Here is a 56704-nt window from a genome sequence, read left to right on the forward strand (position 1 = left end):
GCAACGATTGGGACGGCATCTATCTCGGCCGGCGGAAAGGAAAAGACCTGGTCTACGCCGGCAAGGTCGATCATGGTTTCGATAAAGGGTCGGCGGTGCGTTTGCGCCAAGCACTCACGCCGCTGATCCGCAAAACCCAGCCTTACGCCAAACGGATTGCGCATAGGGGGATCTGGGTCGAACCCCAGTTGATGGCCGAGATCGAGTACCGTGCTAAGTCCGCCGAGGGTAAGGTGCGACACCCATTTTTCAAAGGACTGCGGGAGGACATATGAAACCGCGCGATGCCGCCACCCGATCGCGAGAGGTACATGATCTTCGCCGCCTCGATCCCGACGGCTTCCTCCGCCAAAACCTATACCCTCTTTGTCGAAGACGCGCGCGCTCAGGCGCGCGATTTCCTTCGGGAGTATCCTGCCGGCGGCTACATGACGATTGTAGAGCACTGGCGTCAGCTTCCGGACAGCCAAATTCAATTCACAATGCGGAGGCTGCCATGTGCCGATTGAGGAGCCGCGCGAATGATGAGAGATAGGATGACGGGTAGTCGTGCGCAGAAGGTGACGACCTGGTTGGCTAGACGGAGCCTACGCCAGCTGGGCGAGCATGAAGCGCTCGCCGAGCTGGAGCGTGCGCGAAAGATCGCCGTCGAAAGTCACAAAGCCAACTCGCGTGCAGGCCGGTCCACGCTGACGCAAAATTTCGAAGGATGAACAAGCCGTGGATGGCCGACGAGGACGAGGCGCCTAGAAAGCGCATGCTCGCAAGCCCCTGAACGTCCTTGCAGAGAGAGCGCATCGAACGCGCCAACTGCCGGTGCTCGTTACCGGCGGGGCCGGGCGGCATGGAACGCGAGCGTTTGATGATTACCCGACGCAACTCGTAAAGCTCGGCCATGGTGTAGCATTTGGTTTCAACATCGGATTGGCGATTAGCTGAGGGCATGATGCTCCCCTTGATCGGGCGGCAGGTTGCGCGACGCGGTTGCCTATCTCGCAAGACCGTTCCCAAATCAGAACGCGATATGCCGGCGGTCACGACCGCGGCCTAGATGCTTACAAACGCAGCGGATGCGCGCCCTTAGGATTTCTTCTTTTCGCCGGGTTTGATGAAATGGACACCAACCTGATCGCCATTGACCCAAGCGAGTTCGCACCGCCGATATGCTTTTCCCATAGTCGACAGCACCAGGAAAAACTCCTTCATGGCAAGACCTTCAACCGAGCCGTCGATTGAAAGTCTGGCGCCGGTATCCGACGCATCCAGCATTGTACAGGGTCGACGCCAAGTACCGTCGATCGCCATCATGTTGGCCGTAAATCCCTTCTCGAATACGACCCTGTGCGCCTTGCGCTTTTCCGTCATGAACCGCCCTGCAAAAAAAGCCGCCATCGGTGTCAGTCCGACGACGGCTTTTCATAACACGCTCAATCCAGCAGATTTAGCCTGGGCCGGTTTGGTTAAACAAAGGTAAACCGCCGACGTGAACCGGCAGGCTGTCTCGTTGGGCGCTCAGATCCGGCAGTGATCGGATCAGCGTCACCACCGGCGCATGGCTCTGGCGGGTCCGGTGGCAACTGACCACCCAAAATCCGATTCAGAAATCTTTAATAAATTCGTAACAGCCTCCTCCGGCAACGGGAGGCATGACATGCGCGTGTCCGAAGAATTCTTCGAGTGGGCGACTTGCATTGCCCTGTGGGGATCTACCTTGCTCGTCGTCGCGTTTAGCTGATCTGTCTCTAGAGCTTCCGAGCTACGCCAATGACAGCCCCCAAGGGTCCCAGTGATTCAAACCAGCTAGCCAAGTCGATGATAGATATTGCGACGGGGCAGCAACCGAGTCCGGTCGATAGCAGACCGGCGCCGGTCGAGCCCGATGGAGCGCCAGCCCACGCAGCATCAATAGGGCCAGAACGGCGCGCCGAGATCACCAAGAAGGCGAGCAGTAAGGAGTGCGGAGAACAAAAAGGCCCTGTGAAGCGGGGCTAAGTCTCGGAAGCAATCCTTTAAACTGACCCGGCGTGCGGGCTTGAAAAGCGTATCGGAAGACTGCGCCGGCTATCCTACCCTAAGATTGTCTGCCGACTCCTCACCTCGGTTCGTAACGACCCTGCAGCTCGCCTTCGCATCTTGCGTTGTGCCCTACCGGCGCGTCGAAGCGGTTAACCCCTCGTAACGCCCTGCAATCAAATGCAAAACGAGACAAGATCACCCCGTTAAAATTTGACACTTATTGTCTCCGCAAGAATATTTCGGGGCGGAACAATGAAAACTTCAAACAGGCTACAAATCGACAGCATCCACAGCCGTGCAATCTGCAACGAGATTGGGGAGCGTCTACGCACGATCCTTCGCCCCGAAACGGCCGATTTGCCCGTCCGGCTTCAAGTCCTGATCGATCGACTTGCTGATCATGACCGTCAAGTGGACCCATCAATTGTGCCCGACCTTGACGACATGATTTGGCAACCGAGCCCAGCTGTATCGCCCGCGGCAGAACTCGTCCTGGGTCGTTTTTAGTTTTTGCATCGCGAGCTCTAGCGGCTTGCCGATGCCCTCCCCAATGCACGCCCCGATCGGGATGAATACCGGATCGTGAAGTGGGCCCCTGGCTCCTGGGAGTTAATCGGCGGGGAACTAATTGCGAATATTTTGCTTAAAGTCCCTTATTGCTTTGGTGGAGTTTCGGATGACCGACCGGCAATTGGCTCTCACAGCCGTGAGCGAAGCCCAGCGGATCCTTGAAGAGTACCTCGAACCCCGACCGCATAATAACGAACTCCTCCTGGATAGGCTGGTTGAGGTGCTTGCGCGGCCCGACCTCATAGTCGCCGTTGATCGTCTCCAGCATGGCAATGACTGGTGAAACCAAGAAAACCCGCGGGGTGAACCGGTGGGCTCTCCTACTCGGGGGTTGACGGGGTCTCTGCGTCCGCGGGGCTCGATAACCGTGTTCTTACGGGGAGCAACTGGCAAGCCGTTTGCGATGGATGCTTCAACTGTTCGGCCTGAAACTTTAGATGTGCCGAACTCAGACATTCGGAGCACGCTCATGAACATGCAGCCCCATTTTGACACAGCGCGCGAGGTCACAGTAATTAGGAGGATGCTGGCTGATCTCGTTCGCATGACCCAGCTGATCGAATCCGACATCGTAGCCGAAGAAGAGCGCGCCAGAATTTCCGACCAAGCTGACGCCAAGTATTCGATGCTGGCGAGGTCGCTGATCGAGCGGCGAGATAATATCAGGATGACCATTGCTGGCCTTGAAGGGCGTCTCATCCAGCAGCACGAACAGCTACCGACTGCGGCTTAGCGCAGGTGTTCAGGCGCTTGGCCTTGCTGCCGGGCTAGGCCTTTTCTCGCACTCACAGTCAATTGAGGTTAGGTTGCCCTTTCGCCCTCTCCGGTATTAAGTACGAAAGATGCGGCCGACCAGCCGCAACCGAGTCAGCTGGCTAACTGTCTCTCTCGCGCAACATCCGCTACGTTCCTGGTTTGGAACCGCAACTAGGACTCCAAAATCTTCTGGGCGCGGATCAGTATTCGAAAGGCCGGGAAGGCGGATCGAGCGTACCTAAAATATTTGAGCCCAGTTGGTCGCAGCGCGAAAATGCCTGCGGCTTCCACTCGATTCACGCCATAAAATAGGATCGGGAAAATGGCCCGGGATGGCACGCCGGCATGAGTCGGCCGATGTGCCCCAAGCAGCAAAAAGCCGCTGACGCCGGCGCTTAATACCGGGCACGATTGTAGCGGAACTTTGCAGAGCTACCTGCGTCGTCATTCTCGAGCGCCCCCTCGAACCGTACCATAGAGATAACGGTGTTTAGTCGGTTCAAGTCCAATAGGCAGCGAGAGAATATCCGGAGGGATCGCAAATACCTTGCGGCCAGGGCTCGGCGGCTGTTGAAAAACTACTTGTCTACGGATGGCCCATCGAAAGCAGCGATATACGAATTGGTTGCTGGAGCAGCTGCAGGGTGCCAGCCTGATGTTTCTGACCCTGAGTTGGAGGGCGTGCGGCTCGCTCGAGCCTCTGCCGAAGTCGCCCTCAACGTCGTTAGGGTGCGCGAACACCAAGCAGTCGAGGACAACAATCAATTAGCGGCATTGATCACTGATGCTTACGCAACGGTAGCCATTGCGTACGGCCGGGCCTCCGCGGCCTATACGGTTGATGAGGAGATGCAGAAGTTAGGGACTGCGGCTGTGCACCTCCTTACCATAGCAACTTCATATATGACTGGCCATTCGGATGACGTACAGCAGAAATGACGGATGCTCTCAGCGGAACAGCCGTAGACATTGCGACGGGGAATATTGACTTGATCGACTTGGCGAGCTGGTTGTGGTCGCGGGGGCGCTTTGGATGGATCAAGGGATCGGCATTGTGGTGATCATCGGTTTGTGCGTGCTGTTTGGGATGTGAGTAACCCGCCATCCCCGACCTAACCGATACCGACGCAAAGAGGCCGCCTCAGTCGGCGGCCTCCTTCAGTCGATGCTTCACTGAAACACTTCATCGAACACGCCGCTGATAGGCCTGCCCGATTGCAGCATCGGGATCATCGCGGCCTTCAGCCGCTTCAAAGCGAGCGCCGCAGCGTTCGGCCGGTGCTCTGCATTTCCGAGACCAGCCTTAACTTCTGATCGGCAATTATCTGCAAGTATGAATGCGGGTTGGTTTGTCCGAGTAAATCAAGAAACTTGCCACCACTGCATAAAGGGCCAGCGTAACGCTGCTTATTATAAGGAAGTCACGCTTCCGCTCCCCTCACGTTCGAAGACTGGGTCTCGATCGTACGCTTCGCGGACGTGTCGGTCGTGGCCGCAACATTGATAGTAGCGCACACAGCGTGCCCTGTTAGTCGCGTGGCGGCCGTGTGATATCTGGCGCATCGCCTGTCGCTATGTCGAACAGGTAGCAGGCACCAGCGCCCAACTTCGCGCCACCGATCAGCGCGAGTAGCGCCATTACCCAACGCATGTAGGTTCCCGGAAAATCGGCGGCAAAAACAAGCAGCAGTCCGCACGCAGCCCCCAATGCTGCGGCAACAAAATATCTGACGGGCATTACCTAGCAACATCGGGGACGGTCATTAGTTCCCGCTTGCGCGAGGCTGCGACGGGTGTGCTTCAGGCGCGCTGCCGAGAATGGGCACCGCGCCCTGCAACCACACGGAATGCATCGCCTCCCATCCGGTGCGCACAGATTCGCCTTTAGCATCTCCGTTGCATCGATCTAAATTCGATAGAGCTGCCGATCACAGGCGACAGCAATTCCGTTGGCCTGCAGACAGGAGTAGAAGAAATGATGACCAAGACTGCGAAGCGTGAGCTTTATGTGGACGAACTGGACGCCGTCAACGGCGGCAAGGACAATCTGGTCGTGTGCGTTAGAACGCGTTCATCGTGGCCCGGCGGCGCTCGTGGGAAGAGCTCGGCACCCGACAAAGTGTACACTTGTGAACACTCTATGATGACAGCCCACCCCGGTTTTCTGTGATGAGATTCATCGAAGGTTAGCTTCTGCCTGCATTACACGAGTCATGAAAACACTCAGCAGGTTTCTCAAAGACGAGTCCGGTGCCACGGCCATTGAATACGGCCTCATCGCTGCCGGTATTGCCCTCGCGATTATCGCTGCAGTTCAGGGCGTTGGCGGCAAGCTCGCCACCAACTTTGGAAAGATCAGCACGTCCCTGAAGTAAGGCACGATGCGCAGCTTGTGGATGTAGCGCTTTCCGTTGCCCCGCTATGCCATCTGAGACCCGTCGGATCGCCGGCGGAAGTTAGTATAATCCGGGTGGCCAAGGGTGAGCCGGGCATTTGTCGGGAACTCATGCAAGGTTGGATATCGCATCAGGACACCCGCAATGATCCTCTAACGGGTCCATTAGGTCGAAGATTCAGCAGCCGGAGACCGGCGCTGACCTATGGAACCGACAAGGGACTTAAGATCGAACTCCGGTACGACGGAAAACCTTGTGAGAGGCCGGGCCGCGCTGAAAGCTCAAGAGAAGGTTTTGCATAAGCGCCACGGGGTTGTGGCTGGCTCGGAAGCCATCGCAACCATGCTGACCCCTATAGCGTGTCGCAATCTGAAATCACAAGCCAAGCCGGTAAAGAAGAGCCTACGGTCCGGCCGCTCCGGCCGACAATGTCTGGTGACCAGCAGCTACGAGGGGCAAAGCCGACGCGGTCAATAGCCTTGTGCGAATCCGTCGGCCGCAGTCCGCTATCACCTCAGGAGCGGACATTGACGGGCCATGGCGGCATGTCCGAAAAGTGCCGCCAGAAATAGCAGGACGTCCCTGACCATTCATTTCTCTAACTGCCGAGCTAACCGAAGCAGATGGCTTGAGCTTTCGCCAACAATCTCGCGCGCGATTTCCGCTGCTGGCTAACAAGCGACGTCAAGAAAGATGCCGCCCGCTCCGCAAGCAACCAAGGCGATATCGACTGATTACCTATTAGCAAAATCCCTGTCGCAAAAAGTCGCATGATAGCCCCAAAAGCCCGGTTGGACGGCTAATGCTGACCGTGGGGCTTATCCAGGAACGATCCCTGGCGGTCCTGCATTTTCTTCGGCGTTATGGCGGCTAAGGAGATCTTCTTCCGCCAAGTACCAAAAGGTGTCCATCTGGCCATCAGGTCCGCCCGCCTCTCTCCACAATTCAAAAGCCCGCGAACGAACTTCATCTTCGGTTGGATAATCCATCCAAATCCCTCTAAATTCAATCGCTATACTATGACTGCTAATCCACTTGACGCTGACGGGTTCCCAATCTGCGCTGTGAACACGAACTGCGGACGCGATTCTGCTCTAGACGTATTCGCGCGCACATGACGACCTGCTTTAGCTAAGCCGCCAGTTCAAAAATATGCCGGAGTGAGGCCACTAACAGACTTGTTCCGCAAGCAGGCAAGGCCAAATGAGCCGCCAGCGGGACAACCAGACGATCTACGCTCTCACACCAATTCAAAAAACTTCACGAGATCCCCTCCTGCGCCTGGGCCTCGAAGCGATCCGCACTCTCCAAAAGCTTATTTTTCTCTCTACCAGGCGGCATCGTTGCGGCGCGCTTACGGTATTCTTCGGCTGTCTGTAGAAAGCGTTCTTTGAGACTAGCGACAGGTAGGTTTCGGCTACGTGTGCTCATCGAAATCTCGCAAAGTTCAATTGTCTTAAACGCGGATTTCCCAGAACCGTTCCTGGTCCCGCCAGACTCAGGCTAAGAACGCTTCAGCCTCTTGACCGACCGCACGGGCAAGACAGAGATGCTTTGCCTCAAGTGCGACAAAGTTGACCCGATGAAGACCAATATGGCGGCGAGGTGGGCCGATAGCGGCCTAACGGGACCGACGGCGGCTTAACCGATACGTAGAGGCTTGCTGAGGAAGTAAGCCCGGTTGCCGGTGGCGGCTTCGGCGTACTGATCTGGAAGCAATACCCTTCCCGGGTTGCGAGGCGCCGGGCTTCCTCCAGTGCTACCAGAAGGTGTGTTGGTGCCGTCATCGAAGTATTTGAGAGCTACCATTTCCCACCCCCCAGCACTCTCCGAAGCGCTGGCTGTTCGCATTTCAACTTCTCTCTCTGCTCACAAAGGGCATCGATCTTCGCTAGCATCCTGACCAGTAGCAGCTCAGCCGAGGCGGTCGAGATCCCCACCCGCTGGAGCTGGAGGATTTCCTTGCGATGACGGCTGACCTGCACGCGCATGTGCTCGATCTCAGCCCTGACGAAGTCGAGGTCCGGCATGGGTCGCTCTATAAATAATGATGTCAGATTAGAACGAACCAAGAACCAAGAGTCAATCCGCTAGGGCTTGTGGCTCCTACTTCACCGCTTCTAGCGGTTTCCAGTCCAAGTATTCGTAGGCGCCAGACCAAGCCAGCACGGCGGTGCGACAGGACGCGCAGATATATTGACCGGGATGGCGCTCCCCGCTCGCTCTGAGTTGTTGAGCGGCCTCATAGACTTCGCCGCATGTCGGGCAGGAGAACAGGACGTTTATCGGCATTTTTCATCATAGCCCAAGAGACAGGCGATCCAAGGAGAGGTTAGCCGCTCGTGCTGTCGTCGCTTTTTCCGGGCTCAGGAAGTGCACCCGTACCTGGCGTTTTGCTGTTGTCGGTCAACTCGGGTTTGGCATGCGGTCCCGCGGCAGGAGTCTTTGAGGACTGTTGAGCGCGCTTTTTGTCTCTGGGTTGGTCTTGCCCGCGCTCATCCTGGACAATCCCGTGATCTTTGCTGTTTTCCATCAAGGACAAGTTCCGCAAGGGGGTGTGGTTCCAAGCGCGATAGTCAAAGGGAATTTCCCGTCTATAAAAAGCTCTCAGACCGGGCCAAAAGATTGGTAACCGATGACGGATGCCATGCGCCGCCGTGTGGGGATTTAAAGCCTCGCCTGTTCAGAGCTTTCGCCATTGCTCGCAGGGTCGTGGCCCCTTCAGACCGCACGGCCTGGACGACAGGCACTAAGCTCTCCGCAAACCGATCCGCGCCTTCGATCAGGGCCGCTCGGCCGAAACTGCCCGCCTGCGCTAAATTGCGCGGATTGCCCAAAGTCGCTCCCGCCGCCTTCTTTGCCGCCAGTGCCGCCTTTGTCCGCCCCGAGATCATGCGCCGTTCCTTCTCGGCCAGCGCGGCGTAAAGATGCAACATGAAGGGGTCGGCATCTCGGCCGAGTTCGGCGACGATGAAGGGCACTCGTTGAGCCATCAGCCCGGCCACAAAGGCCACGTCGCGCGACAGGCGGTCGAGCTTGGCAACAACTACGCAGCATTTCCCAGCCTTGCCGCGGCCAGTGCTGCCGCCAGTTGCGGGCGCCGCTCCAGGGCATCCGCGCCCTTTCCCGGTTTCGGCTTCGATATACTCGCCCGCAATTGTGACGGATTCATTGGCAGCGAAGCGCTCGATGGCCGCCCGCTGAGCATCAAGCCCGAGACCAGAGCGGTGCTGGCGTTGCGTAGAGACCCTCAGATATGCAATCGCGCGCTCCATGTCCAAAGGGCATACCACCGTATGCGGTTTGGTCGTAGCGTAAACAAGAGCAACACAGTTGCTGTTTTCAATGTTGCAACAGCGCGGACATTCACTGTCATTTTATGGGGCTTCGCGACAGCGGAAGCCTCGCTGCGTGGCCATCCTTTCATGTACGTTGCCGGGCGGCGCGGCGTATCAGCAAATGAGCGCACCATTCACCCATTGTGGCCGTTTAATCGCGCACGCTACTTTGGCTCGCATAGCGCTGCACCCATTCCTCAATCGTTAGGCACTTGCCGGGCACCAGCACGATTGGCTGCTGCATCAGCCGGCAAGCCGCCAGGTGCAGCCGCTCCTCTGCGGCCGGCGGCTCGATGAGATGGATGACGTACGCAAGTTCTCCGCCGGCACTTGCCCTGCTAGCGCATGCACGCCGGATCACTTCAGCCGCAACATCCTGGGCGATAGCGCGCGCATTACGCTTTGACTGACGGCTCACGTTCCGGATACTAAACGCAGTCGGTTGCCGTCACCGTCATCCTGCACTACCGGCGTCGCGTCGCCCCTATCACCGGAAGCGCCAGGTCCGAAAACTGCCAACAGATATGCGCGTGCAGTAAGGCCTAACAAACTCTCACTTAAGCAATACCTCGGAAATAGGCGTTGGTTGCTGCGGCGCCTAAAGCACCAAACGTGTGAGTTGGAAGCATCGGTATATATCCCTTCATCGCCTGCATGACAGGAACCGAGCCTGAACAGCTTGCGTTATTCATTTGTACTATTTGTTTGTGAGGCCCTCCCATGCGCCCTATTTTTGGAATAGTTGCAATCGTATCAGTACCGGTTTGGTTGTGCGTAAACGTAGATTCTGCTTCAGCACAGACCTTTCTTGATCGATGGTCTATCATTCCAAAAGCGCACGCAGAACCGGCACCCGAGGCACAGGACCAGCCCAGACAGGATCCTCCGCTTGAGCAACCTCCGACCGGAGGGGAGACGGCTCGTCGTCCGGAAGAGCGCTCAGCCCCTCGATCTTCAAACCGGTTTTTTTCTGGAAAAGCCTCTTACTATTCATATCCGACAGGAAAAACAGCGAGCGGTGCCCCGTTCATTCGGAATTCACTGACCGCTGCCCACCGCAACCTACCGTTCGGTACAAGAGTTCGTGTAACTGATCTTGCGAGCAGCAAGTCCGTAGTAGTTCGTATCAACGACCGGGGACCCTGGGTTCGCGGCCGGGTCCTCGACCTTTCACTCGGCGCTGCGCGTCATTTAGGGATTACGGACCGTGGCGTGGCGCTGGTTCGCGCTGAAGTATTATAGCTTGTGTCCGCTAGCCGGGCCGAAGCTTTGGCGACCGCTCTCAGGTGGCAGGATCGCGACAGGACCGATGGGTCTGTATTCATAAGCTGATTATGGTGGGTACGAGGTAATTTGTCCGGAGTTACCCAGATATTCGACCCCAAGTCTCTGCTGTTCAACGCTTGCGCCAAGCGACGCCGGTAAAGCCGACACGAGCTCCGGATTCCGGCCATATCACTCGGGTCCGGTATTCGCATTAGGCGACGTCAATAATATGCTGGATGGCCGCTTTCGCCGGAAGCCGTCGTTCGCTGATCAGATGTTATGGAAGAAGCAGGCCACTGGCCGAGACGACGAAGAATACCGCGTTCGATTTTGCCTCAACGGCCGACGCCGCCCATCATGACAGCCATTTCCGCTTTGTGCCGATTTTGTTGCAAAAGTAGGCTGCGGGCGATTGATGCCCGTCAGCCTTCGACTAGGGGCGACCGGCTTTGAGTTGCCGGCCCTTACGCTGGTTACGCAACTCCGACGCTACGCGGTACTGCGCTGCGGGATCGGATGGCGAGACGAACTTCGGCACAACGTCGCTGGCAGCGCCCCATGCGGTATCGTCGCGGGTCGCCAGATACTCCTTTACTGCGCGGCTGGACCTCGCCGGATCGCGATCCTTGCGCCAATCCTGACCTGCGATCGAACGCTGCTTGTTGGCATCTGCCTGGATCAGGCTCGCATCAACCGCAAAACCTTCGCCACCAACCAGACCGGCCGCAATGCACGCCTCGACGACACGTTCGAAAACGCGACGAAAGACAGGTCTGAGGAAACTCCGCCGAAGCAAGTGAGGCTTTTGCATCTTGCACGTCTTGGGGATGGACACGGTTGGCGCAACGGCAAACAGGTCCTGGAATTGGCCGGCTCGGCCCAATTCAAGATGAATGATGTGCTGAAGGGCCGGAAGGATGGCAAAGCGCTCATCCAATCGGATGGTAAGGGGATGTTTCGTCTAGCCCTCGAAGCACCCCCGGAAACCTCCGAGGGAGCTTAGGGAAGAGCCACAACTGAAATTTCTTTGTCTTTCCAACGATTGTTTCTACCGCCCGGCACCCTCCGTAAGCCCCCCGACGAAGACCCCGCGAATCAGCACACTCCCCGCGTACTCACGAGTACTAACGCGGAGAGCTGACGATGAATGAGCACTTAAGCGAAAAGGCATTAGCAAGACGCCTTTCAATTTCGCACCGCACCCTACAGCGCTGGCGACAGGAAGGGATTGGCCCGGGCTATTTGAAGCTTGGCCACCGTGTCGTCTATCCCATCGAAATGATCGAGGCTTGGGAGCGGAGCTGCAGAAAGTGAATTTCTCCGTCGAAGGGCCTGCACGCCGCATCGTCGGTCCAGATGGATGCGACCATCTCGACGAAATCGCCGAGATTCTGGCTACCGGCCTCACGCGTCTCGAAGCCCGGAAGTCCAGCCGAAAACCTGCCGATTTCGGAGAAAGTTCCACTTCTCGCCCGACCAGAGCGGTGGTGTGCCTCCCTACTCCGCTGAGGCCTCCCATGACTGATCCGATTCTAGCCCAATTGGCCGCCCTCAAGGGCGCAACTGCCCCCACCCTAAAGGCTAAATGGCGTACATTGTTCGACACGGAACCGCCGCCCTATAACCGACGCTTCCTGGAAAGCCGATTAGCCTATCGTATTCAGGAGTTGGCTTATGGTGGACTGAAAAAGGAAACTGTCGAGCGGCTTCGGGCGCTGGGAAAGCAATACGACGGCAAGCCCGGAGAGAAGCCGAAGGGACGGAGCCAACGCTTGCCGATCGCGGGGACCCGCCTAGTCCGGGAGTGGCAGGGGATCGAGCACTCGGTCACTGTTCGCGGGGACGATTTCGATTATCAGGGACGGCCCTATAAATCCCTCTCCGCCATTGCCCGGGAGATCACAGGCGTCCGCTGGAACGGCTGGGTCTTCTTTGGGCTAAGGAACCACCGCGGTGCTGCATGACCAGGAAGCCGCCCACCACACCCGCCCCGCTGCAAAAGCTCCGGTGCGCCGTCTATACCCGCAAGTCCAGTGAAGAAGGCCTTGAGATGGAGTTCAACTCCCTTGAGGCCCAGCGGGAATCTTGTGAGGCTTACGTGGCCAGCCAGCGCGCCGAGGGCTGGCTCCTTGTGCCCGACCGCTATGATGATGGCGGGTTCTCCGGCGGAAGCCTGGACCGGCCTGCGCTGAAGCGGCTGCTCGCTGATATCGGGGCCGGCAAGGTCGACATCGTGGTGGTCTACAAGATCGACCGGCTGTCCCGCTCGCTAATGGATTTCTCGAGGCTGGTCGAAGTATTCGATCAACACAAGGTCACTTTTGTTTCAGTGACACAATCCTTCAACACCACCACATCGATGGGCCGCCTGACGCTGAACATTCTGCTGTCCTTTGCGCAGTTCGAACGTGAGGTGATTGGTGAGCGCATTCGCGATAAATTCGCGGCATCCCGTAAGCGGGGTATGTGGATGGGTGGTTGGGCGCCGCTGGGCTACGAGGTCAAAGACCGCAAGCTGATCGTCAACGATGAGGATGCCAAGCTCGTCCGCTCGATATTCGACCGCTTCCTCAAGGTCGGCTCGGCCACTACATTAGCGCAGCAGTTAGTCGCGGAAAACATGCGTAACAAGTACGGCAAGCTGATCGACAAGGGCATGCTCTATAAGATGCTCAATAATCCAGTCTATGTCGGTGTGGCCATGCACAAGGGCGTCTCATACCCCGGTGAGCACAGCGGCATTATCGATCGCAAGATCTGGGACAAGGTACAGGCAAGATTTCAGGAAAACCCTCGCAAACGAGCGGCTGGTACACGGGCACAAACGTCCGCCCTGCTGAAGGGGATTATCTTCAGTCCCTCTGGCGTCGCGATGTCGCCAACCCACACACGGAAGAATGGCAAGCTCTATCGCTATTATCTGAGCCAGACCGTCCTAAAGCAGGGCGCCGGCGATTGTCCCGTCGCACGCGTTCCCGCCGCTGAGATCGAGAAGATCGTGATTGACCAGGTCCGCCTTCTCCTTCTCTCCCCCGAAATCATCGTCCAGACTTGGCGCAGCGCTCGCAAATCCATCAAGGGCTTGACCGAGTCTGACGTCCGCAACTCGCTGCTGGCCTTCGAACCGCTCTGGAATGAACTCTTCCCTGCTGAACAGTCCCGTATCATTGAACTCCTCGTCGAGCGGGTTGATGTCCGGACGGACCGCGTTGATATCAAGCTCCGGATCGCGGGCGTGACGTCACTGATCGGCGAGTTGGCCGGCAATTCCGCCACCCAACAGGATGCCGCATGACGACCAGCCCTCTAGCCAGCAAAACCCTCATCAGCGAGGATGGGCGCACGGCGATGGTCAGCATTGCCGTGAGTTTTCTTCAGCGGGCCGGTCGCAAGCAGATCCTGTCTCCTGCAGGAGCGGCGCCCTGGTCTCCCGCCCCGCGCGTGGACAGCGCCCTGGTCAAGGCCGTCGTCCGCGCCCACCGATGGCGCCAAATGATCGAGAGCGGCAAGTACCCCTCGTCCGCAGAACTGGCCAAAGCGGAGAAGGTCAACGATTCCTATCTGAGCCGCATCTTGCGGTTGACCCTGCTCGCACCAGACATCATCGAGGCGATCCTGACCGGACGCCAACCCACCACGCTTCAACTTGATGAGTTGCTTAAGCCTCTGCCCGCGGCATGGAGCCAACAGCGCTCCAGGCTACGCATTCCGCAGTAGCCGGTCGCCAAACCCGTCAGAGCGGGAATTCGCTGATCCATTTTTATGGAACTTACGCACTTCGGCTGGCGGCATCTAAGAACGAATTCTAAGACCGAATGGATTTAAGCAGTACGTCGCTTCGATGGAAATCGAGAAACTGCTTTTGACCGCTTGTGAACGCGCCGACATTTACGTCCGCGGTAGTATCGATGCCCATGCGCTGAAGTGAGGGGTGATGCGCAACTGGAGAAATAATCAGTCTCCCGTTGTTTTCAAACCCTATGAAGCCGCGATCGAACAGGTGATCGATGCTCGGCGTCAACAACAACCCATTCTCGCCGTTCAATCGCTCCTCATTGGTCGCGTCGCGCCATGGCTTACAATGGCTCGCGACCAGATGGACGGGATTTTCTACACCCGTGACCCGGCAACGGGACTCGATCCTGCGCACCCGGTCCTTGAATAGGCCCTGCCCCTTCCGCGCCCGGATGATCGCCAACCGATCCGTTTCCGGAATTGACTGATCACCAGCCACTCCTTGTTCGATCTTGCCTTCCCAGACATCCAAGTCATCCATCGAAGTCGGAATGACCTTTGTTGCCGACAGCGCCAGCGGTGCTACTTCTTGGCCGATTAGCCCGATCAGGACCTCGGCAAGTGGCGTCGGAGTCTCGGTCAGATAGGCCCCCATCGTGCCCAGACCCAAGAGAACAAATACCGCCCTGCCCTTCATCGCTGAAGTCAACCGCAGGATGAAAGGCCGTGCAAGCACGGTCGGTTGTGCGACGCAAAATACAGCGATTCAAGCCGCTGGGTTGCCCTGCGGGTAATTCGCCCATCGAATGCTATGGGACATGCCGGCCGCGGCTCGGTGTGCTCGGCGGCCAGCGAGGAATTACCCACGTTCTTTGCTTTCGGGCGCCACCTGTAGGTTTCAATGTTTCTGTAAAGTGGCGCGGTATTGTGTGTCATCGACTCGTTCAAGCAAATCGCGCCAGCCGCCGACGACTCTGCCACCCATGTACCTCGACAGCAAGTTGGAGATGATAACAAAACTCGCAGTGACGACCGGCCGGATCAGCCGCCTTTCCGGCACCGGCACGAAATCCCTCTCGATTACCGAGCATGGCCCACATGTCGATCAAGCCCGGTTTCCGGACGCCGCCCTAGTCGAGCTGCAGGTCTATTTTCCCGGCCTGAAGAAGTCGGCCACCATCACCCGGAAGATTTCGGCACCGAAGAAACCGAAGATCGTTCCTGCCGATGCTGCCATCAAAGCGGCCTTTGAGCAGATCGCCGAGCATCCCGAAATCGCGCTGTCACGGCGCGACATCCTGCGCTTCATCCTCGTCGAGCCGACGCGCCGTGCCGAGGAAGTTCAAACCATCTTAAAGCTCGATGAAATCGGAGATGCGCGAGCGGCACTTAACACCGCCCAGAACCGCGTGAACGCGGTCAAACGATCTTCCGAGGCGCAGGTTAACGCGAACCGAAGCAGCCTTCTTGGTCATGCACAGATCCCGGTTCTGAAAGCCGACGATTTGCTGGCCGCCGTTAACGTTCGCCGCAAACTGCTCGGGCTTGCATTGCTTGACAGGCTTGGACCCGACACGAAACTTGATGCGGGTCTCACCTCCAGTGCCCCAGTTCCACAACTTAACAAGCAATCCGCTTTGCGCGATCTCGCCATGCTGAGCGAGCAGCATAAGGCGCTGCCCGACGCAGCAAAGAATGAGAGTGACGAACTGCTTGAGGCGCTCGATACCCTTGCCGCCGATGCCGCTCTGCTTGCAGCGTTACGCCGCCGCACGTTTGTCCAGCAGGGCATAGACCTGGTCGATGGGCCGCATTGTCCTCTGTGTGACTTGCCCTGGGAAAGTGAACGTCACTTGCGCGATCATCTCGCGGCGAAATTGGAAAAATCGCAAGAGGCCGAGCGGCTCCAAACCTTGATTTTCGCCAATGCGGGCGCGATCGAGAGGGCGATCTCTGGCTGGGCGGCCACGCTCGCCACGATGAGGAAGCTGGTCACGGCCCAGGGCGACGCTGCGTTTGGGTCCTTGATTGACCGCTGGTCGGTCGATCTTGCCAAATTTTCTGCGAAACTGCGCAGCCTCGATGGGCTCTATGAGGTGAGCGCGGTCATCAAATCGGGATGGTATGTCGGACCCAAAGGCTTCGACAAGGCATTGGCGGCCTTTTCCAAGTCTATAAGCGATCTCCCCGACCAGTCGGCGACGATCGACGCGCAAACGTTTTTGACAACAGCACAGATCAGACTCAACGACTACCGTGAAGCCATGCGCGCCGATAAAGCCGCGGATATCGCGGTCGCAGCCGCCACCCGCGCCTATACGATCTATTGCGAAGTCATGGATGCCGAGTTGGAGGCGCTCTACGACGATGTCCAGGAGGATTTCAGCACCTACTACCGCCTGATCAATGAAGATGATGAAGGCAAATTCACCGCCAAGCTTTCGCCAAGTGCCGGCAAGCTGGACTTTGACGTTAATTTCTATGAACGCGGCCTGTATCCGCCCGGCGCGTTTCACAGCGAAGGTCACCAGGACAGCATGGGCGTCTGCCTGTATCTCGCCCTGATGAAGCGCCTTTTTGGCGATCAGTTCACCTTTGCGCTGCTCGATGACGTCGTCATGTCGGTGGACTCCGGACATCGCTATCAGTTCTGTAAATTGCTCAAAACGCATTTCAAGGATACGCAGTTCATCATCACGACCCACGACCGGACATGGGCCGAGCAGATGAAATCGGCTGGTCTTGTCACGGGAAAGACATCCCTCGCCTTCCACAGCTGGAGCATCGAAAGCGGCCCGCTTGTCGAATCGAATGTCGAAGTGTGGGATGAAATCGCCGCCGCACTCGCCAAGAATAAGATCGGTGTCGCGGCCGGCACCTTGCGGCGCCATCTGGAATATGTGTCGCGCAATCTCGCCGACCAGCTCGGTGCGCCCGTCACTTTTCGTGCCGACGGCGGATACGAGCTCAATGACCTGCTGCCGCCTGTTTTGGCACGATTCAAGGCTCTCTGCGGAAGAGCGGCCGATGCGGCGCAGTCTTGGGGGAATGAAAAGGCCAAGACCGAGGCGGCGACACTTAAGACCAAGCTCTCCACCTCGAATGCGAGTTCGTCGGTCGAGCAATGGGCCATCAATAAGGCCGTGCATTACAATGAATGGGAGAATTTCGGCAAACGCGACTTCGAGCCGGTAGCGGCTGCTTATCGCGAGCTGCTAACTTGTTTCAAATGCGAAAGCTGTGACGCGTGGCTGTATGTCTCAACGACACCGGTACCGACCCGCCGATGCTGACCGCGGCGCTTTCATATGCTGCACGCGGGTGGCACGTCTTTCCCGCCCATAAATCCGGTGAAAAGAAGTCCCACAAATCGGCGGAGAAAACCCCTAGTGGGCTGCCCTGGGGAATGTCGGTCGATGCAGAAGAGATCGGACGTGACTTTGCGAGATTCAGGGGTTGCAATGTCGCTATCGTAACGGGCGAAGTGTCCGGCCTTTTCGTTCTCGAATGCGACACCAAGATCGGCCACGACGTCGATGGCGCTGCGAGTTTGGCCCAGTGGGAGGAAGCCAACGATGAGTTACCGCCGACACTGATGGCAATCAGCCCAACCGGGAGCGTGCACCGTTACTTTAAACATCCCGGCCCCGGCATCAAGGTCTGGAGCAGCAGCAACATCCTAGGGCCGGGAGTCGACTGTAAAGGGGATGGCGGGATGGTAATAGCGCCACCGTCAGTGCGCCCCGACAAGCCAGACAAACCCGGCGGCGTTTATTGCTGGCTCAATGAAGGCCACCCCATCGCCGATGCCCCACAGGCGCTACTCGACATCGTTTGCAACCGATCAAGCAAGGGGCCGAGCGAAGTACCGACGCCCAGGGAAGGGCCGAAATCCGACCATGAATGGTCCGTCTCCAACAGATACGGTGAGTGGTCGAGAGGCGCGAGCAGCGGCAGGTGGCGCCTCTTCAACAACAAGCTCCTTCAGATGTTGCCCGTTTGGTTTCCTCTGCTGTATTCTCCCGATGGAGCCAGGCCATATCAGACCGGCTATCAGACCGGCTATCGCGTCACCAGCAAATGGTTGGGGCGCGACCTCCAAGAGGATCTCTCGGCCCTTCCAGACGGCATCTATGATTTCGGGCTCGAAAAAGGGTTTACCCCGATCGACCTCGTCATGGCGCGGATGCAAGTTGATTTCACAAAGGCCGTCGCCTGGTTATCCGGCACGACGGGCATCGTTGTGGATGAAGACGACGGGATAGGCGAAGACGATGAAGATTCAGAAGGAGGAAGTGACGACGACGATGACGATGCGGTGGACGACAAAGGCGATGCGAGCCGCGACAATCGTTGGAGTAACGCCGAAGAACGCGACGCAAACGAAGCTCCGGTTGCCAATAAGTTGCCGGTCATCCAAATAACCCCGCGAATCTCGGTCCTGACCTCAGCCGCCGAGACGATGTTGATCAATGCCAAGGTACCGTTTTATCAACGCGGTGGCGAGTTGGTTCGCCCCATCATCAGGACCGTCAAAGCGGCACACGGTCATTTAACCAAAACGGCACAATTGAGAGCGATCACGCCTATCTACATGCGCGACACGATTTGTCGTCACTCGATCTGGAAGAGGTACGATAAGCGCGCAAATAAGTGGAACCGGGCCACGCCGCCGCTGAATGTGGCAGAGACGTTGCTGGCCCGTGACGGAATCTGGGCCTTTCCGGAAATTGCGGGTGTGATTGCAACTCCGACGATGAGACCGGACGGTACGCTTCTGACCAAGCAAGGCTACGACCCGACGACACGGCTGCTGCTGATCGAACCGCCAAAAATGCCACCTATCCCTGATAGTCCTACGCGCCAAGACGCACTGGAGGCCCTGGCCCTCCTTACGGACTTGATCCGGGAATCTCCTTTCGTCGATGGAGTGGCAAAATCGGTGGCGCTCTCTGGTCTTATTACGCCGGTCGTCCGTGCAGCTTTTCCCGTCGCCCCGCTGCACGCATCATCAGCCCCCGTTGCTGGAACGGGCAAAAGTTTTCTGTGGGATCTGGCCGCCGCTATCTCATCGGGACAGCGGCGCATTCCCGTTATCGCGGCCAGCAATGACGAAGAGACTGAAAAACGCCTTGTCGGTGTGATGCTAAGCGGACAGCCGCTGATAAGCATCGATAATCTCAATGGCGAACTGAAGGGCGACTTTTTGTGTCAGGCGGTCGAGCAGCACTTTCTTGATATCCGTCCACTTGGCCGCTCTGTCATAGCTCGAATCGAAACGGGCGGCGTCACGATTTTTGCCTCAGGCAACAATATTTCTATTGTAGGTGACCTATGTCGGCGCACCATAAAGTCGAGATTGAACGCCAAGATGGAGAACCCGCAGCTACGACAATACGAGGGGGATCCGATTTCAAAGATCTTGGAAGATCGCGGCAGATACATCGCCGCCTGCTTGACGATTTGTCGAGCCTACATTGTTGCCGGTAGACCCAGCTTAGCTCCGCGGCTGGCATCGTTTCAGGGCTGGTCCGACACGGTGCGCTCAGCATTGATCTGGCTCGGTGAGGACGATCCAGTTAAATCAATGGAGTCGCAACGTGCCGAAGATCCTCAGCGCGTGGCACTGAGCGACGTAGTCAGAGCGTGGTCGCAGATTATTGGGATCGGATTTGAAAGGCGGGTGACGCTCGCCCATGCAGCAGCCAAGGCGGCCGAGCGGGACTACGGGGACCTCAGGCATCCTAAATTTCATGCCGCTCTGCTCGCCGCCATGTCCATGATAAAGGGCGGCAATTCATATGGATCGAATATCGATATGACGACCCTTGGCAGATGGTTTAAAATGAACAAAGAACGCATTGTCGATGGTCATTGTCTAATGAACCAATCAAACGAAAAGGGCGTCGCAACCTGGTGGGTAGAGGCGGCATGACCTGAAGTCTCCCGGCCACCTTGGGGGCAACGGGGGCAACGGGGGCAAAAACAACCCTTCATGTGAAGTTTGGCGCCAAATTATCTAGACCGGAGAGAGATTGCTCCCTGTTGCCCCTGTTGCCTCCGGTGGCGGGAGAGATGTCGCCCGACCGATCCACTGTCGCCACCATCGTGCAGGCACAACGACTTTGCGTTGCTACTCTCAATGGCGCAGCAGTCAGGTGACGAATGCACCGGCTTGACTCGTGTAATCCGACGCGCACGAGGGGCATGCCAACTTGACGGCCAATCCTGGGGAGGTCATTCTCTAATAGATCCGTCTGGGGTTGCACCTCCCGGCGCTGCGTCGAGAATGCCGTCCTCGCCTACCGGCAACGACTCATCCGCAAGCAACAACATCTCGGGATCGTTGATTGTCGCCAAGAACAGCGACGCCGCCTGGTCCACCGCCATCCCTTCTTGAATCAGCAGGTTTCGGTTCACCTTGACGTTGGCATTGACACTGACGGCGCTGAGGTGGGGGTGGAGAAAGGGAGCGGCGTCGACCGCGCATCGCTGGGCCTTCTCCTTGAATGAACCCAGTTCCTTCATGGCGCTAATCAACTCTTCCGGCGTCTTGCTGTGCTCAGCAAGGTCCTTGAGCAGATCGGCCAATATCGCCTCCGCCTCGGAGTGATAGAAGCGCATGTTCTGGAGCATGACCTCAAGCGGCGTGATGCCCGCGGCTAATGCCTCGTCTGCGATGTTCCGCAGAGCTGCCGTCCTGGCGTTGATGCCGCCCTTCTTGCGACCCGCATTTGGTTGATAGCCACCGAACGTTCCCATTTCAGATATTCCGAGATTGGTGTTTCAGGACCGAGCCACACCCGGGACGGACACGACGACAGCCTCACTGGGCCGCCGCACTTTAACATAATTCTCCCATGGCTGACAGGTACCGCTTCCAGTCATCGCGGCCAACCTGCTGCCGCAGCCAACAACGGAAGTCGGAGAAGTATTCGACCACCTCTTCGACGAGCGCAAGCAGGCCTGCCGGGACTTAACGGGTCTCTATAGCGGCGAGGGAAATTGCGGCCTGTGAACAAGCCGGCGTCACGGTCTATCTGCCGAAGCCGATGACCTCGGGCCTCAACGCCAAAGGACGCTTCGGCAAGCAGGACTTCGTCTATGTTGCGGCAGACGACGTTTATCGTTGTCCCGCCGGTGAGCAGCTAATCTATCACTATACCAACGAAGAGGATGGCAAGACACTGCGGCGGTACTGGACCAACGCGTGCCAAGGCTGCGCGCTGAAGGGCCAGTGCACGACAGGCAAGGAGCGGCGGATATCACGCTGGGAGCACGAAGCCGTCCTTGAGGCCGTGCAAGCGCGGCTCGATCGGAATCCGGGCAAGATTCGGGTGCGCCGCCAGACTGTCGAGCACCCCTTCGGGACCATAAAGTCCTGGATGGGAGCGACGCACTTCCAGATGAAGACGCTCAAGCATGTCGGTACCGAAATGGCGCTGCACGTCCTGGCCTACAACATGAAAAGAGTAATCAGCATTCTGGGCGTTGGTGGCTTGACGGAGGCGATCCGGGCTTAAAGTAAGCCGCGCGGGCCGACTGCCCGCGCCAACCTCTAGCACCAGTGTTTTTACACAGCCTGGGTCAAAAGCCGCCCTCGCGACCCTAAAATGCGACTTCTGTTCTTCCCCCAACACCGGACTTCACTCGTCAGATCGGCCACTTCCGAAAAGTGCCAAACGCGGAAGTGTTAGCTTCGCTTGGGGAACAGCTTGTCGCGGATATAACGAGAGGTCGGTGTTGACCGGATGCCGCGCGGGCGCGTTGTATGCCACGTCGCCGTATTTCCTGCTTGTCACCGATGGCGAGACGACCGGAGACTTTATCTGCGATGAATATCGCATCGCTCATCTTCCGTCCTGATCTGAGGTTCTTGACGTTGATCTCCTTCCAGAGCTTCAAGCGCCCCAGTTTGAGCTTTGGAAGCTCCTCCCGGATTTCCCTCCGCAGGCAACCTTTTTCGGTTTCCCGGCCACGCCTGCGGCCCCCCGGAAACATCCACAACCGGTCGCGCCTTCTTCCAACCAACAAAATCCGTCCGCGCTTTGCTGCAATGAGTTTTGACGACTTCGCCATGCTGTTCCGCACCGCCTCGGGAGCCTCGGGCATATAACTGAAATTTTATATAATTAAAATCCTGATGCGCTGCGCCAAGTAGATAACTCCACGAGTCACAGCGCGAGGTCGGCGCGGCCCCGCAGAGGAGATGCAGAGTGACGCTTTTGTCGAACTGGGAGACGCTAGTGCGGTTGCGGCTAGCGGCCGTTCTTGGAAGCTTGATCGGCTTCGAGCGCGAACGTCTGCTATGGGCGGCGGGCATCCGGACGCATATGCTGCTTGCGTCGGGGCGTGCCTGTTCAGGATCGTGTCCGCTTTCGGCTTTGCGGACAGTCTGTCGGCTCAACACGTTGTCCTCGATTCCTCACGGGTTGCTGCGCAGGTTGTGTCGGGAATTGGATTTCTTGGCGCTGGCGCAATCCTGGCGCACGGCGAAATCATGCGAGGGCTCACGACGGCGGCAAGCATTTGGACGGTTGCTGCCATTGGTCTCGCCGTCGGCGGTCGTCTTTACTTCGCAGCCGGTCTTTCAACCACGATCATTCTTGCAATCCTTGCTGGCGTGAAGCCGCTGGAAGAAGCGTATCGTGACCGTAATCAAACGCGTCGGCTTGTCATAGAAACCGCACGTGGCGCGTTAACGCCGGTGATTTTGAAAGATGCACTAAAGGTACGAAACGGTCCGATCAAGCGATTTCTAGCGATGGCGCGATGCCGAGGTGGACGACCTCACCGTAACATTGGCCCGAGTGTCCTCAAACGATATTGGGTCGATTATCGCGAAGATCAAAACGATCAGCGGCGTCACTAAGGGGATGGGGTCCCCCGAAAACCGTCGGACTGGCTGATGACTCCTGCCGAGCGCGAGAGCGCAGTCAGGAGCATGTGCAAATGACCCCGCAATTCATTCTTTCTGTAGCCGCTGGTGGCGCAATCGGATCGGTCGCCAGATATCTTGTCGGCATCTGGTCCGGCAAAATGTTCGGCATAAACTTCCCCTGGGGCACGCTAATAATCAACGTGACCGGATCATTCCTGATCGGGCTATTCATTGGGTTGTTTGCAACGAAATGGGATTTGCCGCAGGCGATGCGCATCTTTCTCATCGTTGGAATTTGTGGTGGATACACCACGTTCTCAACGTTCTCACTCGACAGCTTCTATTTAGTGGAGAGGGGCGAAGCTGTGGCGGCCGGTGCTTATATGGTCGGATCGGTCGCTCTGTCCTTGGGTGCTTTGATTGCCGCGATGCTGGTCACTCGGGCTTTTCCGAATTAAGCACTGCTAAAATCAAACCAAGCCACGCGGATCAAAACATTCCAGTACCGATCCCTCCGGGTTGGGTCAATCGCGTCGGTTGACGATCCGCCGGTCACTTCGGGTCTACCACGATGAGCAGACATTCTCTGGCTCAGCCGGCAGGTCGGTTTCATGCCAAAAACAAGTGAGCCCATTTAATCGCTTGAATAAACAGCACGCAAGGAATTAAGAGCTACATCCGATAGGCGACCTTAAAGCAGGCACCCTGGCCTGCCGGGTTACCTTGCGCGGTCATTTGGCCCCCCAGTTGCTTTGCAAGGGTGGTGACCACCTTCATCCCAAGACCTGCGGTCCCAGCCGGATTGAAGTCCTTCGGCAAGCCTTGGCCTTCATCACAAACGCTAAGTTCATGGGTACCATCAATAATCGTATATTCGACGTTGATCCTGCCCGCTCCGTGTTTTGCCGCGTTCGTCACCAATTCGTTGAGAATCAGGCCAATCGGCTGGATCCGAGTGGTTGGCACCTTTCCTTCGTCGCCATGCACTTCGATCGGCGTTCCCAGGATTCCGGATAAATCGGCACAGAGGCGATGCAGGAAAGTGATGCATGACGTCTCTTCGGCTTCATTCGTGTAAAAGTTCCGGTGGACCTGAGCAACCGCGGCTACGCGGTTGGCCGCCATCTGCAAGTGACTTGCCGTCTCACTATTCGATGTGCGGCCCTGCATCATCAACAGACCGGAGATAAATTGTAGGCTATTAGTGACGCGGTGGTCGATTTCTTTAGCCATTAGTTGGGCCTGACCGATGGCTTGCCGAGCAGATAGGCGAAGTTCCATCTGATCCATCACGACGGATGCCAAATCCCTCAGATCATCAATTTGCTTTTGATCGACCAGGCGCGGTTCCTGGTCGATAACGCAAAGGGTTCCAAGATTGAAACCATCCCGAGTTCGCAGCGGAACGCCGGCATAGAAGCGCAACCCGAACTCCCCAGCCACAAGCGGGTTCGCCAGTGAACGGGGGTCGAGTGCGGCATCCGAGAGGATGTGCGGCATTTCCGAAAGAATTGCAGATGCACACAGGCCGGGGTCGCGACCGATTTGTTTCACGTCCAAGCCATGATGTGATTTGAACCAGATCCGGTCATGATCGACGATACTGATAATTGAGATAGGAACGTCGAACCGCCGGGCCGCGATGGCGGTGATGCGGTCAAAGGCGCCGTCCGGCGGCGTGTCGAGAATGTCGTATCGCTTTACGGCTGCGATTCGGTGCAATTCATTTTCGGGGATGATGCCGGGAGAAACGTTCACGATGCGTCCGTTGGTACCTTGGATCGTTGATCCTGCATCTCCGTCGCGTGCAAGTCGATGATATTATCTTTTAAATTAGCAGGAACGAACCCTAAGTTATCAGATTACCTACATGATCAGTGCAGAGTTTCAGTCGTAGTCGAGTATGAGTATGGCTCATCGCTCCGCGATGCCAATCGTCTTAATAGTCGAAGACGACCAACTGCTGCGCAGCATGGCAGTTGAATTAGTCGAAGATGCGGGCTTCGAAGCACTCGAAGCCGCGAATGCAGACCAAGCCATTGCAATCCTTGAAACGCGATCAGATGTGGCCTTACTATTCACAGACATCCACATGCCCGGAAGCATAAACGGCTTGAAGCTAGCCCACGCAGTGCGCAATCGCTGGCCACCCATCAAAATCATTATTGTCTCCGGTCAGGTTCAGTTGTCCGAAAAGGACATGCCTCCGAACAGTCGATTCCTACGTAAGCCATACTTCGCCGAAACGCTGATTTCTGAACTGGTTTCTATGGCCGAGTGAAGCCGTCCCGGCGCGCATGCTGGCTCGGAGCGCAACAAAAATAATTGCATCCGGATTGCTGGCATTAAGTCGCGTTGTCTGGAGGAGTACGGCACCGAACCCGGCAGCCCCGACGAGGCCATAAGGTGTAACGCCAGCAACCTCAGGGCGCGTCTTAACCAGGCCCGTTCATACGCTGATAGAAGAGCCGGCAGACCTTGAGCCGAGCATGACAGTTTGGATCGAGAACTAGTGAGAAGGAAGCGCTGTAAGTTCGCTTCAGCCGCCGAAGTGTCAATCGGCTCGCAAATTTGATCCCTCATCGGCGTTTAGATTTTCACTCCTTTGAACAGCGGATTGCTGTTTAAGTATAAACCCGCAGTCAGCTGTCATTCGTAAATCAGTTGTTATGGAAGAAGTCGGCCAGTGGCGGAGCAAGCGTCAGCAGCTCCGTTTTTGGTCACAGGGAATGGTACGACGATGTCTGCTCGTCTCCCAACAGCGGACATTTCAGCATCCATCGCGATGTCTGATAAGTGCCAGACTCGGAAGTGCCAGCAGATCTGACGGCTGCCCCACGCCTCTGGAGAGGAACGTCAGGGAGCGTTGATTTGCAGTGGCTGATCTTTGCCGATATATTGGAAACCGAGCGCTTTAGCTGGTTCACTGGTGCTAGCATTCCTGAAGTTGTGGCGCTCGCCAGGCAACTCTACATAGGCTTGACCTGCCGTATACGTTCGCGCAGGCTTCCCATCTAGTTCCAAAACAACAGCACCCTCGAGGACGTAGACGAACCTTGGAGTCGGATGAAAGTGCGGCCCGGTTGCCGCACCCGGTGGAATGTCCGCCACCCAAACTTGCATCTCTTTGCCTTCTACGTCGCTGAGGTGCGTCTTGAGCAGGTCCGTGCGCTTTATCGGTTGTTGTTGCGCACACGCGATCTGGCCACCCGAGATGCCCACCGCAACCGCTGCGATCAGCGCCGCGGCAGTTCGGATAATAGCGCTCTGATGCATGGATACCCTCCTGTTACCTTGGGTTGTACCGGCCACCGGCAATCAGAAAGCATCGCTGAGGCGGACTTCTGTGAATATCCGCATTCGGCCTGACTATCCCCAACCGGCCCCCAATTTGTGTTACTATTGGCATCCTTGGCTTTCCTCCTCTTATGCACTTGAACGGCGGTGAGCCCATGGCACGCTCCCAGGCAAAAGTAGACGAGCCAAAGCTGGCCGGCTCTTCCGATTTGGGCGTGTTAGCGCTTCATCGGCCCATACCGCACGGCCTCAAGAAAGCGATCGACTACATTCGGGGTCATGTGAACAGCAACATGTCCATTGCGGACCTTGTTGCGCACTGCGACGTTCCCGAACGAACACTGCGCAAGCATTTTCGGGCATTCATTGCTGTTTCCCCGCTCACGTTCTGGCGGCAGCTACGTTTAGCAGCTGCGCGCGCGTGCTTGCTGGAGGGCTCGAATGACATCTCCATTACAGAAGTTTCAGCAAGATTTGGCTTCGGTCACTTTGGCAGGTTTGCGCAGGACTACCGCCGACATTTTGGGGAAACGCCCTCGGAGACGTTGCGGCGAAGCCGTCTTGAGCGTCGCGAGCGGGAAAACCGACCTCGAAACCAGGCGCCCCACGACACCAGCAGTATTTCGGTTGCGCCGAGTAGCTGGCGGGACAGACCTTCGATCGCCGTGCTGCCCCTGCAGAATTCTGCGATCGATCCAGATTGCAGAGCATTCGGAGAGCACGTTGCCGAGGGAATCGCGACAGTCCTGTGTCGAGTGCGCTCCCTTTCAGTGACGGTTCCGAAGCCTTCTCGCGTCAGGATGGCCGACCCACTGAAAGCAGCCCGTGACGTAGGCACGCGCTATCTGCTAGCCGGAAGAGTTGCTCAGACCGGAAACCGTGTGCGCGTCATCATTCGTCTGCTTGACGCGGAAACGGACGTTCACATTTGGGGGGACACGTACGACGGACTGATCACGGATCTGTTTGAGTTGGCAGATCGCGTCACGGGGGGTGTGATGCGGGCCATCCTGCCTCATATCCGTGGTTCGGAGATCGAACGCGCGCGCCGCAAACACCCTGAGAACCTCGCTGCGTACGGCCTCACAATGCGCGCGTTTCCATTTGTTTTTGCGTCCAATCCAGCTGCTGCGAAACAAGGCCTCGAGTTTCTGAGTCGCGCGATCGAAATCGAGCCAGACTATGCGCCTGCAACAGCACTGGCAGCATGGTGCTATGCGAAACTTGTCTTGCACAATGGCACTCCGTCACCGAATCAAGCGCGAAGTGACGCACTGCTCCTTAGTGAACGCGCAGGCATCCTTGACCCAGATGATACGATCGTTCTGACGGCTCGATGCGCGGTTCACACAATGGCGGGTCAACTGGATCACGCCGGCGCCCTCATCGCGCGTGCTCTAAACCTAGATCCGAGCCTTGTCTGGGCTTGGGAGCGCAGCGGCTGGGTTAATGCCTATTTGGGAAACGGAGAAGCCGCCGTTAGGCATTTCGACCAAGCAACGAGGCTCGATCGGCTGCGACCGAACGCGAGCCGCTTGATCGGTCTCGGTTGTGCTCACTTTAACGCTGGCCGTTATGAGGATGCCGCTCTATGGAAGCGAGCAGCGCTGCGAGAGGATCCAGCCACGGCATGGATCAATCGCAGTCTTTCTGTCTCGTATGCTAGACTTGGGAATCGGTTGGCGGCCCTGGATTCACTGGAGGCGCTTCGTCGCTATTCTCCAGATATAACGATCGGCAAGATCGTGCACGCCCTTCCCTTCACCCAAGACTTTCTCGATCGCGTCGCCGAGGGGCTAGATGACCTTGGCCTCTCAGCGTGATGACCGCTATGGGTCAAAGTGAGAAGTCCGGGCGTTCAACCGGGAGGTCGGCTTTGCCCCGGTGAGCGGACATCGTAAGGCCGTCTTGGCATGTCCGAAAAGTGCCAGGAACGGACATGGCCCAACCTTACTCAATCACTTCATCGGCATGCGCAAGTACCGTCGGCGGGAACGTTAATCCGAGTTGTCGGGCCGTCTTGAGGTTTATTGCAAATTCGACTTTTTGTTGGTTGCTCAACTGGCAGATCGGCAGGCTTAGCTCCAAGCAGTACCTTGTGCACGAGGGCGGCTGCTTGCCTACGGTTCGTTCGATGTACCCTTGGCCGCATGGTGATTTCGACAACGTGATGGACGAAGCGCTCGATATCGAGCTGGACTATTTCATTCGCACCGACCAAGCCGTGAATTTCCGGGGGACGCGCAGACCTTAGCTGCTAACGCCATAGCGAACGCATGGCGGGCGGGCGTGAGGAGTCGAATGCGGCTGACCAACATGGCGATCAGGGCGGTCGAAGAAAGGCGCTCTCAATTGAGAAGCGGGTAACCCTCTCCACACATCGATTGGGCCAGCGCGGTGAAATTGTTATCCTGAATAACGATGTTAGCCGAAACATAAAATCCAGCCGTAATCTCGCAGCGCGCTATCCCGCACAATTGGAACGATTTGAAACGCTCGCATACGATTGCGACCGGCGTGGCAAGTTGGCAGCAGATAGATCGAACCGCGAGATGTACTCCCGGCTCGCAATGCAATATCGCGAATTGGCCGACGACATGCGAGGAAGTTGAACCGGCCGCCTCCAGTGCGGTACGATCGCACATGGATCACTACCCCGGTGGGCATGTCTGAAAGGTGCCAGTGGCAGACATTGGGCGTGATCTTGCCAGATCATGAGCATTCAGAAGATCAGGCTACTAAATCACTCTATTACGCGATCCGCTCGCGCGAGCAGTGTGTCAGGAATGGTGATACCAAGTGCCTTAGCGGTCTTCAAATCGATAGATAACTCGATCCGCGTCGGTTGCTCGACAGCGAGATCAGCAGGTTGGGCTCCATCCAAAATTCGCTTTACGTAATAGGCGGAGCGGCGATAGAGGTCGGCCCGTGGGGTGCCGTATCCGACGATGCCGCCGACATCGGTCATCTCCGGGATTGAAGAAAAAACGGGAATGCGATGCGAAAGGGCAAGCGAAGCTATGCGCTCTCGCATATCGATAATCGTCGCATCGTTGATGACAAGGAGGGCATTGGGGCTGCCCTTTGCGATACTGTAAAGGTCGCTTCGATTTCTGCCGGCCCCCTAGACCGATTGTCGTTATCGTCTGCATGGCTCGCTCCTCTGAATCGTGGGAGCCTTAACAGCGCCCACATCCATGGCACCGACGTGCCGGTGGAGGAGCCGTCCACAGCATCAGAAGCGGACATGGCACAGCGTCATTCGATTATCTCGTCGGCGCTCGCGAGCAGCGTAGGCGGGACGGTGAGGCCGAGTGTTTTGGCAGTCTTGAGGTTGATCACCAAATGAAACTTGATCGGAGCCTGGACCGGAAGATCGCTCGGCTTTGTGCCGGTGAGGATGCGATCGGCATACGTCGCGACGCGCCGATAATTGTCGAGAATGTCATTTGCGTAGGCCAGCAGGCCGCCGGCCTCAGCGAAGATACGAAATGGATAAACGGCCGGTAGAAGGTAACGAGCCGCCAGCGATGTAATCTCCACGCGATGGACATTCATAAAGGTATCCGGCATCACGAAGGCCGCCATTCGGCGCACGAGCCTGTGCCGCAATGACTGATGCGAACTCCGATGTGTCGCGTACCGGGGCCGTGATCGCTTCCACGTTGAAGTGCGCAGCGGCGGCTTTGAAAGGGTTTAGGAAGTATTCGGCATAAGTCGCCGTGATCGGATTAAACAGGATCGCGACCCGATTGACGTGTGGCGCAACCTCCTTGAGCAGCTCCAGCCACTTGCTGGCGAGCGTCGGCTCCATAGAGATGAAACCGGTGACGTTACCGCCTGGCTGGGGGAAGCTCGCAACGAAACCGCTGCCGACCGGGTCGATGGCCTGAGCAAACACGATGGGAATTGTGCGTGTTTGTTGCATCAGCGCCGTCGTGGTGGGTGTGCTTTGCGTAATGTTCGGGCTGCAGAAGGACCAGTTCCTTGGCGTGTCCCTGTCTCAACTTCGCATCCCCCGGTGGCGCCCAGCGATAGTCGATGCGGATATTGCGGCCCTCCGTCCACCCTAGCTTCTGAAGTCCCTCGCGGAACGCTGCGATGAAGGCTTGTCCGTCCCGGTCGCTCTCGGCGTACGGCATCAGCACGCCAATGCGCCGGAGGTCCCTATCCTGCTGCGCGCGCGTAGCGTACGGAGCGAGTGGCGTCGCCATCACTCCCCCCAGAAGTGCGATGACCTCGCGTCGCTTCATGCTCGCTCCTTGAGTTCAGAAAAGTATCGTAATGGTTCATTAGGGATACTGGAAGGCTTGGCTGGTGATTGCAAAAGTCGAAAATCGAATACCCCTAAAAATCTCGCGAAGTTTGATCTTTGGACTTCTCTGCCGCTGCGTCGCTTTTCAACTCCACTACGGAGGTCCCTAATCGATTACCGGAATGGCAAGCCTTATTCGATCACCTCGTCGGCGCTGGCGATAAGCGACGGCGGGACTTCAATACCAAGCGATTTCGCGGTCTTGAGATTAATGACAAGCAGATACTTGGTGGGCCGCTCAATAGGAAGATCGGCCGGTTTGGCGCCTTTGAGAATTCGATCAACATAGTAGCCGCCGCGCCGCGCCACGGCGACGGAGTCAGGGCCGTAAGAAATTAGTGCGCCGGCTTGTACGATTTCTCTGGGGCCCACTGAGTAAATCGACGGCAGCCCTGCTTGCGCCGCAAGTTCGGGCAACCGGTTCTGCGGCAAGCTAAAGATCGTGTCACCCGATATGTACAAAGCTTCCGCCCCTTTAGCTTTAGCAGTCGCGATTGCGCCAGGAATTTCCTCCGCTTTACGCACCTCGATAACATCGAGCTGTAAGCCGAGCATGGCGGCTGAAGGTAATGTGTCGCTCGGCAATAGCAGTCGATGCATCTCGTTTGCGGGATTGATGAAATTTGCCACGCGCTTCGCTTGTGGCAAAATTTCTCGAAGAATACTTAGGGTCTTCCCGTTGATACCGCCCGCAGTCATCGAGGCGACTCCGGTCAGGTTTCCGCCAGGACGGGCAAAGCTCGAGGCAAGTCCCATGCCGACTGGATCGGCGACGAGGAGTACCACGATCGGTATCTCGTCGGTCGCGTCCTTAATGGCGCGCGCGCCCTGAGGACCGAAGGCGACGATGAGATCGGGCTTCGATCGCACAAGATCGGCGGCGAGCGCCGGCAGCCGATCGAAGCGACCACCCCCTTCCTTACGCTCGATGAAGATGGTGGTACCCTCGAGCCAGCCGAGCTTGCGAAGTTCGTCCGATAGAGCGTTTTGAATCGACCCCGGTGCACACGAGGAGGCGCACAACATACCTACGTGCGCCACTCTCCGCACGTCTTGAGCTGCGGCCGCCGACGCGAAGGCAAGCAGCACAGCAAGGACGGGCACCGTAGCGAAAAATCGCTTCATTCGATCACCGTATCGTCGCGCAGGAAGATTTTCCGCCATCGCGAGGTCGAGCGACATGGCCCCGAGAGGTCTGAGCTATAGCAGCTTCAGAGCTGACCGGCGATCTAATGTCCGCCTCGGATCAATCGTGTCGGTTTGCCCCTCGTCCAGCCACTTCCGGTCTTCCCTCAAAAGCGGACCTTACGGGACGAAAGCGGCAAGATCGACGCCGCAATTGCTGCCCTGAAGCTACTCGGGCCAGATGAGCATGAAGGTCTTGCCGAGTTGCGGTTGAGGGGTTGGTTGCTAGTAGATGCGACTTACGAACCTGTCGATAAGAACAAGCGACGTGATGAAACGATAGCCCGCGACTATCCGCTGCTGTGCGACGACCTAACTCGCTTATCGCCGGACAGGGATGTCCCCTTAGTTCTCATCAAAGCGAATATTTGTCGTCTACTCGGGCCGCGGCTGCTGGCAGATGGGTTCAACGTCGTAAATAAAGGGCTGGATGTCTACTTCCCCAGTCACGGCAACCAAATTATGTTTCAAAGGCAGTTCAGCGCCATACTACGCTGTGCCGGTTTGAGCGCAGTCTAGGGTTAGGCGTTCGCTTTGGCGCGCATACAGCGCGCCCGAGACCATGAGATTGCGCAACTGCGCGCCCCATAACCTCACTCGATTTGGTGTTATACCGCTGTCGCACGATCCTCCTTGTCCGCCCCGCGCATAACGATCCTGAGCGCATCATCTGGCAGCGGTCGTTGCGGCGCCTTCGCCTCGTCCCAAGGCGCACGCAACCGGAGTCGGATCTCTTTTTCTGTGGCCGCTTCCGGCATGGTCTTGGGATGGCGCCTTGACGATCTCATTGTCCCGCCGAGCGTCGAGTTAACGACGGATTGAACCACTTCACCTTCATAATGTTACGTGTGGGCCTATATCGAAGTCGCAAAGTTTCGGCTGTAGGCGGCACTGCGAGGATTTTTATGAATTAGATCAAGAAACCGGGAATTATCTCATCGCTGGCGCTACTTGGGATTGATGCGGCAGCACGATATGTAGTGCCTCGTCCCAAATCGAAATTGTCGAGGCAAGAGGCGCAATCTGCTCCTACGGGCGTGAGCGTCGATACAACGAACGGCCGCGGTGGGGTTGCAAGCTCTCCAGTTGACGTGCCGGTGCAGGGTTGGAAGGACATTCTCTGGCGGACTTATCACCAAATAAATGAAGACCGGCTACTCGCAATCGCAGCGGGTGTGGTCTTTTACGCGCTGCTCGCTCTTTTTCCAGGTATCACCGCGTTAGTTTCATCCTACGCGCTTATCGCCGACGCAACCACTATCAATGGCCACCTCGGAATGCTCTCGGGCATCTTGCCGCCTGGCACGTTTTCGGTCGTGCAAGATCAGGTAGGCGTGTGCTGGCGAAGGGCGAAGTTACACTGGGAGCAGCTTTTCTGTTCAGTTTCGCGCTGGCTCTGTGGAGCGCCAATGGTGGCACAAAAGCTATCATTGATGCGCTCAACGTAGTTTATGACGAAAAGGAGGAACGCGGTTTCTTCAAGCTGAACGCAGTGTCGCTGGCCTTCACCTTAGGTGGGCTAGTAGGAATTTTGGCTGCCATGGGACTAGTGATCGCGGCTCCGATGGTGTTGGCAACCTTCGGCCTTGGCAGTGTCACTGAAATACTTTTGAAGTATGCTCGATGGCCGGCGCTGGCAATTCTGATCCTGCTTGGACTCGCTTTGCTTTACCGCTATGGGCCGAGCCGCAAAACTCCGAAGTGGAAGTGGATCTCAGTCGGAAGCGCGGTGGCAACCCTGGCCTGGCCAATCGGATCAGGACTGCTGTCATATTATTTGAGCAACTACGGCAATTACGATGCGACCTACGGTTCGCTAGGGCGGCTATCGGCTTAATGATCTGGATGTGATGTCTACGATCGTCATTTTACTGGGCGCGGAGTTGAATTCTGAAATTGAGAACCAGGCAGCGCAGAAGGTGCACCACGAAGGACAACGACAACTTACTAATGGTCAATCTGCTGTCGGCAGCTTTTGCATCGTGAACCGTCGCCACCGCTCGACAATCCTCATGTACGCCGGATCTCTCGAAGGAACTCGCGCGCTAGGTGGTGTGGACACTAGCGGATCCACAGAACGATGGCTGCGAGAGTGACGACGGCCCGGTAATTCCGGGTCGTTTTTTCGAAGCGGGTTGCGACACGTCGGAACTGTTTGAGTTTTGAGAAGCAGCATTCAACGAGATGGCGCTGGGCATAGAGGTGCTTGTCGAGCGGGTGTTTAATCGCGCGTGACGGGTTGTTGGGGATGACGGCGAGCGCCCCCTTGGCGGCGATAGCTTGGCGCAAATGATCGGCGTCGTAGGCGGTATCGGCCATGACGACCTCGGCAGGCAATCCCTCGATCAAGGCGGCGGCTTGCGGTGCATCGCCCTTCTGACCTGCGGTAAGGGTGAACCGCACAGGACATCCCAAGCCGCGAACGGCATATGTATCTTGGTGCTCAGGCCACCGCGCGAGCGGCCGATCGCCTGATCTTCAGACCCCCTTTTTCGCCCCGGCGGCGTGCTGATGCGCCCGGACGATGGTGGAATCAACGATCAGATATTCGAAGTCCGGATCATCGGACATCGCCTCGAAGATCCGCCACCAGACACCCTTGATGCTCCATCGACTGAAGCGCCGGAACACACTGTTCCAATCCCCAAACGCTTCCGGGAGATCCCGCCAGGGGGAGCCCGTACGCACGATCCACAGCACACCTTCGACGAACATCCGGTTGTCGCGTCCCGTCGAGCCCTTCTGGTAGGGCCGACCTATGATCAGCGGCGCCAGCCGCTCCCACGCCGAGTCGCTCAAAACCAAACGGTCCTTCACACCCAAGACTGCCTCCCAAAAAAGAAGCCTTGAATCTGATTTGCGCCTAAAAGGGAATCCTTAGAGTCCACACCACCTAGGGCGCGCGCGTCTTCGACGGGAAGTGTAAAGGTTTACGGAGGCAGTCGTGTCTCTGTACGGCTTATGTAGATGTGGGTTCCTCCGTATCGCAAAGACTCGTGCGGATGCCTTTCCGTTACAGCGTCACAGATCACAAATCATCCGTGATCTTCTGCCTGGCCGCCTCGCCGCGGCGGCCGAGTAGCCGGGCGCCGCCTCTTCACGTACCCAGACGGTGAGTGCGGCTGCGCGATGGTATCCAACGGCTGACTTCGCGCAGGCGCCGTTGAGAAAATCCTGGCTGGTCCTTTTCGTCAGATCTTCATTTAGCAGGAAAAGCATATCTATAACGGCTTCGGACGTAGCTTCCGCAATTCGGCTGTCGTCGGATGCAGTTCAGTGACAGCCGGATGGCCTGGCATTTTCGACTGATGTCTTCTCTTCCACTGCTCAATAGTATTGCGGCTTGCCTGGTCGCCGGATAACGAAAAACCCCGCGGTCCAAACCGCGGGGTTTTTTTATATTTAGCGCAGCAATGTTAATCGATCACCCGGACGACGCGGCGGCTGCGGGACTCGATGACATATCGCTTGTTATTGATGTGAGCATACCGATATTCGGCGTGACCGGGCACCTCGTACATTTCGACTTGCGAGGGAAGAGGTTCGCCGACCACGATCTGCCGTTCGTAAACGACTGAGGGGCGGTTTGTGCCGGTGATAGAGCCAATCACGGCATTCGGGATTTCGAGACCAAGGCCGACGGCCGCACCCACCGTGCCGCCGACCGCCGCACCAACCGGACCACCGACAGCGCCGCCTGCGGCAGCGCCATCACGCGCCCCCTGGTGGGTCGTCTGGGCAGACGCGATTGCGGGAGCGCCGATCAGTACAACCGCGAGGATTGCTGTACGAAGCTTCATTCGTCATCTCCATTGTTGAGGAACGTCAACAACACGCCTACCCGGGATTCGTTCCCGGTTAAGACCGCGTCCCCTGCCACGATGACCGGACCGCCGCCGGCAGAATGGCGGGCAGGAACCGAGGGAGACTTGCTGTCCGCCGCCGCCGCCCATCAAGGCGGGTCGCGCTGATGAATGGTCGGACGTCAAGCTCAGGGAGATGTCCGTTTACGGGATGATTGCGGAAGTGACAGGGTCTTCCAACGAGGCTGCCTTCTCAGTCTCGCCATCCAGCTCACTGCCGAGGCCCCTTCCGTGCGACCACGATGATGCTGCGCAACCTTGCGGAGCATGTCGGGTACAGTTCTATCCAAATTGATAACGAACAGCGAGCAGCGCTTCTCAAGGTGGTCAACGGGAGTGTCGCCGTCTTTTCTATCAGGTTCTTATCGTCGGACTGCTGAAGATTGCCGTCGGCATGTTCGTTTAGACACCGCTTAGTAGCAAGTTTGTCGAGCGGAACTTTTTTGCCCGGGGTACGTTTTTCAAGTCAGCGAAATCTGGAGGATACGCGATGAACAGCATCGTTTATATTGTTGGGCTTGTTGTAGTCGTGGGCGCAATTCTCTCGTTCATCGGTCTGCGCTGATCTGCGCAATCGACGCTCTGCTATTCAGGCCGTGTGGTGTAGCTCACCGCATGGCCTTTTTTTATCACTCGTGAGGCAAGGATGCAGAGATCAGAAGCTCGCCCTATGAGCGTTCAACCATCAGGACATGGGTCGACGGTGGCAACCCAATCGCTTCCTACGCTGCCAACTGCTGAGCCGAAGCATGGACCGGTTCGGCCAACCAAAAGAAAGACAGATGAACAGACGGCGCGCAGCGCGCATGCCCGAGAAAAAGTTCGGCTTGCCGCTCTCAAGATACAGCGGAAGAAGCTGAAACGCCAGTGACCATGTTCGTGCGAACGTCCAATGCGAATTCCCTCAAAGTACGTTAAGAGAGGAATTCGACGCGCCCGTAGTTTATCGGCTTGGATCGTAAGCGCGGGTCATCAGGACCAAGAATGTTTCGTGATGGACATTTCGATGACGGGGGCAAAAATTATGGCTCCCATGCCGTCACAAGTAGCGGACCGATTTCAACTGACGCTCACGCAGACCGGAGGCCAGCTTCGGGGGTGCGAAGTTGTGTGGAGGCGCGCAAAGGTCATTGGTGTGCGGTTCACGGGCGAGTGGCACGAGCCGAGTTAGCGTAGCGACGCATGTCTACTCTTCGTGCTTCAGCGGGTCGCTTTCGGCGGATATTGCCGACACGCTACGAGCGCAACTTGAGATTTCCTTCATAGGCGATGAGAGTCGAACGTAAAGCCTCTTGGGCCATCGGCACTTTTTGATCGGAATCACCCGCGTTCGCAACGAAGCACTTATCCTCCGAGACACACTGGACTACGTCGGCAAACACGTAGATGCGATAGCCGCCTATGATGACGCGAGTACGGATCGAACGCTGGAGATTCTTGGCGGACACCCAAAAGTCGCTCTAATCGTGACAAATCGGTCGTGGGAAGCGGACATCGAGGCACGCCGGATTCCCGAGGGTCGACATCGCCGACTTTTGCTGCAGACGGCGCGCGAACATTTGCAGTTAGATTGGATGTTTTGCTTCGATGCGGATGAGCGCGTTACCGGAGATCTACGCGGATACATAGAACGAACGCATTCTAGCGATTGCGACGGCGTACGGGTTGAACTATTCGACGCTTATATGACTCCTGGCGATCATGCACCCTATCAAGCCGATAGCGAACTGTTGGACTTTCGTCGTTTCTTCGGCCCGGAACGTCGGGACATTCTGATGTTGTGGCGAAACCGGTTGGAGGTCTTCTTCGCGAAGCACCATGGGCGAGAGCCGGGTGGTGTTGAACACGTGGTGACCGGTCTGTATTGCCGACACTATGGTAAGTCGTTGTCGGTCGAACATTGGGACGAGACTTGCGAATACTACATGCGACACTTTCCGTTCGATACCTACGGACGAAAATGGCGCGATCGCAAAGGTCGAGCAATCCACACCCAATCTGACTTCATTGCGGCCCTTGTATGAGTGGGGTACACGCTCTTCACGAATGCGGTGAGGATGTGACTTGTCTGAAAATCGAACGTGGCTCCCGCTTCGTGCCAATGTTGACCGCCTGGCTGACACAGGCTCACGCCGAATTTCTTACGCAGAGTGCCGCAATATTTTTAGGCGAAAACGGTCACCTAGATCAGCGAATGCAAAGCCTTGACCGCGGCCTCGCGCCTCTCCGCAGGAATAATTAGATTCACCGAATGCGGTGACAAAACAAATTTGTCGGCGACAATCCCGTGATACTTCAGGATCTGGATCGCCTTAAATGGCAAGTCTGAGGAAACGCCGCCGAAGCAAGTGAGGCTCACCGAACTTAACGTCTCACGCTGCTGGCGCAAGTCTTTACTTCCCTCCAGCGTGCGCAGCAAAGTGTCAAGCGACTCCGAATCCGAGGTCATCATAATGCGCGTTTTTCCGGCGGTGAAAGCCGAGGCGAGGAGTTGCGGCCAAGATAATCCGTTTTGCTTGAGATGCTGCGCGAATTTCTCAAAGCCTTGATTGAGATCTGTCGAATCGATCTCCACATGTTCAATGCGAGCCATCGAGTTGACGGCCAAAACTCTTCCGCTTTCCATCCCGATAACCTCTCTCATCACTTGCGTGCTGTGTTCAGCGCTGCCCAATTGTTTTAAGACCAAAGGAACGTTTTGGCTTTGCGCCAGCTCCACGCTGCGAAAATGCAAGACCTTGGCGCCCCAAAAGCACATTTCGGATAGCGATGCAAAATCCAGCTGACGCAATGGCTTTGAATTCGCCACGATGCGCGGATCAGCCGAGCAAACTCCGTCGACCTCTTTGATAATCTCGCAGCGCTCGGCTTTTAGTGCTGCTGCCATGGCAACCGCAGTGGTGTCGCTGCCACCTCGGCCCAGCGTGGTAATCTCTTTGGTCACCGGGTTCACGCCCTGAAAGCCGGCCAAAACCACGATGCGTCCGCGGTCGAGTTCTTCGCGCACGCGAATGGGCCGCACATCTAAAATGCGCGCGGAAGAGTGGGATTCGTCGGTCATCACTCCGGCTTGGCTGCCGGTAAAACTAATCGCCGGCACGCCAAAATCGGACAGCGCCATGCTCATTAGAGACATACTGATGCGCTCGCCGGTGGTTAACAGCATATCGAGTTCACGGCGATTGGGATTCGGGCTTACTTGATAGGCCATCTTAACAAGTTCATCGGTGGTCTTTCCCATCGCTGAAACGATCGCTACGACCCGATGACCACGCCTGTGTAGATCGGCGAGATTGCCCGCGACCGCGCGAATTTTTGCCGGTGTTTCGAGACAGGCGCCGCCGTATTTTTGGACGATGATGGGATGGTTATGCATTCTACTTTCAGAAATACCCCGAGAAAGCCCTGCGCGCCAGCACGAACAAACTGCGACACGCGCGGCTGCAAGCCTTTATCAAGAAGCCTGTCGGCTTTGGGTCAATCGCGTCATTCTGGTCGTCGGCCGACCACTTCCTGCCTTCCCCCGGAACATCGTCAGGGTCGGTCGCCTTGTCTCAAAGGTGCCCACAACGGACTCGTGCACCGCAGCAAATGGCACAATTATTCACGCTCGCGGCCAAACCCCGTTGGCGCGTCGATCAGCCCTACGGATCGATGAGCACTCCCGGGTTGAGCACGCCTTGCGGATCGAGTTCTCTTTTTGCTGCCCGAAACGCGGCCGCAAAAAGCCCCGGGCGCTGACGATCGTACCAAGGCCGATGATCACGGCCAACAGCGTGATGATGCGTGATAGTACCACCCGCCTCAATCAGCGCATCGCTGGCCGCATTCTTGATCGCCTGCCACTGCTCCAGAAGAGCACCGTGGCGGCCGAGTGCGTGGAAAGAGAAATACGGTGCGGGCCCGTCCGGATAGACATGGGTGAAGCGGCATGTGACCTCGCCTTTTACGCCAGTCGCTTGGAGGATCGCACGCTTCGTCGCCGCCTTCACTTCGTCGTGGAAACTTTCGAACCGATCCCAGGTGATAGCGGTCTCAAAGGTGTCGTTGATGAGACCGGCCGGCGTCAGAAACTCGCGCGCATAGGGCATACGAATAAATGCGTTGCGCCAGATTCCTGCCGCGCCTTCGAGATGTGCATCGCCGGCCTTTGCGACCTCCGGCGTCCCGCCATGGTCGGCGCAGCATTCGAGCGCGCGTGCCATCCGGGGGTCCGGTGAATGGTCGCCGGATTCAAAGCCCAGCACCATGATCGCGACGCTGCCGTCGGCGGCGCCGGTGTTGAATGCTTCTTGCGCGTCAAGGATGCGGCAGTTCGATGGATAGAGGCCGGCCTGTGCGACGGCGCGCAGCGCGCGTGCCGCACCGAAGAACGAATGGAAACGAACCGATGCGCCGGCACGGAATTTCGGGCGTGGCTGCAATCGCATCCAGGCGCGCGAAATCACCCCGAGCGTGCCTTCCGAGCCGATGAACATGCGGTCGGGACTCGGTCCGGCACCCGATCCAGGCAAGCGGCGCGTTTCCAGCACGCCGCGCGGGGTTACGACGCGCAGGCTTTCGACGAAATCGTCAATATGTGTGTAGAGACTAGCGAAATGGCCGCCCGATCGCGTCGCGATCCAGCCGCCAAGGGTTGAATATTCGAAACTCTGTGGAAAATGCCGCAACGTGAGGCCATGCGGCTTAAGCTGGCTCTCCAGCCATGGACCATAGGCACCACCTTCGATCAGTGCGGCGCGCGATATCTGATCCACCTCGACAACCTTACCGAGATTGCGGAGGTCAAGTGTGATCGCCGCCTTATAGCGAAGCCCGTCGACTCGCGGCTCGACACCGCCGCAGACGCTCGATCCGCCCCCGAACGGCGTCAGCGAGGCGCTGGCACCACCGGCCCAATCCATCACAGCGGAAATCTCTGCTTCGTTGCGTGGATAGGCGACCACGTCGGGCGCGCTGTCGTAGTCGCCGAGCATGGCTCGCACGTAGTCTGGATAGGATTTGCCATAGGCGTGCGCGACGCGATCGTAGCGTTCGCTCGTGCAGAAAGTGGCAAGTGAGGCCGGCGGCGCCACGCGCGGCGCGCGCAGCGCCAGGTCCTCGAGATGCGGGACAGCTTTTGTCTCAAATGCATCGCGTGCAAATTTTGCGCGGTAACGGCCGAGCACAAAGGCCTGCTCCTTAGCAGTCATGCCTTCGTCTTCACGGCCCCAGCCGTAATGTTTTAGCCTCGCACCGCTCATGGCTTCCTCCCTCTTATTTCTAACTGTGATTTTGGAGATAGCCGCCATACCGGCTTTTAATCATGTGAACGCGTAAAGGGCACAAAGCGCACGAGAGCGACGGCGCGCGTTGTCGTCTTGTCAGCGGCAGTTTTTTCGACGACCGTGAGGTGCTGAGTGGTGTAAGCGGGCCCCACCGGCATGACGAGCCGACCACCTACTTTAAGCTGCTCAATCAGCGGCGGTGGTGGCTGCCCCAGCGCGGCGGTCACGACGATGGCGTCAAAAGGACCGCATTCGGGCCAGCCACCATAACCGTCGCCAAGCCTGACGCTTACGTTGTCATACGCGAGGTCTCTTAGTGTTTTCGCGGCGGCCTCGGCCAATGCCGGGATAATCTCGATTGTGCAGACCTTTCGCGCCAGGTGCGCAAGGATGGCGGCCTGATAGCCCGAACCCGTACCGACTTCGAGCACAACATGATCCGGAGCGATCCGGGCTAACTGGGTCATCAAGGTGACGATGAGCGGCTGCGATATGGTCTGGCCGAGGCCGATCGGAATCGGCCTGTCCGCGTATGCGATGGAGCAAGATCGTTCAGGGATGAACAGGTGGCGTTTCGTTTGCCCCATGGCCTCAAGGACCCTCTCCGACAGGGCCTGCTGTCCCAAAGCACTGGTGTCGGACCGGGCGTAGGCCCGGATGGTTTCGACCATGGCGGCGCGTTCGCGGACACATTCGGCGTCCTGTGCGGTCGCTTCCCGCGCGACGGCAACCACGGAAAGCACGAGCAGCAGCAAGTTCCTCATGATGGTGCGGTCTCCAGTCGGTCCACGATTCGCGTCGACCGCTTGAGGGCAACGAGTGGATTCGACCGATCAGCCGTTAAGCGAAAACACGGCGTCCAGCGACTGACCGTAATTCGGCACGCCTTGATACCATGACTGCATCTGGCCGGTAATTGCCGCGGAAATGGCCTGTGAACTTTATCGAATGTCTCTTGTTAGCACTTCAGCTACGCTCAGGCCATCACGCTAGTTGTTGCTCCGGCTGGCGAGCGGCCCAATGCTCTTGACCGGGATTCCCCACCTAATGTCCGTTGCGGGTCATGCGCGTCGTTTTGCCGGTCTGGCCATGACTTCCGGTCCTCCCCCGGAAACGGACATCGTCACGGCCGGTCGGCACATGTGTCAGCCCCGAACAGACTCATGCACCGCAACAAATGCGTTAATCACTTCGTCGGCGCGGTTCCTTCGACAACCTAGCCGAAAGCCGGCGAAACCTCCAATCGACCGAATCTTCCACCGGCGACAACCTAACCCGAGTTTGCCGATTGCATGATCTTGAAGCGAATTAGTCCCCGACGCGGGCTGGACGTGATAGCGTTCGACATATTGGACCGAGCCTTGGGGGTAACCCTTGAGACGACGCCAACTCCTCATCCGTCTCGGCTATGCGGCGGCGTCACCTATCCTCTTGGCGCTCGCTCCCCGACGAGTCGCTCGAGCACAGGCGACTTCGAGCGCAACTCGGAAGATAGGCGTCGTAACGCTCGGAGTGTCGCAGTCCTCGCCTATGTTTAAGGCTTTCATCACCGGACTGCGGGAACTCGGCTACGAGCCGGGGAAGAACATCGTCCTCGAATTTCGTTATGCCGAGGGACAACCTGATAGATTGCCCGAACTTTTGAATGAAGTCCTGGCGCAGAACGTTGACATCATTGTCGTAGAGAGCATCGCGGCAGCGGTATTGGCGAAGAAGGCTTCGCAGACAATTCCAATAGTTGTGGCCATTGCCTCTGACCCGGTCGGAGCGGGTGTGTTCGCAAGCTTTGCTAGGCCGGGCGGCAATGCCACTGGCCTTTCGCTACAATCGGAGGAGATCACCGCCAAGCGGATTCAACTCATAACTGACGTCGTGCCTGGAGTGGCGTCAATGGCCATCCTCTACAACCCGAACCGGGCAACAATTGAGACGAACATTAAAGAGACCGAAGTTGCCGCACGCAAAAGGGGAGTTAAGGTTCGGTTCATTCCGGTAGGAACGCCTAACAATTTGCCCATGGCATTGGAGCAAATGGCCAGTGAGTCGCCGGAAGTAGTCATGACGCTTCCGGACGGAATGCTCCTAAGCCTGGCCAAACCCATCGGTGCGTTCACGGTCAACCGCCGCCTTCCGGGCATTTTTCCGGAGCGCGATTTCGTCGAGGCCGGCGGCTTAATGGCCTACGGTCCTAGTTTAGTAGCGCACTTTCACAGAGCAGCCACATATGTCGATAAAATTCTAAAGGGAGCAAAGCCTGCCGATCTTCCGGCCGAGCAGCCGACGCGCTTTGAGCTCGTCCTCAATTTGAAATCGGCGAAGTCACTTGGTCTCACTTTCTCATCTTCTATTACCATCCTCGCTGACGAGATCATCGAATAACCGTCAGCTATCGTAAAAGCACTTTCCACGCCGATCATTGCGTCGAGGGTGGGTATGCGAGGAAGCGGGGGTCGGGAGAAGCGGCGGCGCCAAGGAACCCTGAACCACGGCGACTTCCGGTCTACATCGGTGAACGGACTGTCTCAAAAGTGCCACGAAGCGACATAACGCATGTGGGCCCAGCATCGTCGCGCCAACGCAAATGGTTTACAATACCCCACCGGTGGCGCGTGCTATCGTTCGAACATCAGAAACCGACCCCGGCCTTGGGTGACAGCATGAGGCGGCGCAAGTTCATTAGCCTTTTCGGCAGCGCAGCGGCGATATGGTCGATGCCGGTACACGCGCAGCAAGTGCCTCCCGTCGTCATCGGGGTTCTGCATGCCAGTTCCGAGCAGGCGAGTTCCAGGCAACTCGGCGCGTTCAAGGCTGCCCTGCAGCAGCTTGGTTACGTTGACGGAAGCAACATTCGCTTCGTATACCGTTTTGCCGAGGGTTTCCTTGTCCGCCTGCCGGAGCTAGCAGCCGAGTTGGTCCAGTTGAATCCACGTCTCATCGTCACCGCGCCGTTGCCAGCCAACCTGGCGGCTCGCAACGCTACCAGCACGATCCCGATTGTGATGGCGGACGGCGCCGATCCAGTTGGTTTTGGCTTAGTACAGAGTCTTTCTCATCCCGGCGGCAACGTGACTGGGCTCACAAATTTCGCCGAAGATCTGGCAGCGAAGCAGCTGGATATTGTGCGGGAATTATTGCCGCATCTAGCGCGCGTTGCCGTTCTCATCAATATCACAAACCCGTTGCACGTGCCGCAATGGCGCCAGATACAGTCCGCAGCAACGCGTGCCACGATCACCCTGACACCGTTCGAAATCCGTAGCCCCGAGCAGTTCCAGGAGGCCTTTACTGCATTTACGCAGGCCCAAGCCGAGGCACTGCTCGTTCCGCCAGACATTACATTTAATACCTATGGCCGGCGCATCGCTGAGTTGGCGACCACTGCGCGACTGCCGGCGATCTTTTTCAGGCGCGAGTTGGCCGAGGACGGCGGTCTGATGAGCTATGGCCCCAATCTGCTCGAGAACTATCGCCGCGCGGCTTTTTTTGTAGACAAAATTCTGAAGGGCGCAAAACCTGGGGACCTTCCTGTGGAGCGATCGACAAAGTTTGAATTGGTCATAAACTTGAAAACCGCGAAGGCGCTCGGCCTTGAGATACCGCAGCCGCTGCTCACTCGCGCCGAGGACGTGATCGAGTGATGCGGTTCGGCCGGCGTCCGCTCCGGGTCTTGGTCGTGTAAAAACGCCCTTCTAAGGAAGTCGGTGAGAAGCCAGGACCGGTTCGGTCTCAGGCCGCGATCGCAGTCATCAGCGGCTTGGTCCCGACGATGTTCATGACCCGTGTCAGGTTATAGGCGAGGACCGAGAGTGCCATCTCCGCGGCTACTTTTGGAAGCGTTTTGGTAAGGAAGTGTGTCGCTCCCATGCGGGCCTTCATCGTGCCGAACGGATGCTCGACCGTCTCGCGACGCAGGCGCATGGCTTGTGGGTTTGCATCAAGGCGCTGCTGCGCAGCTTCGAGCAGATGCTCGTGCTCCCATCGTGGAATCCGCCGCTCTGGCCCTGTCGTGCACTGCGATTTAAGCGAACATTCTTGACAGGCTGTGGTCCAGTAGCGCCGTAGCCGCTTGCCGTCCTCCTCGCTCGTAAAGCGATATGGCAGTTGCTCCCCGGCTGGACAGCGATAGGCGTCCTTCTCTGGCAAATAGACAAAGTCCTGCTTGCCGAAGCGGCCATCTGACTTGGCACCCGACGTCTGCGGCTTGGGCAGTGTCACCGCGATGCCGGCCTCGTAACACGCGAGGATCTCCAGGCTGCTGAAGTAGCCGCGATCGGAAACCGCCTCGAGCGTCTCGGTCTGGAGAACTGCCTTGGCTTGCTTGGCCAGTTGAGCCCGATCTGAGCCGTTGTTCGTTACCTCATGCGTCACAATCAGATTATGCTCGGTATCCACGGCGACCTACACGTTGTAGCCGACGACGCCGGAACCGCGCCCGCTCGTCGCCATCGAACGGCTGTCGGGATCGGTCAGTGAGATTTGTTGGTCGGGCGAAGCAAGCATCTGCTTCTCGTAAACGACAAGCTTGGCCATTTCCTCCTTCAGCTTCGTCAGTTTCTCGGTAAGCCTCGTTACCTTCGCGGCCAGTGCCTCCGTCGGCTCTTGCCGGTCGGCGTGTCAAGTTGGCTCAGATAGCGCGCGACGCTGTCCTCCAGCTGGACACGCCGCCGTTCCACCTTCGCCCGCGTGAAGTTCTTGTCCCGGTTCTTCACGGCCTTGAACTTGCTGCCATCGATGGCGACACTCGCCGTCGCGAGGAGGCCCATCTCGCGGCAGAGTTCGACGAAGCGCGCACATACCTTGCGAAGCGCCAGGCCATTGTCTTTGCGGAAGTCTGCGATTGTCTTGTGATCAGGTGCGAGCCGACCCAGCAGCCACATGACTTCGACATTGCGCCCGGCCTCGCGTTCGAGCCGCCGGCTCGACTGCACCCGGTTTAGATAGCCGTAGATGTACAGCTTCAGGAGAACCGAGGGATGGTACGACGGTCGCCCGGTCGCTGCCGGTTCCACCCCTTCGAAGTTCATCTCGGCCAAATCGAGGGTATCGACAAACACGTCGATCACGCGAACAGGGTTGCTCTCGTCAATGAAATCATCGAGGCATTCCGGCAATAGCGTCCATTGCCCACGATCCGCCTGCTCAACGAAGCGCCGCATCAGCTTCCCCCGCAGAATCACGAGAGAATCATAGCAAAGCAGCGACGTTTTCACACAGCCAGGGTCATTCGCGTCACTTTGACAGCGCGCCGCGAACTTCCGCTCTTCCCCGATCAGCGGACATCGCCGATCAGGTGCGTCAGGTCCGAAAAGTGCCATCAACGGACTCATGCACCGCAGCAAATAGGATGGCTATTCGATCACCTCGTCGGCGCGAGCAACCAGCGTTGGCGGGACTGTCAATTCCATTGACTTGGCCGCCTTCGCATTGATTGCAAGATAGAATTTGGTCGGTACCTCAACAGGCAGATCGGCTGGGCTGGTACCGGCCAAAATACGGTCTGTGTAGCGTGCGAGCGAACGATAGAGCTCACGCACGTCGGGCCCGTACGTCATCAGCAATCCCTTTTGAGCGAACGGAGCCCAGCCAGAGACCGATGGTAGCTTGGCCTCTATCGCGAGCTGGGCAAGGCGTTCGATAACTTCGTACATTGCGGAATCGGGGAAGACCACCAGTGCATCGCAGCGATCCCGAACGATACCTTGAAACACGTTTTCGAGGTCGCTCAGATCGCGGGCCGGAAGCGATGGCGATTCATACGGAAAATACGAGGAGTCGATCCCGAGCTTCTTTACCACCGCTTCTGTAGCTTGCCGCTCCAGGTGTACGCCGGGATGTTGAGGCCGGGCAAGAATGGCAATGCGTCGCATTTGCGGTAGCCATTCCTTCAGTAGCTCAATGCGCTTGCCAACAAGTTCAATGGCCAGATAGCTCATGCCGGTGAAATTGCCGCCCGGCCGAGGCCAGCTTTGCACGAGTTTGCCGTCGACGGGATCGCCGCTGAAACCAAATACTACGGGCTTTTTGGTCTGCGTCCCCAGCATTGCGATCGCCATCAGTTCTTGCGTCACTATGACGTCGGGATTGGACGCGAGCACCTGGCGTGCCACCGCTTGCATGTCGTCCCGACCGGTTGCCCAAAACGCGCTGATCGTCAGATTGCGGCCTTCAATTCGACCTAACTGGCGTAAACCTTCACGCAACGAATCCAGATACGGAGACGGCTCGTCGGCCCGTCCGAGCCCCAGCCAGGCGATGTGCCGCATTCGATCGCCCGGTTGCGCCTGTGCGATGAGAGGCCAGGCAGCTACCGCGCTGCCAAAGAGACCGATGAACTCGCGCCTCAGCATGTTACCTCCTTGAAGACTCTATTTGCGCAAAGCCTAGCATCTTGCAAAGGCAAGCAGCGCGAGAAAATAGCGGCCGATCAAATTTACTCAGATGTCCGCTTCTGTCATCTGGCAGCGTGCTGCTCAATTCCGCTGACACTCAACGGGGCGCTGCGCAATAACTGAAGAAAAGTGCCACAAGTCGAATAGCAATGGCTATTCAATGATCCTGTCGGCCAGCAAGATGAACGCTTCAGGGATCGTCAGATCAAATGCCTTCGCGGTCTTAAGATTGATGTGCAGCTCGAAGCGTGTCGGCTGCTGCACGGGCAAATCGCTTGTCTTCTCACCCTTGAGGACCCTGGCCACGTAGGTGGCCGACTGCCGAATCATGTCGGCCGTGTTCGGCCCATAGGACAGAAGCCCGCCCAACTGCACCCACTCGCCCCAGCCTCCAACCAGCGGCAAACGATTTTTTGTCGCGAAATCGACGATGCGCCTAATGTTGAGCGCGGTGTGCCGGGAGGACACAACGTAGAGCCCGTCGATCCTGGCTTCGGCGGCAGCGGTCAGTGCTCGATCGAGATCGGCGGAGCCGCGCACCGGAACCGGATGGATTTCGACACCCAAAGCGACGGCAGAGCGTTGCGCAATGGGCTCCTCATTGTCCGCGTGCGTTGGGTCGCGAAGAAATCCGACCCGGGAAATGCGCGGGACAGCTGCTTTGAAGAGTTGGATGCGTTTGGCGGCGAGTTCGTCCGACAGAAGTGTCACCCCCGTCGCGTTGCCTCCTGGCTTGGCCAAGCTCACCGCAAGGCTCATTGCAACGGGATCGGCGCTGCTAGAATATATGATAGGTATCGTCTGAGTTGCCTTTGCGATCCACGGCGTAACATCTCCGCCCGACGCAAACAGCACGTCGGGTTTAAGCTGGACTAAATCAGCGGCGAGTCCGGGAAGCCTCTCCGGCTTCCCCTCCGCAGAGCGAAATTCATAGGTAATATTCTCGCCGTCGATGTAACCCAGCTCGCGCATGCTCCTCAGGAATGCTTGAATGCTCGGATCGCGGTCCGGCGTGCCGTAGACCAACACGCCGACACGCGGCCGCTGCGTCATTTGCTGCGCTGCAAGCGATGAGGGCCATATCACCCCGGTACCGGCGACGGCCGCAAGAACATCGCGTCGTCTCATCATGATGCTGCTTCTATGTTGATCGACGACCATAACCCAGCCGTCTTATCTCAAAGCCGCTTCTATGTCGAATAACACAATCCCTGGACATCCATTCCGGGTGAGCCGAGCCACCTAAGAGCGTTGTGCCTACATGTAGATTTTGCTTCAGCACAGACCTTCATTGATCGATGGTCTATCATTCCAAAAGCGCACGCAGAACCGGCACCCGAGCCACCGGACCAGACTAGGCAAAATCCGCTAGAGCAACCTCCGACTGGAGAAGAGGTTACTCCTCGTCCGGAAGATCGATCAGCCCCTCGATCTTCAAACCGCGTTTTTTCCGGAAAAGCCTCTTACTATTCATATCCGACAGGAAAAACAGCGAGTGGTGCTCCATTCATGCGGCATTCACTGACCGCTGCCCACCGCAACCTACCGTTCGGCACAAGAGTTCGTGTAACTGATCTTGCGAGCAGCAAGTCGGTAATAGTTCGTATCAACGACCGAGGACCTTGGGTTCGCGGCCGCGTCCTCGACCTTTCGCTCGGCGCTGCGCGCAGTTTAGGAATTACGGACCGTGGCGTGGCCCAGGTTCGCGCTGAGGTACTTTAGCTTGTGTCTAAGGGTCTCTCGGAAGTCGAGCGACGAAATCGCGGCATCCCAGCATGGCGCTACGGTCTGCCACGATCGGTCAATTAGGCAGGGTCGCGGACGGCCGCTCAATCATCGCCTCGACAAATTGACGCAAGCCATCCATAGCCTGCTGCGCCAGGCCTCCCAGTTCGACGCGTATTTGCGCAAGGTCGCCTGCCACGAAAACTGGCTAGTGTTGCCCGTGTGCTTTTGTCTGAGTTCATGGCACGCCTCAGTCCAGATCGTACGAAGCGGTAGTCGGTTGCGAGCCATGATCACCAAGCGGTGCATCAAGACATAGCTGCGCGGATGCGACAAAAAGGCGAGAAGCCGAACGCTGGTCCTTATCGCAGGATCGCAGGTCGTATCTCAATGTTTCGCATGGCTGTTCCGGCAATTTCCCCCTTGCAAGTTATCAAATCGTTTTCTCGCAGTGAAAGCACGTACCGCTTGATCGCGTCACTAGCTTTCACATAGCAGAATGTCCCCACGATGTCGGGGCGGGATTTAGTTTGAATGACGATAAATCCATTCCGTTCGGAGACATTATAGACGGGCAACTTCCACTCGACGATCTTGCCTTTGATCGCGCGTTCCTTTTCATCTCGCTGAATTTGCGTTGCTGGCGAAAGAAAAGAAAAAGTCTCCGCGATATCCCCTGTGGGAGCTAGGCTGGAGACCGGCGCGGAAGCGAGCTTCACATCAGATACACCGGTGGATTTTCCCGTATCGTTTTGCTTAGGGACGATTGTGTAAACGACCACAGCGAAGACGGGTAGACCGATCAGGACCACCACGCACCAAAAGAAAATTTCAAATGCTCGCTTCAAGTTGACGGAGCGGCAGCTCGACCGCCGCCGATCACGGCTAGCACTCCGCCAACAAAAGCCAATAGCATGAATACTGCGACGAGAGTGCCGCCTAGTATCGCGCCAGCGATTGACGCGATCACCAACAGCATTCCTGGGATACGGCTGTTAGAGCCCATTGCTACAGCGCCGAGGATAATGACGATGAACGAAAAGGCGACACCGCCCCAGCCAAGACCGACGACCATTTGGGCATTGTCTGCTTTAACGGCTGAGCCCACGCCACCAACCAGCAATGTTAATCCGGCCGCAAAAATTCCGAAAATTCCAGCAATAAGTGCAATTATCCCGCCAGCCTTACGCATGTCGTCCCCCAAGTCTCGTAACCCAAGTAGGCTTGCATGGTAAAAGCGATGCAACCTGGTTCCTATCCGTGCTTTTGCGGGTCTTTGTGCATTGTCGACGCGGCAGAGAGAGGCCAAATGGAGGGGCCTCCCTTGTGCCGCGCCCCTAAGCGTTAACCCTCAACCTGTGGCGGTGTGGTAATGCTACAATTGGCGGTGGCGGCGGCATGCCCCATCGCATCATGGCCAGCTCGCGCCCGGCGTCCTACTGCACCGGGATGGGAAGGCTCAAGCTCGCCTTGGTGCCGATGCGTAAGCCGGTCGGCCGCGTGTTCGATCAGGTGTTTCGGTAAGAAATCCGGATGCGTCTGCGGAGTAATGGTTGCGGGCTGCGCAGATTTGAGGGCGCTTGACCCTCGCGCGCCGGATCGCGCGGGGAGGGACTATTCCGGCGCATCCGAGTTTTTTTCCGAGATTCCACCAGAGCAGCCGGGCCGGATCAAGACAGCCGCGCTGTCAAAACTTTGAGTAGGAGCCGCCAAAGCGCTCGCCCGGCTGGCGTGATTCCCATGCTGCAATCCGGCAAGGCGATGGGCGGCGTGTTTAGCTTCAGCCGAGGATAGCAGGCCGCCTTAGCCACGAGCGCCGCCGTTCCTGCGCCCGGCAAACTGGGCGGCAGACTCGGATTGATAACCGTTGCCAGTCAGCTTGACGCCCAGCGGTAACGTTGATCGGTTAGGTTAAGAGGCAAGTTTCGTTGTGCTATAGCCACTACCCGTTATCATTGCGCGATTGGTTTCAACTTTTGATTTGATGATTGATCGCGATGAAAAGACCGCTTGAAGTTTCGAGTGAGGTTGTTTGCCCGGCCTGCGATGGCGCGGGCGTTCAGAAGGTCAAACAGCCAACGCAACCAAATCGCAGAATATTTCCACCGAGATGCACGGAATGTCTCGGTAAAGGTCGAATAAAGAAACCCGCCGCACCGTGAGCTAGCCGTCGATTACGCTGCCTCGTCCGATGAGACCGTCGGTAAATGTGCCTTGGATCAAAGAGAGGATCAGCGCTGCCGAACGTGGCAATGGTTATCCCGATCATGCGGGGATGCGGGCCGCGCGGTCCTCTTTATCAGCGCCGCGCGCCCAAGGGCGTCATCGGGCAACGGATCAATAGGCAACAAAAGCAATGTCTCCGCCGTCGCCAGATGAGCGGCGATTTAGTGTAGCATAGCCGCTACCAGATGCTGTGAAGTGAACATGCAAACGACGCGTGACAGCCTCCTGGACCAGCCAATATTTCAGAACGCGATCTCCGCCCGCACGAACGTTAAATATTGTACTTAGTTCCGTGGTGACATCGTGGAACACAATGTAATCGACCTTCAAGTTGGTGGAGATCGGCGGTAACTGGTCTTTGTTGACCAGCATGTGTTCGACCATTTCTTTGTAACCAAGTCCGGTGTTTATTCCGAACCTACTGGTAAATCCGCTATAGCCGCCGGTCAGGTTGTTGCAGACAAACAATGTGTCAAAACGTGCGCACGTAACTACCACGTTGAGACCGTCATTCGAGAGCTGATCGGCTAATTGTCCTCGGAGGATTACATGCATCGTATCTGGGGTCCATTGCAGTCCACTCTTACTCACTGAACAACCAGCAACGAGACCGCCGATACCATGCGACTCCATCAAATTGAAAAAAATGGCAAGGCGCTGCGTAATGCATATTGTGCCGACAACGCGGTCCGTTATGCTAGCCTGGGGCGGCATGTTCTGGACGAATGAACGAATGTATTCTCTGTTCTCTGCGGGGAGACTGCCAATGCAGGCGGTTGTTGCCTCATCGCCCACATTGTTCAGCGGACCGTACTTTACCAAATGTGGCCCAGCCGAATCGTGATAAACGAAGAGGGCTTCCAGCCGTCCTCCAGTGTGTGAACTCATCCACGCGACATCGAACGCTTCTCGTGGAGACAGAAAGCGAGAACTCTGCACGTAGTTGGCAAAAATGCCGTTGATCGGGGAAACGTCTCCCGCAAATGTTGCGGCCGTGTCTTGATGCCTAAATATTTTCAGGGCGGATTCTTCGACATTGCCTATAGAACTCGTGGGCTGCTTTTCTCCGAATGAACTGTAGTCGTTTCTTAAGGCTCGCGGCCCAACGGTGACAGCCGAATCGGCGGTGAGATAAACCGCGTCGGAATCCGTCCAGCCGATACATAACGTCATGTCCGCCTCCGGTTGACTGGCGCGGGATAATCAGGAAACAACCCGGCATCGGCGGCAGGTTGCCGACGTAACGGTTGATCACGCGGAAAAGCGCGCTGATAGCTTCATGGTCGGTGATAATTGCACATGCAAGCCGCGCGTCAAAACGCGGGCTTGATCCTAGTTCGTCTTCAAACCACTCCGCTTCCGCATGTAATAGCCCTGTCTTTAGCCTGCGCGCCATTCGCTTGATGACCTGTATCTCTATCGGCTTCGCTCCCAGCGGCGCTGGTGCCGATACTAGCTACTATGAACCAATCGCCAGCACGCGTTTCGCGGCTTCACTGAGCTGGAGGTTCGCTCACTTTGGACGCGAACTGATCGATAATGAGGGTCACGTCCCTCGGTCCAACCAACCGCGGTGATCATCGGCAGGTTAGCAAAAGCTTTGGAAGTAGATTCCCGTGAAGGACTTGGAAGGGTGTCCCCGCCGCGCTCGCATCGTCGAAGCTTGGGAGTATGGCCGCCGCCCGCCACGAACCGGATTGGATGAACCCAGCGGACCGCCGCGCCGGGCGCTAAGCCAACACTTCGTGTTGAACGGTTGTGCCGTCGAACGTGAAGCGAACAGTCGCTCTTATGCTGGCATTAGAAATCGTTGGTTCCGAAAATATAGGCACGCAAATGCCGCTACATCGCGCGGATGTGGCATACAAGGCATCTTTGCCGTCGTCACGAGCCGCCGACGCTAACCTCTGGCAAAACGGATAACCTGCATCAGAGGGGCTGACCAAGTCTGGATGGGTTGCCTCGTGACCAGCAACTGTTAGAGCTTCGCCCGCAAACGTGACGTACAGGAATTGATAGAAACGTCGCTCGGATGTCGTGAGCGAATGTCCCAAATGGTATTTTATTTCTGCCAAGCAAGTCGGTTCATCAAGCGCAGTATAGAAGGCTGGGAAATGAATCGTGTTAAAGCGCTGGGCCGGGATAGGCGTTCGCGTAAAGGTAAAACGAATGGCGTCCGCTGGAGTAATAACTACGCCAATTCCCTTCAGCGTTGCTTCCACTTCATCAAGGTCTTCAGGTGGAATGCCGCGCGAAATCAGAATGGCTTCCAGCGCCTTCGATGGCAGTGACATCAAACGAGCTACTTCGATATTTTTCGATTCGCTCGCAAAGGCGCTGAGCACTCAAAGTCCTCGCTCGGTGGAAACAAGGTCATTGACCCGCATCATACTGGGCATTCTACCATCCAACATAAAGTCTAATGGTGCGACTTGTCCAAGAGCGGAATGGGGCCTTGAAAGCCAATCAAGCTCTGCGCCCACAGAGTCATTGTAGATTGCCGACAAGCCAATGCTGATGCTCAACACGTATCCAGTTCGGTCGAGCGCATCCTGCGACGGACGCACGCGCCCCATCAATATCGGCTGCGCTGCAAGCTCATTGCCAGGATAACCGAGTAAAATAACTTGCTTGCGAGAATCCAGCCTCCAGCGTTCGCACGTTCGAACGAAGCCCTCAATTGCGCCCCTGCGAACTCGCGGATTCGCTATCGGCGGGGCTGCTTGATCGATTGAAACCAAGCGAGATAAGCCCAAGGCGGTATTACCAAGCTGGGCATTTGTCGTCAGTAAATTCCCAGCCAAAGCGGATGCGCGCTCTTGAAGGGGATACGCTTGGCCCTGCTGCGATCTAGGCCGGGGCGCAAATGGTATGACCTCATTGTTGAGGGGCAACGTCGATCTCCAAGTCAAGCGCTTTCAGGCAACGCTGCGTCAGCTGTTGGATGAAGGCGGCCTTTTCCAAGTACGATGTAGAAGGATCGGGCTTCAACATTGTCGCATTTATCGCTCCAAATATTGCCGTGGATGTCAGGTTACTAGGTTCAACCTCAACCTTGCATTTCCATTGCCCGTCATCGGAGTTAGCATAAAATATTGGTGCGCAGACGAATTGCGCAGGCAGATCACTAAACGTGCTGGCCAATGCCGGAATTTCAAAAGGCTCAAAAAATTCACTTACGCTTTCCTGCGATCCCAGGTCGAGATGCGACATGTCCTGCACCTCGACCCGCCCCAATGCCAGTTCGGGAAAGGCAGCTGGGAAGCGGTCATGGATTGTTCCCATGATCTCATAGACAAGCGTTAACTCGCTCGCCGTAAAATTTGGAAATTCGAAAGCAAGCCGATCCGCAAAAAGAGTCACGGTGGAAGGTCCACCATAGATATTATAGCGCGCCCGTACCTCGCTTAGTTGAGTGCTAGGGTTCGCGCTAAGCTCAGCAGTTTGGATGTTCAACCGCTCGCCCAGCAATTCATACAGGGTCTTAAAGAATCGCGTGGGAAGCTCGCGCCACTCTAGCGCGACGCCTTTGAAGTACTGCTGCACGTACAGGGACTCGCGCAACACCTTGTATCTAAAATTTGCCACGCCGCCGCTCGCTGGTTGTTAGTTTGATTTAATCGCACTCTCGGGCTGAGCACAAGCCATTCGGTCAGGGAAGCGGAGGCCATAAACGCCCGGTAGCATATCGGCTGCACTCAGCTAGACTAACGGCTTTGGGATGCGGAGGCGTCGTGCAAGAGGTCAATCTCCAGAAGCTGATCGGAGCGGTGGTGCTGCTTGGAAATGTTCGAGCGGCTCTCATCATGGACGTTTCCGGCTTTGCCGAACTGTTCAAGCCGGAGCCGACTCCAGAGCCCGAAAAGCAGTCAAAGTTATGGTGGCCTCTTCGTGCTCCAGCTCCTTATAAATCTCCGTCGCGTCTACAGGAGGCGAGCGTCAAAATTCAAACAGCAGCAGCGGAGCATAAGCAACAGGTCCGAGAGTCGATCAAAAGCGCGTTGAATGAACTGATTCCGCACCTTGAAGAGTTTGAGCTAACCGTCACACTGGCACAGGCGAAGAGATTCATACGTCGCGTCGATCAAGGGGAGGTCCCAGCGGGAAGCGAAGTAGCAGAGTTGACCGCACGCTTTTTCGATGAGCTTCACGAGAGGAAGTTTATTGGTTTGAGTAGGGAATTGAGCGCGTTTTACAAAACGCAACAGTTCCCACAAGACGTCCGTCTGAAGTTTCCCTCGACCGTGGTGGATATTGATGAAGCGATGAATTGTCTCGCATTGGAGCGCAGCACCGCCAGCGTCTTTCATTTTATGAGGGTGTTGGAAGTGGCCGTGAGGGCGACGGCATCTTGTCTTGGCGTCCCGAATCCCACAAGAGGGTCAGACAAAAACTGGGGCGTCATGCTGAACGCAATCAAAAACGGCATGAACACAAAGTGGCCGACGGCAACTGATAAGATGCAGCCAGATGCAAAGGTGTTCGAGAATCTTTTGGCATCGTTGGAGGCGGTTAAGAATCCTTGGCGAAACGCGACCATGCATGTTGAGAACACATACACGATGGCTGAGGCGCAACGAATCCGCCATGCGGTTGAAGGCTTGATGATTACGATGGCAAGCCGATTCGACGAAAACGGCGATCCAAAAGTCTGAAGCACCAAATTCATAAGCCGATTTGCTGTAGGCCTTGGTGGTCATAGTTGCTGCGAGAGAAGGAGATTTGGCGATGGTCAGCGGAATGTCCCAACGAAAAGCGCTGAATGACACGGCGCTTGGCACGGCAAATTGGCTCGTTAATTGGGGCAAGACCCTAAAGGCGGAAATGGAAAAGCAAGGTATTCCGCGCCATGCAACGCGAACACCGATTGTCGGCGCAAACCCATGGCAGCAAATCACCGGCGGCGGTTACACGACTGACGACAAAGAGACGATAACGTTCACTCGCGGTCAGATTCGGCAGCTGCTGAACGAAATGGCGCAACGTGTCGAAAAACTTCGGCGCTTTGAAAAGCCCATCGGCGGCGGTCACAAAGCCGACGACTGAACGTCACCTACCGCTCACGCCCCTTTCGTAGTCGATGACCTCGCCCCAGTTCGGACGAGGATCAACCCAACCGACACTGCCGCACTTCGTACATTTCAGATGCGCCAGTATGTCGGCCCATTGCCAGTCGGGCAGGTCGTCAAGATTCATGCCAGCAACGCGGGCGCTGATCGCCGACAGGCGGGCCAACGCAATAGATCAAGATGGACTTGAACCCAGCAGCCTTTGCGGTCATTGGCGTGCCGTCCGGCCAGTATCGGAGTCGCGAGTTTGGTTTTCGACGCCATGGCATGGCGCATCAAAGCAAAGCCTGGTCGGACTCGCGAATCACACCATCTCTTGTGACCGGAACGGCATCGCACCGCGACCGGCGGCGGGTGTGGATATGTCGGCGGGAGAATCGGAAGTCTGAATCAACACCAAGGGCGGGGCA

At 57.0% G+C, this 56704-nt stretch carries 51 protein-coding genes, 7 pseudogenes and 1 riboswitch (2 of these 59 only partly in view); of the genes and pseudogenes, 28 read left to right on the forward strand and 30 right to left on the reverse strand.

Annotation, left to right across the window (positions count from 1 at the left end; genetic code table 11):
- Together ligD and JQ611_RS26410 are read left to right on the forward strand one after the other, a co-directional pair.
- Nucleotides 1–275: the 3' end of a non-homologous end-joining DNA ligase gene (ligD, locus tag JQ611_RS26405; protein ID WP_212467030.1), read on the forward strand. Its footprint begins 646 nt before the window's first position; the window shows 275 of its 921 coding nt (coding positions 647–921); its start codon lies off the left edge, out of view; its stop codon occupies nucleotides 273–275.
- Between the two features lie 36 nt (nucleotides 276–311).
- Nucleotides 312–509, forward strand: coding sequence for a hypothetical protein (locus tag JQ611_RS26410; protein WP_212415584.1), 198 nt, complete (start codon nucleotides 312–314; stop codon nucleotides 507–509).
- A 571-nt stretch (nucleotides 510–1080) separates the two neighbouring features.
- Here JQ611_RS26410 and JQ611_RS26415 read toward each other — a convergent pair.
- Together JQ611_RS26415 and JQ611_RS26420 are read right to left on the reverse strand one after the other, a co-directional pair.
- Nucleotides 1081–1392 carry a PilZ domain-containing protein gene (locus JQ611_RS26415; protein ID WP_249133462.1) on the reverse strand — a complete coding sequence of 104 codons (312 nt, stop codon included), beginning with the start codon at nucleotides 1390–1392 and terminating at the stop codon, nucleotides 1081–1083.
- A gap of 1267 nt (nucleotides 1393–2659) precedes the next feature.
- On the reverse strand, nucleotides 2660–2854 hold the full coding sequence (locus JQ611_RS26420) for a hypothetical protein (protein ID WP_212467031.1): 195 nt from the start codon (nucleotides 2852–2854) through the stop codon (nucleotides 2660–2662).
- A gap of 201 nt (nucleotides 2855–3055) precedes the next feature.
- Here JQ611_RS26420 and JQ611_RS26425 point away from each other — a divergent pair, with 201 nt between their 5' ends.
- The 3 genes from JQ611_RS26425 to JQ611_RS26435 all read left to right on the forward strand — a co-directional run bounded on the left by JQ611_RS26425 (nucleotide 3056) and on the right by JQ611_RS26435 (nucleotide 5717).
- Nucleotides 3056–3319 carry a hypothetical protein gene (locus JQ611_RS26425; RefSeq protein WP_212467032.1) on the forward strand — a complete coding sequence of 88 codons (264 nt, stop codon included), beginning with the start codon at nucleotides 3056–3058 and terminating at the stop codon, nucleotides 3317–3319.
- 1998 nt (nucleotides 3320–5317) lie between these two features.
- Nucleotides 5318–5512 (forward strand): hypothetical protein, encoded by a 195-nt coding sequence (locus JQ611_RS26430; RefSeq protein WP_212467033.1) that lies wholly within the window; start codon nucleotides 5318–5320, stop codon nucleotides 5510–5512.
- Between the two features lie 43 nt (nucleotides 5513–5555).
- Nucleotides 5556–5717, forward strand: coding sequence for a Flp family type IVb pilin (locus JQ611_RS26435; protein ID WP_212467034.1), 162 nt, complete (start codon nucleotides 5556–5558; stop codon nucleotides 5715–5717).
- Nucleotides 5718–6556: 839 nt separating this feature from the next.
- On the opposite strand, the gene JQ611_RS26440 is transcribed toward JQ611_RS26435, so the two are convergent.
- The 3 genes from JQ611_RS26440 to JQ611_RS26450 all read right to left on the reverse strand — a co-directional run bounded on the left by JQ611_RS26440 (nucleotide 6557) and on the right by JQ611_RS26450 (nucleotide 9013).
- Nucleotides 6557–6727 carry a DUF2934 domain-containing protein gene (locus JQ611_RS26440; RefSeq protein WP_212467035.1) on the reverse strand — a complete coding sequence of 57 codons (171 nt, stop codon included), beginning with the start codon at nucleotides 6725–6727 and terminating at the stop codon, nucleotides 6557–6559.
- Between the two features lie 813 nt (nucleotides 6728–7540).
- Nucleotides 7541–7768, reverse strand: coding sequence for a hypothetical protein (locus JQ611_RS26445; RefSeq protein WP_212467036.1), 228 nt, complete (start codon nucleotides 7766–7768; stop codon nucleotides 7541–7543).
- Nucleotides 7769–8332: 564 nt separating this feature from the next.
- The gene (locus JQ611_RS26450; protein WP_249133473.1) at nucleotides 8333–9013 is read right to left on the reverse strand and encodes a recombinase family protein; all 681 of its coding nucleotides are present in this window, start codon (nucleotides 9011–9013) and stop codon (nucleotides 8333–8335) included.
- Nucleotides 9014–9796: 783 nt separating this feature from the next.
- On the opposite strand from JQ611_RS26450, the gene JQ611_RS43080 reads away from it, so the two are divergent.
- Nucleotides 9797–10318, forward strand: a complete 522-nt coding sequence (locus JQ611_RS43080) for a septal ring lytic transglycosylase RlpA family protein (RefSeq protein ID WP_212467038.1) — start codon at nucleotides 9797–9799, stop codon at nucleotides 10316–10318.
- A gap of 520 nt (nucleotides 10319–10838) precedes the next feature.
- Here JQ611_RS43080 and JQ611_RS41880 read toward each other — a convergent pair.
- Nucleotides 10839–11111, reverse strand: a pseudogene (locus JQ611_RS41880) (IS5/IS1182 family transposase); the annotation flags it as partial.
- A 374-nt stretch (nucleotides 11112–11485) separates the two neighbouring features.
- Here JQ611_RS41880 and JQ611_RS26465 point away from each other — a divergent pair.
- From JQ611_RS26465 to JQ611_RS26480, 4 genes are all read left to right on the forward strand, one after another.
- On the forward strand, nucleotides 11486–11656 hold the full coding sequence (locus tag JQ611_RS26465) for an AlpA family transcriptional regulator (RefSeq protein WP_212467040.1): 171 nt from the start codon (nucleotides 11486–11488) through the stop codon (nucleotides 11654–11656).
- 203 nt (nucleotides 11657–11859) lie between these two features.
- Entirely contained in the window at nucleotides 11860–12306 is a 447-nt protein-coding gene (locus JQ611_RS26470) for a DUF2924 domain-containing protein (RefSeq protein WP_212467041.1), read from the forward strand.
- Entirely contained in the window at nucleotides 12303–13637 is a 1335-nt protein-coding gene (locus JQ611_RS26475; protein ID WP_212467042.1) for a recombinase family protein, read from the forward strand. Before JQ611_RS26470 ends, JQ611_RS26475 begins: the two co-directional genes overlap by 4 nt.
- Nucleotides 13634–14059, forward strand: coding sequence for a hypothetical protein (locus tag JQ611_RS26480; RefSeq protein ID WP_212467043.1), 426 nt, complete (start codon nucleotides 13634–13636; stop codon nucleotides 14057–14059). Before JQ611_RS26475 ends, JQ611_RS26480 begins: the two co-directional genes overlap by 4 nt.
- 88 nt (nucleotides 14060–14147) lie before the next feature.
- Here JQ611_RS26480 and JQ611_RS26485 read toward each other — a convergent pair whose 3' ends face one another.
- Complete coding sequence (locus JQ611_RS26485) at nucleotides 14148–14774, reverse strand: HNH endonuclease (protein ID WP_212467044.1); 627 nt, start codon at nucleotides 14772–14774, stop codon at nucleotides 14148–14150.
- 286 nt (nucleotides 14775–15060) lie between these two features.
- Here JQ611_RS26485 and JQ611_RS26490 point away from each other — a divergent pair, with 286 nt between their 5' ends.
- Complete coding sequence (locus JQ611_RS26490; RefSeq protein ID WP_212467045.1) at nucleotides 15061–17370, forward strand: chromosome segregation protein SMC; 2310 nt, start codon at nucleotides 15061–15063, stop codon at nucleotides 17368–17370.
- Nucleotides 17325–20012: a bifunctional DNA primase/polymerase gene (locus JQ611_RS26495; protein WP_212467046.1), complete on the forward strand. Its 2688-nt coding sequence runs from the start codon at nucleotides 17325–17327 to the stop codon at nucleotides 20010–20012. The genes JQ611_RS26490 and JQ611_RS26495 overlap by 46 nt, the downstream gene beginning before the upstream one ends.
- A gap of 302 nt (nucleotides 20013–20314) precedes the next feature.
- Here the strand turns inward: JQ611_RS26495 and JQ611_RS26500 are convergent, their stop codons facing one another.
- Nucleotides 20315–20839 carry a hypothetical protein gene (locus JQ611_RS26500; RefSeq protein ID WP_212467047.1) on the reverse strand — a complete coding sequence of 175 codons (525 nt, stop codon included), beginning with the start codon at nucleotides 20837–20839 and terminating at the stop codon, nucleotides 20315–20317.
- A gap of 239 nt (nucleotides 20840–21078) precedes the next feature.
- On the opposite strand from JQ611_RS26500, the pseudogene JQ611_RS26505 reads away from it, so the two are divergent.
- Nucleotides 21079–21600, forward strand: a pseudogene (locus JQ611_RS26505) (transposase); the annotation flags it as partial.
- A gap of 170 nt (nucleotides 21601–21770) precedes the next feature.
- On the opposite strand, the pseudogene JQ611_RS26510 reads toward JQ611_RS26505, so the two are convergent.
- Nucleotides 21771–22156, reverse strand: a pseudogene (locus tag JQ611_RS26510) (NUDIX hydrolase).
- A gap of 137 nt (nucleotides 22157–22293) precedes the next feature.
- On the opposite strand from JQ611_RS26510, the pseudogene JQ611_RS26515 reads away from it, so the two are divergent.
- Both JQ611_RS26515 and crcB read left to right on the forward strand, forming a co-directional pair.
- A pseudogene (locus JQ611_RS26515) lies at nucleotides 22294–22950 on the forward strand (MgtC/SapB family protein); the annotation flags it as partial.
- Nucleotides 22941–23002, forward strand: a riboswitch (Fluoride riboswitch). It overlaps the preceding pseudogene by 10 nt.
- Nucleotides 23003–23029: 27 nt before the next feature.
- Complete coding sequence (gene crcB / locus JQ611_RS26520) at nucleotides 23030–23416, forward strand: fluoride efflux transporter CrcB (RefSeq protein WP_212467048.1); 387 nt, start codon at nucleotides 23030–23032, stop codon at nucleotides 23414–23416.
- 214 nt (nucleotides 23417–23630) lie between these two features.
- Here crcB and JQ611_RS26525 read toward each other — a convergent pair whose 3' ends face one another.
- Nucleotides 23631–24716, reverse strand: coding sequence for a histidine kinase dimerization/phosphoacceptor domain -containing protein (locus tag JQ611_RS26525; protein ID WP_212467049.1), 1086 nt, complete (start codon nucleotides 24714–24716; stop codon nucleotides 23631–23633).
- Nucleotides 24717–24867: 151 nt separating this feature from the next.
- Here JQ611_RS26525 and JQ611_RS26530 point away from each other — a divergent pair, with 151 nt between their 5' ends.
- Entirely contained in the window at nucleotides 24868–25239 is a 372-nt protein-coding gene (locus JQ611_RS26530) for a response regulator (protein WP_249133464.1), read from the forward strand.
- Nucleotides 25240–25814: 575 nt separating this feature from the next.
- On the opposite strand, the gene JQ611_RS26535 is transcribed toward JQ611_RS26530, so the two are convergent.
- On the reverse strand, nucleotides 25815–26234 hold the full coding sequence (locus tag JQ611_RS26535; RefSeq protein WP_212039247.1) for a cupin domain-containing protein: 420 nt from the start codon (nucleotides 26232–26234) through the stop codon (nucleotides 25815–25817).
- 176 nt (nucleotides 26235–26410) lie between these two features.
- Here JQ611_RS26535 and JQ611_RS26540 point away from each other — a divergent pair, with 176 nt between their 5' ends.
- Together JQ611_RS26540 and JQ611_RS26545 are read left to right on the forward strand one after the other, a co-directional pair.
- Nucleotides 26411–28078: a helix-turn-helix domain-containing protein gene (locus tag JQ611_RS26540; RefSeq protein ID WP_212467050.1), complete on the forward strand. Its 1668-nt coding sequence runs from the start codon at nucleotides 26411–26413 to the stop codon at nucleotides 28076–28078.
- A 116-nt stretch (nucleotides 28079–28194) separates the two neighbouring features.
- Nucleotides 28195–28509 carry a hypothetical protein gene (locus JQ611_RS26545; RefSeq protein ID WP_212467051.1) on the forward strand — a complete coding sequence of 105 codons (315 nt, stop codon included), beginning with the start codon at nucleotides 28195–28197 and terminating at the stop codon, nucleotides 28507–28509.
- 489 nt (nucleotides 28510–28998) lie between these two features.
- Here JQ611_RS26545 and JQ611_RS26550 read toward each other — a convergent pair whose 3' ends face one another.
- The 4 genes from JQ611_RS26550 to JQ611_RS26565 form a co-directional block, all read right to left on the reverse strand.
- Nucleotides 28999–29346 (reverse strand): ABC transporter substrate binding protein, encoded by a 348-nt coding sequence (locus JQ611_RS26550; protein ID WP_212467078.1) that lies wholly within the window; start codon nucleotides 29344–29346, stop codon nucleotides 28999–29001.
- A gap of 167 nt (nucleotides 29347–29513) precedes the next feature.
- The gene (locus tag JQ611_RS43085; protein WP_409411299.1) at nucleotides 29514–29843 is read right to left on the reverse strand and encodes an ABC transporter substrate binding protein; all 330 of its coding nucleotides are present in this window, start codon (nucleotides 29841–29843) and stop codon (nucleotides 29514–29516) included.
- Nucleotides 29731–30216 carry an ABC transporter substrate binding protein gene (locus JQ611_RS26560; RefSeq protein ID WP_312012187.1) on the reverse strand — a complete coding sequence of 162 codons (486 nt, stop codon included), beginning with the start codon at nucleotides 30214–30216 and terminating at the stop codon, nucleotides 29731–29733. Before JQ611_RS26560 ends, JQ611_RS43085 begins: the two co-directional genes overlap by 113 nt.
- Nucleotides 30217–30702: 486 nt before the next feature.
- Nucleotides 30703–31752 (reverse strand): ABC transporter substrate-binding protein, encoded by a 1050-nt coding sequence (locus JQ611_RS26565; protein WP_212467054.1) that lies wholly within the window; start codon nucleotides 31750–31752, stop codon nucleotides 30703–30705.
- 1100 nt (nucleotides 31753–32852) lie between these two features.
- Here JQ611_RS26565 and JQ611_RS43090 point away from each other — a divergent pair.
- On the forward strand, nucleotides 32853–33203 hold the full coding sequence (locus tag JQ611_RS43090; protein WP_409411301.1) for a YhjD/YihY/BrkB family envelope integrity protein: 351 nt from the start codon (nucleotides 32853–32855) through the stop codon (nucleotides 33201–33203).
- Entirely contained in the window at nucleotides 33092–33592 is a 501-nt protein-coding gene (locus JQ611_RS41890) for a YihY/virulence factor BrkB family protein (RefSeq protein WP_312012183.1), read from the forward strand. Before JQ611_RS43090 ends, JQ611_RS41890 begins: the two co-directional genes overlap by 112 nt.
- A gap of 224 nt (nucleotides 33593–33816) precedes the next feature.
- On the opposite strand, the pseudogene JQ611_RS26575 reads toward JQ611_RS41890, so the two are convergent.
- Nucleotides 33817–34572, reverse strand: a pseudogene (locus JQ611_RS26575) (IS5 family transposase).
- A gap of 599 nt (nucleotides 34573–35171) precedes the next feature.
- The gene (locus JQ611_RS26580) at nucleotides 35172–35555 is read right to left on the reverse strand and encodes a DUF1236 domain-containing protein (protein WP_212467055.1); all 384 of its coding nucleotides are present in this window, start codon (nucleotides 35553–35555) and stop codon (nucleotides 35172–35174) included.
- Between the two features lie 955 nt (nucleotides 35556–36510).
- Between JQ611_RS26580 and JQ611_RS43095 the strand changes: the two genes are divergently transcribed.
- Together JQ611_RS43095 and JQ611_RS26590 are read left to right on the forward strand one after the other, a co-directional pair.
- Nucleotides 36511–36789: a PilZ domain-containing protein gene (locus tag JQ611_RS43095; RefSeq protein ID WP_409411300.1), complete on the forward strand. Its 279-nt coding sequence runs from the start codon at nucleotides 36511–36513 to the stop codon at nucleotides 36787–36789.
- Nucleotides 36790–36928: 139 nt separating this feature from the next.
- Nucleotides 36929–37642, forward strand: a complete 714-nt coding sequence (locus JQ611_RS26590; protein WP_249133466.1) for a glycosyltransferase family 2 protein — start codon at nucleotides 36929–36931, stop codon at nucleotides 37640–37642.
- A gap of 158 nt (nucleotides 37643–37800) precedes the next feature.
- Here the strand turns inward: JQ611_RS26590 and JQ611_RS26595 are convergent, their stop codons facing one another.
- The 3 genes from JQ611_RS26595 to JQ611_RS26605 all read right to left on the reverse strand — a co-directional run bounded on the left by JQ611_RS26595 (nucleotide 37801) and on the right by JQ611_RS26605 (nucleotide 41649).
- Complete coding sequence (locus JQ611_RS26595) at nucleotides 37801–38994, reverse strand: aspartate kinase (RefSeq protein WP_212467058.1); 1194 nt, start codon at nucleotides 38992–38994, stop codon at nucleotides 37801–37803.
- Between the two features lie 268 nt (nucleotides 38995–39262).
- A complete protein-coding gene (locus tag JQ611_RS26600) occupies nucleotides 39263–40861 on the reverse strand; it encodes an FAD-binding oxidoreductase (RefSeq protein WP_212467079.1) in 1599 nt (532 codons plus the stop codon).
- Nucleotides 40862–40917: 56 nt separating this feature from the next.
- On the reverse strand, nucleotides 40918–41649 hold the full coding sequence (locus JQ611_RS26605; RefSeq protein ID WP_212467059.1) for a protein-L-isoaspartate(D-aspartate) O-methyltransferase: 732 nt from the start codon (nucleotides 41647–41649) through the stop codon (nucleotides 40918–40920).
- 766 nt (nucleotides 41650–42415) lie between these two features.
- Here JQ611_RS26605 and JQ611_RS26610 point away from each other — a divergent pair.
- Both JQ611_RS26610 and JQ611_RS26615 read left to right on the forward strand, forming a co-directional pair.
- Entirely contained in the window at nucleotides 42416–43264 is an 849-nt protein-coding gene (locus tag JQ611_RS26610; RefSeq protein ID WP_212467060.1) for an ABC transporter substrate-binding protein, read from the forward strand.
- A 278-nt stretch (nucleotides 43265–43542) separates the two neighbouring features.
- A complete protein-coding gene (locus JQ611_RS26615; protein WP_212467061.1) occupies nucleotides 43543–44523 on the forward strand; it encodes an ABC transporter substrate-binding protein in 981 nt (326 codons plus the stop codon).
- Between the two features lie 88 nt (nucleotides 44524–44611).
- Here the strand turns inward: JQ611_RS26615 and JQ611_RS26620 are convergent.
- The 3 genes and pseudogenes from JQ611_RS26620 to JQ611_RS26630 all read right to left on the reverse strand — a co-directional run bounded on the left by JQ611_RS26620 (nucleotide 44612) and on the right by JQ611_RS26630 (nucleotide 48435).
- Nucleotides 44612–46041, reverse strand: a pseudogene (locus tag JQ611_RS26620) (IS1182 family transposase).
- 192 nt (nucleotides 46042–46233) lie between these two features.
- Complete coding sequence (locus JQ611_RS26625; RefSeq protein WP_212467062.1) at nucleotides 46234–47232, reverse strand: ABC transporter substrate-binding protein; 999 nt, start codon at nucleotides 47230–47232, stop codon at nucleotides 46234–46236.
- Between the two features lie 195 nt (nucleotides 47233–47427).
- Nucleotides 47428–48435, reverse strand: a complete 1008-nt coding sequence (locus tag JQ611_RS26630; RefSeq protein ID WP_212467063.1) for an ABC transporter substrate-binding protein — start codon at nucleotides 48433–48435, stop codon at nucleotides 47428–47430.
- Between the two features lie 90 nt (nucleotides 48436–48525).
- Between JQ611_RS26630 and JQ611_RS42760 the strand changes: the two genes are divergently transcribed.
- On the forward strand, nucleotides 48526–48996 hold the full coding sequence (locus JQ611_RS42760) for a septal ring lytic transglycosylase RlpA family protein (RefSeq protein ID WP_312012184.1): 471 nt from the start codon (nucleotides 48526–48528) through the stop codon (nucleotides 48994–48996).
- Between the two features lie 365 nt (nucleotides 48997–49361).
- Here JQ611_RS42760 and JQ611_RS26640 read toward each other — a convergent pair whose 3' ends face one another.
- On the reverse strand, nucleotides 49362–49847 hold the full coding sequence (locus JQ611_RS26640; RefSeq protein ID WP_212467064.1) for a hypothetical protein: 486 nt from the start codon (nucleotides 49845–49847) through the stop codon (nucleotides 49362–49364).
- The gene (locus JQ611_RS26645) at nucleotides 49844–50191 is read right to left on the reverse strand and encodes a hypothetical protein (protein WP_212467065.1); all 348 of its coding nucleotides are present in this window, start codon (nucleotides 50189–50191) and stop codon (nucleotides 49844–49846) included. Before JQ611_RS26645 ends, JQ611_RS26640 begins: the two co-directional genes overlap by 4 nt.
- A gap of 206 nt (nucleotides 50192–50397) precedes the next feature.
- Here JQ611_RS26645 and JQ611_RS42560 point away from each other — a divergent pair, with 206 nt between their 5' ends.
- The gene (locus JQ611_RS42560; protein ID WP_283816778.1) at nucleotides 50398–50523 is read left to right on the forward strand and encodes a hypothetical protein; all 126 of its coding nucleotides are present in this window, start codon (nucleotides 50398–50400) and stop codon (nucleotides 50521–50523) included.
- 813 nt (nucleotides 50524–51336) lie between these two features.
- Here JQ611_RS42560 and JQ611_RS26650 read toward each other — a convergent pair.
- The 4 genes and pseudogenes from JQ611_RS26650 to JQ611_RS26665 form a co-directional block, all read right to left on the reverse strand.
- Nucleotides 51337–52398 carry a hypothetical protein gene (locus tag JQ611_RS26650; RefSeq protein WP_212467066.1) on the reverse strand — a complete coding sequence of 354 codons (1062 nt, stop codon included), beginning with the start codon at nucleotides 52396–52398 and terminating at the stop codon, nucleotides 51337–51339.
- An 8-nt stretch (nucleotides 52399–52406) separates the two neighbouring features.
- A pseudogene (locus tag JQ611_RS41895) lies at nucleotides 52407–52519 on the reverse strand (SOS response-associated peptidase); the annotation flags it as partial.
- A gap of 436 nt (nucleotides 52520–52955) precedes the next feature.
- Nucleotides 52956–53570, reverse strand: coding sequence for an RES family NAD+ phosphorylase (locus JQ611_RS26655; protein WP_212467067.1), 615 nt, complete (start codon nucleotides 53568–53570; stop codon nucleotides 52956–52958).
- Between the two features lie 532 nt (nucleotides 53571–54102).
- A complete protein-coding gene (locus JQ611_RS26665; protein WP_212467069.1) occupies nucleotides 54103–54813 on the reverse strand; it encodes a hypothetical protein in 711 nt (236 codons plus the stop codon).
- Between the two features lie 146 nt (nucleotides 54814–54959).
- On the opposite strand from JQ611_RS26665, the gene JQ611_RS26670 reads away from it, so the two are divergent.
- Nucleotides 54960–55880: a hypothetical protein gene (locus JQ611_RS26670; protein ID WP_212467070.1), complete on the forward strand. Its 921-nt coding sequence runs from the start codon at nucleotides 54960–54962 to the stop codon at nucleotides 55878–55880.
- A gap of 73 nt (nucleotides 55881–55953) precedes the next feature.
- Nucleotides 55954–56271 (forward strand): hypothetical protein, encoded by a 318-nt coding sequence (locus tag JQ611_RS26675; protein WP_212467071.1) that lies wholly within the window; start codon nucleotides 55954–55956, stop codon nucleotides 56269–56271.
- Between the two features lie 413 nt (nucleotides 56272–56684).
- Here the strand turns inward: JQ611_RS26675 and JQ611_RS26680 are convergent, their stop codons facing one another.
- On the reverse strand, nucleotides 56685–56704 hold the final stretch of the coding sequence (locus tag JQ611_RS26680) for a thermonuclease family protein (protein WP_212467072.1). It continues 571 nt past the right edge of the window; 20 of the gene's 591 nt are visible here — the last part of the coding sequence; the start codon falls outside the window, past its right edge — the gene reads right to left on this strand; the stop codon is at nucleotides 56685–56687.

The sequence above is a fragment of the Bradyrhizobium sp. AUGA SZCCT0182 genome (assembly GCF_018130185.1).
In the GTDB taxonomy this organism is placed as follows: Bacteria; Pseudomonadota; Alphaproteobacteria; order Rhizobiales; family Xanthobacteraceae; genus Bradyrhizobium.

Coding starts and splice junctions, on each gene's coding strand:
- JQ611_RS26410 (WP_212415584.1), top strand. CDS start 312: ATGATCTTCGCCGCCTCGATCCCGACGGCTTCCTCCGCCAAAACCTAT.
- JQ611_RS26415 (WP_249133462.1), bottom strand. CDS start 1,392: ATGGCGGCTTTTTTTGCAGGGCGGTTCATGACGGAAAAGCGCAAGGCG.
- JQ611_RS26420 (WP_212467031.1), bottom strand. CDS start 2,854: ATGCTGGAGACGATCAACGGCGACTATGAGGTCGGGCCGCGCAAGCAC.
- JQ611_RS26425 (WP_212467032.1), top strand. CDS start 3,056: ATGAACATGCAGCCCCATTTTGACACAGCGCGCGAGGTCACAGTAATT.
- JQ611_RS26430 (WP_212467033.1), top strand. CDS start 5,318: ATGATGACCAAGACTGCGAAGCGTGAGCTTTATGTGGACGAACTGGAC.
- JQ611_RS26435 (WP_212467034.1), top strand. CDS start 5,556: ATGAAAACACTCAGCAGGTTTCTCAAAGACGAGTCCGGTGCCACGGCC.
- JQ611_RS26440 (WP_212467035.1), bottom strand. CDS start 6,727: ATGGATTATCCAACCGAAGATGAAGTTCGTTCGCGGGCTTTTGAATTG.
- JQ611_RS26445 (WP_212467036.1), bottom strand. CDS start 7,768: ATGCCGGACCTCGACTTCGTCAGGGCTGAGATCGAGCACATGCGCGTG.
- JQ611_RS26450 (WP_249133473.1), bottom strand. CDS start 9,013: ATGGAGCGCGCGATTGCATATCTGAGGGTCTCTACGCAACGCCAGCAC.
- JQ611_RS43080 (WP_212467038.1), top strand. CDS start 9,797: ATGCGCCCTATTTTTGGAATAGTTGCAATCGTATCAGTACCGGTTTGG.
- JQ611_RS26465 (WP_212467040.1), top strand. CDS start 11,486: ATGAATGAGCACTTAAGCGAAAAGGCATTAGCAAGACGCCTTTCAATT.
- JQ611_RS26470 (WP_212467041.1), top strand. CDS start 11,860: ATGACTGATCCGATTCTAGCCCAATTGGCCGCCCTCAAGGGCGCAACT.
- JQ611_RS26475 (WP_212467042.1), top strand. CDS start 12,303: ATGACCAGGAAGCCGCCCACCACACCCGCCCCGCTGCAAAAGCTCCGG.
- JQ611_RS26480 (WP_212467043.1), top strand. CDS start 13,634: ATGACGACCAGCCCTCTAGCCAGCAAAACCCTCATCAGCGAGGATGGG.
- JQ611_RS26485 (WP_212467044.1), bottom strand. CDS start 14,774: ATGAAGGGCAGGGCGGTATTTGTTCTCTTGGGTCTGGGCACGATGGGG.
- JQ611_RS26490 (WP_212467045.1), top strand. CDS start 15,061: ATGTACCTCGACAGCAAGTTGGAGATGATAACAAAACTCGCAGTGACG.
- JQ611_RS26500 (WP_212467047.1), bottom strand. CDS start 20,839: ATGGGAACGTTCGGTGGCTATCAACCAAATGCGGGTCGCAAGAAGGGC.
- crcB (WP_212467048.1), top strand. CDS start 23,030: ATGACCCCGCAATTCATTCTTTCTGTAGCCGCTGGTGGCGCAATCGGA.
- JQ611_RS26530 (WP_249133464.1), top strand. CDS start 24,868: ATGGCTCATCGCTCCGCGATGCCAATCGTCTTAATAGTCGAAGACGAC.
- JQ611_RS26535 (WP_212039247.1), bottom strand. CDS start 26,234: ATGCATCAGAGCGCTATTATCCGAACTGCCGCGGCGCTGATCGCAGCG.
- JQ611_RS26540 (WP_212467050.1), top strand. CDS start 26,411: ATGGCACGCTCCCAGGCAAAAGTAGACGAGCCAAAGCTGGCCGGCTCT.
- JQ611_RS26545 (WP_212467051.1), top strand. CDS start 28,195: ATGGCCCAACCTTACTCAATCACTTCATCGGCATGCGCAAGTACCGTC.
- JQ611_RS43085 (WP_409411299.1), bottom strand. CDS start 29,843: ATGGCGGCCTTCGTGATGCCGGATACCTTTATGAATGTCCATCGCGTG.
- JQ611_RS26565 (WP_212467054.1), bottom strand. CDS start 31,752: ATGTCGCTCGACCTCGCGATGGCGGAAAATCTTCCTGCGCGACGATAC.
- JQ611_RS26580 (WP_212467055.1), bottom strand. CDS start 35,555: ATGAAGCTTCGTACAGCAATCCTCGCGGTTGTACTGATCGGCGCTCCC.
- JQ611_RS43095 (WP_409411300.1), top strand. CDS start 36,511: ATGCGAATTCCCTCAAAGTACGTTAAGAGAGGAATTCGACGCGCCCGT.
- JQ611_RS26595 (WP_212467058.1), bottom strand. CDS start 38,994: ATGCATAACCATCCCATCATCGTCCAAAAATACGGCGGCGCCTGTCTC.
- JQ611_RS26600 (WP_212467079.1), bottom strand. CDS start 40,861: ATGAGCGGTGCGAGGCTAAAACATTACGGCTGGGGCCGTGAAGACGAA.
- JQ611_RS26605 (WP_212467059.1), bottom strand. CDS start 41,649: ATGAGGAACTTGCTGCTGCTCGTGCTTTCCGTGGTTGCCGTCGCGCGG.
- JQ611_RS26610 (WP_212467060.1), top strand. CDS start 42,416: ATGTTTAAGGCTTTCATCACCGGACTGCGGGAACTCGGCTACGAGCCG.
- JQ611_RS26615 (WP_212467061.1), top strand. CDS start 43,543: ATGAGGCGGCGCAAGTTCATTAGCCTTTTCGGCAGCGCAGCGGCGATA.
- JQ611_RS26625 (WP_212467062.1), bottom strand. CDS start 47,232: ATGCTGAGGCGCGAGTTCATCGGTCTCTTTGGCAGCGCGGTAGCTGCC.
- JQ611_RS26630 (WP_212467063.1), bottom strand. CDS start 48,435: ATGGTCGTCGATCAACATAGAAGCAGCATCATGATGAGACGACGCGAT.
- JQ611_RS26645 (WP_212467065.1), bottom strand. CDS start 50,191: ATGCGTAAGGCTGGCGGGATAATTGCACTTATTGCTGGAATTTTCGGA.
- JQ611_RS42560 (WP_283816778.1), top strand. CDS start 50,398: ATGCCCCATCGCATCATGGCCAGCTCGCGCCCGGCGTCCTACTGCACC.
- JQ611_RS26650 (WP_212467066.1), bottom strand. CDS start 52,398: ATGACGTTATGTATCGGCTGGACGGATTCCGACGCGGTTTATCTCACC.
- JQ611_RS26675 (WP_212467071.1), top strand. CDS start 55,954: ATGGTCAGCGGAATGTCCCAACGAAAAGCGCTGAATGACACGGCGCTT.